Origin of the sequence: Halomonas sp. HAL1 (assembly GCF_030544485.1) — a bacterium.
Taxonomy (GTDB): Bacteria; Pseudomonadota; Gammaproteobacteria; order Pseudomonadales; family Halomonadaceae; genus Vreelandella; species Vreelandella arctica.
The window spans coordinates 2465013-2522051 of sequence record NZ_CP130610.1; the positions used below are offsets into that span (position 1 = coordinate 2465013).

The window sequence follows — 57039 nt, forward strand, 5'->3', positions numbered from 1 at the left end:
AAGTCAAATTTATTAGATAGATTAACGACCAATATACATACTGCACGCACTCCAGTTTCTAGCGCATTATTGAATATGTAATCTGAATTTAGATTTTTATCCATCATCTTCAAGCCATTTCAATTTGTCGTCATTAGCTAATTGATGGCATATACCATACCTATCTTTCACTCTGATAGTTTCAAAAAGACCATTTGAATCAAGAGGCACCAACTTTGACTCGCCTAAAACAGATTTAATTTTAATTAACCCACTGTCATGATCATCTTCTGCTGTATCTATTACACCGTCAAGCATGTCACTTTGAAGTGCCTCAAATGTGCCTAGTGGAACAGAATCTCGCGCAAAGGTTCTCAATGATTCAGCAAAGTAGAAGTATTCTCTTTGTCTGATAAAATGATTTTTAAGCTCAGGATAACAGTCCATCTGAAAATCTTGTTTTTTAATGCTTTTGCTATCAGCATAAGCATAATGCAGCTGTTCTATATAGCGAGATTCATTCTTTTGAATAGCATCAGGAGGTGTCAAAGGCGCAGGCCGCTCTTTTAGTCCACCACCAAACCTTATCGAGTAATATGGTGTTTCTCTATATTCCTCGACAATTTCATTTACTGGCTTATATTTGAAAATACTAAAATCAAAATTAGAGACAAAATTCTTAAATTCGCCCACAAGTAAAATTTCTTTTGTTGAGGTTATACTCCTCGAACACCAGCTACCCCACTCTTCAAAAAGCTTATCCTTCAATTTTTCTGAGTCTAACAGTAGTTTTTTAAGCGATGGCCCACAGTCCTTAGGAGAAAAAAAGTAATAGCAATTTGGTTTTGTCAAGTTCCCATTGAACACGTGCCACAACAATTTACCAATTTCAGGGATTGCAGTTCCTGGTGCCAAAGGGTCACCTTTATAATATTTGCATTGATAATTTTCCCAGCTACCAGAAAATCCATTCTCAGTGTGAAAACAAGCAACATCAACACCAAAATCATTAGCTCCACCTAGGCGTGTTACAAGGTGATACTTTGATTTTTGAAATGTCCCCCATTCCTCTAAAAAGCATTCCCACTCTTCTGCTGAGAAAAGAAATATGTGCTGCCTAGGAGTAATCAATTTTCCATAAGAAACTTGTTGAAAAGATGCTGAATCATTTTCACTCTTAGGTTTAGCTAATTCGAGATCATTTAATCTTAAATCTAACACTTACAAAATATCCATTTCTAGGCACGGTTCCCAATCATTTTTTCAGCTTGAACTCTCAATGACTAGGTTTACCGTATAACAGTGATTAGACTGCACGTTCTGATATTGAATAAACGCGCTGCGCCGTTCAACATTCTTATCACGCGTGCCGAAACTCCCCTAACTATCTGATATTTAATTAAATTAAAAAAATTTTGCTGTATATCTAGAATTCGGGTGCAAGCTATTTTTGCTGATCTAATCACACTGTATTCGTAAAATTGGCTTAGGTCACGCGCCTTTGCCGAAAAGTTGTGCTGTAGCAAGTTTTAGGCAGCTGGCGCTGCCTTCGCGGGTGCCTTTTGGCTCGTTCCTCGCCAAGCGTTACGCCGCGCTACGGTGGATTAAGCTCGGTGGTTTTATCATCGCGAGCTGAAGCTCCTACCCACAGCCATAGCCAAGCACTAGCCAGAGGTTAATGGAGCTTCAGTTACTTTCCCCTGACACCTCACCTTTCACTTCACCCTTAAAGCTCAATACCCTTCTGGGCCTTAACACCTTGGTCTTTGAAGGCGTGTTTGACCACTTTCATTTCAGTGACGGTGTCGGCTAGGTCGATAAGCTGTTGTGGGGCGTAGCGGCCGGTGACGACGGCGTGCTGCATTGCTGGGCGGGCTTGTAGGTCGTCGAGTACTTGGTCGAGGTCTAGGTACTCGTAGCGCAGGGCGATGTTAAGTTCATCGAGCAGTACCAGGTGGTAGCTTTCATCTTGCAGCATGCGTTTGGCTTCTGCCCAGGCGGCGTTGGCGGCGGCGACATCCTGTTCGCGGTCCTGGGTGTCCCAGGTGTAGCCCTGCCCCATTACGTGGTAATCCACGTTGGGCAGGTTGCGGAAGAATGCTTCTTCGCCGGTGCTGAACGCACCCTTAATAAACTGCACCACGCCCACTTTCATGCCGTGGCCCAAGGCGCGGGCGAGCATGCCAAAACCGGAGCTGCTTTTGCCCTTGCCGGGGCCGGTGAGCACTAGCAGCACGCCCTGCTCTTTATCGGCACGGGCGATGCGCTCGTTCATGATTTTTTGTTTGGCCGCCATGCGCTGGGCATGGCGTTCGGGGGTTTTGGCATTCTCGCGCATGGGGCGTCCTCTTTAATGAAGCTCTTTATTAAGCTCTTTATTAAGCTCTCTACTACATTCAGGCTTTTAGTACGTAGCGCAACGTCTCAACTACCTGCTCGGTCGTGGTGCACCAGGCTTGGGCTTGCGCGTCGACTTCTTTAAGCGGGTGAACGATGTCTTCGCTGTGTAGCGTGATGTAGGGCTTGGCCAAGGCAGCGCAGTAGCCAGCATCAAAGGCCGCGTTCCACTGTTTGTACTGGTCGCCAAAACGAACGACAACGAGGTCGGTCTGCTCGATCATGGTGCGGGTACGAATGGCGTTGACCTTGGATGACTGGTGATCACGCCAGAAGCCATTGTCCGGTTTACCCAGGTGGTCACCGGCGGCATCAGAGGCTGCGTGGTCCGTTACCGGGGCGGTGAAGACGATATCCAGGCCCGCTGCGTCAGCGCCGCGCTGAATCTCTTCGCGCCACTCAGTGTGAATCTCGCCGGAAAGGTAGACGTAAAAGCTCATGGTGTTCTCCTGCTGAGTTGCATTCAGTTATGAAAGGCTCACAGCATAGCGCAGTTCAATTTTATGGAAAAATCTTCCACATATTTCGTTAACCGTTATTAATGCTAATCGGCTGCCCGGTAAAAATATCCGCGACCAACTTGGGCGCAGAGGGAAAGTAGCCGTGGAAGTAGCTCGCGACCAGCCCGCCTTCGCGGTAGATCGGCTCGGCTTCGCTACCGGCTAGTTTGCGGGTGCGTGCCAGCGGCGTCATCGCAGTTTCAAGTAGTGAGTGATGATAGGTATGACCGCGCAGCTCGCCTGCCCCGGCGTGCAGGCTTTGCAGGCCTAGCGCAGTGAGTTTACCGGCCATTTTCGCGGTGCCGTTGAGAAGCCCAAGCATGACGTGGCTTTCACCCTCGCCATCCACTAACTGCTCAACGCAGGCCATTAGGCCGCCGCATTCGGCGAGTATCGGTTTGCTCGCGCGGTGATGGGCGCGAATCGCTTCGAGCATGTTGTGGTTGGCACTCAGCCGCGCCGCGTTAAGCTCGGGATAACCGCCCGGCAACCAGAGCGCGTCACACTCGGGTAACTGGTGATCGGTAAGCGGTGAAAAGAAGCTGACCTCTGCACCCATGGCGCGCAGCACGTCTACATTGGCGCGGTAGATAAACGCAAAGGCGTCGTCTCGGGCGATCGCAATACGCACGCCATTCAGGTAATCCGGCACCGGCGTTGGCGACTCCGCGCTGAGCGTGACCAGCTTGGGCAATCGGTCTAAACCCGCTTCTCTCAATACCTCGGCGGCGGCATCCAACTGCGCATCCAGGCCGCTTAGCTCGCTGGCCTGCACTAAGCCTAAATGGCGATCGGGAATCTTCATTGCCTCATTGCGGGGAATGGCCCCCAGCAGCGCAATGCCTTCCGGCATGCTGTCGGCGAGCAGTTTGCCGTGGCCGGGGCTGCCTACGCGGTTGGCGATTACTTCATGAATGGCAAGATCGGGATGGTAGTTGGCCAAGCCCTGCGCCACCGCGCCAAAGGTTTGTGCCATGCCCCAGGCATCAATCACCGGCAACGCAGGGATGCCTGCCAAGATTGCCAAATCAGCGCTGGAAGGCGAGCCGTCGAACAGCCCCATCGAGCCTTCGACCAGAATCACATCTGCTTCCTGGGCAGCTTTAGCTAAGCGCCAGCGGCACTCCTCTTCGCCGGTCATCCAGGGGTGAAGCTGATACACCGGCTGACCGGAGGCCACTTCCTGAATCATGGGGTCAAGGTAATCGGGGCCGTGCTTGAATACCCGCACAGTAAGCCCGGCATTGCGATGAAGCCGTGCCAGCGCCGCGGTGACCATTGATTTCCCCTGGCCTGAGCCAGGCGCACTGATTAATGCTGCGTGTGCTTTGCCTTGAAACATAACAATCCTTTTAACGGTTAATGGTTAGCCCATTTCCATGCGTTAACGGCTGAGTGTCGGCGGCTCGAACCTTTCTTTGCTAAGGTAAAGGTCTTCGTTTGATTCTATGTTCCGCTTCGTTTCACCAACCGGGGTTACCGCATGCGTATTCTGTTTACTGGCGGCAGTGGCAAGGCTGGCCGCCATGCCACTGCTTATCTTCGCGATCAAGGTCATCGAGTCACCAATCTGGATTGGGTGACGTCTGACGTGCCCGGCATCACCACCCTGAAAACCGATCTGACCGATGCAGGCCAAGTGTTCAATGCCTGCCATGCTTATGCCGGATTAGACGAGCTTGAACCGGGCACCGGCGTACCGCGTTATGATGCCATTGTGCACTTCGCCGCTATCCCTGCCATCCTGCACCGGCCGGATAACGAGACCTACCGCATCAATACGCTGAGCACCTACAACGTGCTGGATGCCGCCACCAAACTGGGCATTCCCAAGGTCATCTTCGCTTCCAGCGAGACCACCTACGGCGTCTGTTTCGCCGATGGCGAGAAGAAACCGGACTACCTCCCCATTGATGAAGAGCACCCCACCGTGCCTCAAGACAGCTACGCCATGAGCAAGGTCGTCAACGAGGTAACCGCGCGCTCCTTCCAGGCTCGTTCCGGCATCGATATCTACGGCCTGCGCATCAACAACGTTATCGAGCCCCACGAATACCGGCAGAATTTTCCGGCCTACATGGATGATCCTGCCCTGCGCCGCCGCAATATATTCGCCTACATCGACGCCCGCGACCTGGGCCAGATGGTCGATTGCTGCCTGAAGACAGATGGCCTGGGCTATCAAGTGTTCAACGTCGCCAATGACGATCTGTCGGTTAGCCTAACCAACGCCCAGGCGATCGAGCGCTTCTACGCCGGAGTGCCTATCAAGCGCGAGATGGGTGAATTCGAGACCTTCTACAGCATCGAAAAGGCCCGCCGTCTGGTCGGTTTTACCCCGCGCCACTCCTGGCGGGATGAGCTGGCGCAGTAGGCATTATCCTTTTATCGGCACAAACACCGGCGCGCCATCCACCTCTACCACCGCTAGCTTTTGGCGGTAGAGGCTTTCTAAAGCACTGGGCACCAGCATGCTATCCCGTGGGCCCCAGCACGCCTCGCCGTTGGGATACAGCAGTAGCACATGGTCGCACCAGCGGGCAGCAAGGTTTAGGTCGTGTAAGCACATGATGACCGCCTGCCCCTGGGCGGCCTGGTCGGCCACTAGCGCCATCACGGCACTCTGATGATGTAGATCCAAGTGGTTAGTCGGTTCATCCGCCAGCCACACATTGGGTGCCTGGGTCAGCACGGTGGCAATCGCTACTCGCTGGCGCTCACCGCCGGAAAGCGTGCTCACTAAGCGGTCGCGCAGGTGCGCTACATCCAGTCGTTCAAGGGCAGCTTCCGCTCGGGCGTAGTCATCGGCGCCCTCCATCTGCCACGGTGAGAGATAGGGATGACGACCGATCAGCGCGGTTTCCAGCACGGTCGCGGGAAAGCCATCCTGGCGGTCTTGAAACACCAACCCTAATCGCTGAGCGACGTGGCGGCGGCGCAGCTGACCAAGCGCCGACTCGTTAAGCTGAACGCTGCCTGAACGCGGCGCATTAAGCCCGGCCAGAGTATGTAATAGCGTCGTTTTACCCGCACCGTTAGGTCCTAACACACCCCAAACCTGGCCTGGTTCGATGGTTATATTAAGTGGGGTGCCGCCTTCGCGGCCGGGCACATCGATGATGAGATCGCGGGTAGCCAGTACGCTCATCAGCGGCTCCGGTAGAGCAGAAACAGGAAGGTGGGCACGCCTAATAGCGCAGTGATGACCCCAACGGGCAGCTGTTCCGGGGCGATCATGGTGCGCGCCAGGGTATCGGCCAGCACTAACAGCGTGCCTCCCGCCAGTGCACAGGCGGGCAGTATCAGCCGCTGGTCGTTACCTAACAGCAGACGCAGCATATGGGGCACCACTAAACCCACAAACCCAATACTGCCTGCGGTGGTGACTGCAGCGGCGGTCAGTAAACTAGCGGCAACGTAGATACACCACTCAAGCGGCCGAACCGCAACACCCAGCGCGGCGGCTTGCTGCGGGCCCCGAGCCAGCACATTTAGGCTACGCCCAAGCGGAATCAACACCACGCAGGTGGCCAGTAATAGCAGTAGCGGCGGCCACGGTGTACGTGAGTAGGAGAGATCGCCCATCAACCAGTAGAGCATGCCCGGCAGGCGCTCGGCGGGGCTTAACGCCAGCATTAGCGTTATCACTGCGCCCCACCCCGCGGCAACGACTACGCCAGTGAGCAGCAGCCGCGAAGGCGTCCAGCCGCCGCTGCCGTGGGCCAAGCCGAAGACTAAAAACGTCGAAAATAGCGCGCCGCCAAACGCCGAGCTTGAAATCGCCAGCCCGCCTAACCCACCGAGCATGGCCGCCAATGCGCCTATAGAGGCACCGCCGGAAAGTCCGAGTACATAAGGGTCTGCTAGGGGATTGCGCAGTAGCACCTGCATCAACGCCCCCGCTACCGCCAACAAACCGCCCACGGCAAACGCCGAGAGCGCTCTGGGCAAGCGCAGCTCCATCACCATCGTGCGCGCCAGAGCATCGCCTTCGCCTTGCAATAAGTCCCAAATTTGCGCAGGAGAAATCTGCGCGCTGCCGATGCCAAGCGCTAAGAGTAGCGCTGCCAGCGCCGCTAGAAGTAGCAGGCTAAGCGGCAGACCCAGGCGCGCTAGCATTAGCTGCGCTCACGTTTTTGGCGGGCGATGTCGAGCTTTTCACACAGGAGCTGAGTGCCCTCCATCAGGCGCGGCGTGGGCCGCTGAATCAGTGAAGGCGGCACAAAGAAAAGGTTATTTTCCGCAACCGCCTTCAAGTTAGGGTACTGCTCCCAGTGGGTCAGCCAGTGGCGATTCTCTTCGCCCATGCCCCCGGCAATAATCGCTTCAGGATTCGCCGCCAGTACCGCTTCATCATCGATCCGCGGCACAAGGCGCGTTTGCTCGCCAAACACATTTTCACCGCCACAAATCTCAACCACCTGGCCAATAAGATGCTGGTCGTTAACGCTCATTAATGGCTCATCCCAGACTTGGTAGAAGGTAGGCACCGGCTCCCGGTCTCGATAACGCTCTTCCAGGTCATTCATGGTCGTACGGAAATTATCGGCCACCGCCTGCCCGGCCGTTTCCGTTCCTGCCAGCCTCGCCAAGCGTACGATGGCGCTAGCCACGCCATCCATATCGCGAGGCTCAATATAGAACACCGGCATGCCCAAGGCTTCGAGGGTTTCAAGCTGTTCAGCGGGGTTGCCGGTTATCCAACCAATCACTAAATCCGGCGCCAAGCCCACCAGCTTTTCCAAATCAATCCGGGTATGGCTACCCACCGAGGCTACTTGTTTGGCTTCCGGGGGATAGTCGCTATACGAAACGACGGCGACTACCTGATTCCCCGCGCCAGCCGCATAGGTCAGCTCGGTTGCGCCAGGCGAGAGCGTGGCAATTCGCTGAGCAGCATTGTGAAGGCAGACTTCTCGGTCACGATCATCCACTGCGCAGCGTGAGTGATCGTGTGCCAGCGCCACCGATGTCATCAATAACAGCGCGAGGCCCAAGGCCCCGCGCGCTAATCCACTCTTTTTATTGACCAAAGTGAACACTCAAGAACCCTGCTCTGCCAGCGTTGATGTAGTCACTCGTCGTTTCATACTCTTTATCAAAGGCATTTTCTACCGTAACACGCGCCGTCCAGAGAGGCGCAAACTGCCAACCTGCCCGCAGGTTAACCAGGCCATAGCCATTCAAACGCTGGGTATTGGCGGCATCGTCGTAGCGATGATTCTGCGCCACTAAGGAACCACCCAGCGACCAATCGCCAAGCTCGCGGTCGGCATCCAAACGTACACTTTGGGTGGCGCGACGGGCTAACCGATTGCCGGTATCCTGGTCTTCTGGGTCCAGGTAGGTAAACGCAGCTTGCAGAGTCCAGTCGCTGATTTCGACACCACTGGAAAGCTCAGCACCGCGAATACGCGCATGATTGACGTTTTGCGGCGCCCATAATCCGCTGGGCGTCGGTGCCCAGGCAATCAGATCATCGTAGTCGTTTTGGAAGGCGGCCAAGTCCCAGAACCACTGGCTGTATTGGCCGCGAACGCCTACCTCAACGGTTTCAGACGTTTCAGGATTGAGATCAGGATTGCCCGAATTCGGCCAATAAAGGTCATTAAAACTTGGCGCTTTAAAGGCGGTGCCTACGCTAGCGCGCAGCGTATGATAATTATCCAGGTCGTAACCCAACGCCAAACTGCCGGTGACTTCATCGCCATAAGCTTCGTTGTCGTCGTAACGCAGGCTTGCTTGAATGGCGAACGGAGAAAAGTCGAGCAGACCTTGTGTAAACACAGCGGTGTTATCGCGGCTGGTGACATCAAAATCATTGGTGCTTGAAACGCGGTCTTCGCTGATTTCAGCGCCAGCAATTAATTCATGAGCGCCAAACTGAAAATTGTTCTGCCAGCGTGCGGTTTGGGTGCGGGTGTCAATCACCGATCCACCGAAATTATCGATGGTGTCCAGCTCATCCCGGGCTTCGCTAAGGGTGACGCGACTGCGCCAGGTATCGGTTACCGGCAGCTCGCCGTAAATACCTGCCACCTGCTGGACGAAGTCATTCTCTCCGCCATCATATTCATTGTTACCGCGAGCGCGCAGCGCCAGCACACCAACTTCAGCACCGCTTTCAAAGGTATGCGCAACACGGGCCAGCGCAGAAGTGTTGTCGTAGCCTTTGTCTTCACCACCCCGTCGAATGGGCTGGCCGTCGGTATTGAAATGACTACCGGCAAAGCTGTAGCGCGTGCCTCCCTCGCGACCAGAAACGCCTGCGCTTAACCGCTGGGTATTAAATGAACCACCGCCGACTGACATTCGAGGTTGCGGGCCTTCCTCGTCACCATCAGGTGTAAAGAGCTGAATGACACCGCCGACCGCATCTGCGCCGTAAAGGCTTCCGCGCGGGCCGCGCACGATTTCAGCGCGGTCAAACATACGTGGATCTAAATACTGAAACGCGGCACCGCCTGCCGTGGCAGAGCGCAGGCGAATGCCATCAATCATTAGCACGGAGGCATCGCTAGGCGCCCCACGCAGGTAAACGCTGCTGCTTTTGCCAAAGCTACCGTTGCTAGTGACATCAACGCCCGGCTGGCCGCGCAGAAGATCCGTCAGGCTGGTGGGGTCTTGATTTCGGAAAGTAGCTTCGTCCAGCACGCTAACAGATGAAAGGCTTTCGTTAGCCGTACGGGGCGCTAACGCAGCAGTCACAACGACAGGATCTAGCGCGGCTAATTCGGTCGTCGCTTCAGCATATTGGGCCTGGGCAGAAAAGGAGATGGCTAGCGGTAACGCAGCCATACAAAACGCCGCCCGTTTGGCGGTGGTGTGAAAACGGTGGTTCATGTGAGATCCCTTGCTCGTCGTGCTCACCCGCACAACGCAGTTTTTTTGACCGAGCACAGGGCAAAACAAGGGAGTAACGATAGCGTTGCGCTACCGTTCACTGCCCTAAGAACGCCCTCCGCGTCTCGGCATGGTTGGTTCAGTTAGAACCATTACTCTCGGGCCGGTCTCCGGGCTGACGAGCGAAAGGCGTCTCTAGCAAGATCAGAGCCACTCTTTTCCGAACGACCACCTTCCCGTGCGTGAGCACAGTGGCGTAATTAGCCGTTCTTATCTCGATCACCGTTGCGGGGGCAGCGTTGGAATCACGCAAAGCGTTCACCAACTTCCCGTTTCACTAGCGGCTGTTTAACCGCTAGCACCTGAGAGTGGGCGTAAACTAGCAACTTGCCAAAGGGAGGTCAATTGAATTGGAGCGGGGTATCACGCACAGGAAAGCCGCCAGTGGCTACTTGAGCGCCATCACCAACCCATGGCGCACATACCACACCTGTTCAGCTTGGGCGGTGGCGTCTTGGGTGAACCAGCCATTGAGATCACGCAGGCGCCGCTGCTCCGGCTCCATGGGGACAACCCCACGGCCGACGTCGGTGGCGATCATGATTAACGCCGCGTTTAGCTCATCGGCGCGCTGGCAAAGCTGGATCATCTCGCGCTGCCACTGCTGGCGCAGGGCATCGTTATCATCACGTTCAAGGGCTACGCCAAGCCACTCAAGCACGCCAGTGATAATCAGCGGCGTATTGGCGACTAGCGCTTGCTGGCTATCGATGAAAGGCTGCGCAGCATCAAGCCGCCACCACTGCGCTTCGGGAAAGCGAGCAATTACGGCGTCGCGTTTGCCAGCGCAGGCACCGCCGATGAAGAGCTGCATTGCCATTCCCCTTTGCCATGTTCGTCTTTTTGATAAATAAGCTGCCAGCGCCTGCCTTGCGCTTGAAGCACGGTACCGTCCCAGAAATGGATCGTCTCAAAGCGGCGACGTAGCTCACGGATCACGCCGCCGTGGGTGACAGCCAAGATTTTTTTGTGGCCATCGGCAAGAGAGTTGGTCGCCAAATCATAAAGCCAGGCATCAAGACGCTCGCGCAGTTGAGCCGCCGATTCGCCCCCAGGAATTTGCAGCTCGCCCACGCTATCAATCCAGGCACGGTAGTGCGGCAAGTCTTTTAGCTCGTCGTAAACCTTGCCTTCGTACTCGCCAAAATCGAGTTCCCGCAGGCGTGGTTCAAGAGTGAGTGGCACGCCAGCCTTTGTGACTTCTGTCCACGCCAGGGTTTGTTGGCAGCGGTTAAGGTCGCTTGAGTAGATAGCATCAAACCGCTCATCCACCAACGCGTCGCGCAGTGCTAGAAGCCCAACTTCAGCGTCAGGAAACAGCAGCGGAATATCGCGCTGGCCTTGATAGCGACGCTCTAAATTCCAAGCGGTAATACCGTGGCGAACTGCCACCAGCTCCACAGTAAGATCAGTAGCCAAAGCTCTCCTCCTTCAATGGTGGCGCCCACCATATCCCCGTTAATTCCGTTAAACAGTCGCAACAATAGCCAGCGGATTAGTAACACAAAAACAGTGACCGTTAGCACCATCAACACTATCGCGGGCGCTAGCAGTGCTATCAGCAAGACCGGCACCAACGCAAGCGCCACATCCTGGCCGCTAAGCGACTGCTGCCAGCTCCAGGCCAAGCCCTTCTGCTGGGCGCAGGGTGTTAGCACCAGTAAGGCAACGCCTGCCCAGCGGCCTAGCGCGGGGATTGCTAATAGCCACCACCAGGGTGCGTGATAAGCCAGCAGTGCCCACAGCAGCACGGCCTTCCAAGCGAGTAGAAACACCAGCGCCAACATGCCAAAGCTGCCAATTTGCGGGTCTTTCATGATTTCCCAACGGCTAGCCAGGGGCTGATTACTGCCCAGCGCATCGGCGATATCCATTACGCCGTCTAAATGGAGCCCACCCGAAATCGCTACCCAAATGCTTAGTAATGTCAGCGCAGTAATCGGCGCGGGAACGTTGTGCATTCCGAACGCTACTAGCGCTAGCACAGCGCCAATCAACAGCCCCACTAACGGATAGGCGCGTACTGCCCAGCGTCGGGTATCAGATATCCAGGGAACGGCTATTGGAAAAGGGATGCGGGTAAGGAACTGCAGCGCCAGCAGAAGACCGAACAGGGCATTTCTCAAATCGACAGCTCCTCCATTAACAGAATGCCTTTGCGGACTTCCAGTCGATGACGCATCCCGCCACCACTTCTATTACCGAGTCCGCCTCTTTCGCTAGCCAGCGGTGAACGCGTTGAAGAAACGCCAGATAACGCCAGGTTTCAGCATCCGTGGGCGGCAACGCTTCGTTGATATCATTGGAAACAATCACTAGATAAAGGTCGCGCTCTCGGGTATCGGCAAGTGCGCTTGCCAGTAGCGACAAGCCCTCCTCTTCGCTCAGCTCACTGGCGTACAGCACCTGACTCGCCCAGAGCGTTAAACAATCCAGCAGCACGGCGCTACCACTTGGCACCTTAGCCAGCGCATGATCAATGGCAAGTGGCTCCTCCAGCGTTTTCCACTGAGCGCCCTGCCACTCCTCTTGTCTAGATTGACGATGACGGGCCACGCGCGCGGCCATTTCGACGTCGTATACGTTTGCGGTGGCTAAGTAGTAACAGGGCGAACTGCCCGATGCATTGACTACCTGCTGCTCGGCGACATCGCTTTTACCCGAACGCGCCCCGCCGCTAACGAAGACAATCATTGAGCACCTTTATCAAGCGTCGATTGGCGGGCTCGTCGCGTAACGCTACTCGCAGCCATTCGCCATTAAGCCCGGCAAAGTTATGCGTATGGCGCACCAATACGCCCCGGCGCAACAGGCGCTCAAACAGCACGTCGCTAGTGATACCGCTTGCACGCTGTTCGGCCCCAGGGCGGAACAGGAAAAAGCACGCTTGGCTGGGCACCACTTCCAGCCCCAATTGAGCGAGCGCTTGTGTCATGCTTGGGTGCTCACTGGCCCACCACCGCTGAGTGCGCCGGGTAAACGCATCATCCGCCAGCAGCGGCGCTACCAGTTCCGCCGCTAAGTGATTAACGCTCCATGGCGGTTGGTGGGCCTGTGCCGCTTGAACCGTGGCTGCGTCCGCCAGCAGGTAGCCCAGCCGGAGACCCGGCAGGGTATAAAATTTGGTCATGGAGTGCAGCAGAACTAGGTTCGGGTAGCGCGCCAATAACGTTGTCAGCGGCGCCTTATCTTGATTGTTATCCACCATATCGATAAAGGCTTCATCGACCACCACGCGACAATTCAGAGCAGCGGTGTGCTCCAGCAAGACCACCATGGTCGAGAAGTCGATTAGCGTTGCAGTAGGATTATTCGGGCGACATAGAAACAGCACATCGGTATCGCTTAACGCAGCTATCAGCGCATCAATATCCAGACTGAAATCCAGTGGGGATAGTGGAATCTCGCTAATCGACAGCCGGTGGGCATGACAGGCGCGGGCATACTCGCCAAAGCTTGGGGTCAGTATGGCGGCTCGCTTACCCGCATGTAACGCAGCGGTCAGAAAGATGGCCTCGGCACCGCCGTTGGTTAACAGCACCTGTTCGGGCTGAAGCTGGTGGTGGGCGGCGATGGCCTGACGAGCAGCGGGATAATCGGGCGCGGGGTAGCGTTCAAGACCTGTCAGTTGTTTTGCTAACCAATCGCGAACCCACGCCGGAGGCCCCAAGGGATTGAGGTTGGCGCTAAAGTCGTCCAGGCGATGATCGGCGGGCAACCCAAAGTGGGCTAATAGTGCCTCGGCCTGGCCACCGTGGCTGGGCCATATAAATTTGCTCATAATAGCCCCTGAAAAATGAATAGTAGCCCCATTATCACGACCACTGACAGCAACATAAATAGCATCCAGGCGCCGTGCATCAAACGGATAGTAGCGCCGATATGAGCAACACGCAGCTTCTCAAGTGGCTCGCCCAGGGTCGCACGGTGGGAAGCCACACCTTGATAGAAGTTGGTGCCGCCCAACTGCACACCCAAAAGCCTCGCTACCATGGCTTCCGGCCAACCAGCGTTCGGGCTGGGATGGCGTGGCGCATCCCGACACGTGCCACGTAGCGCACCTTTCCAGCGTAACGTTAAAACAGTAAAAGTGCTCAGCAGCAGGCCAGCGAGCCATAGACACAGCGCGGTTAAGCGTGCGGGTACCCAGTTGGCCACATCGTCCAGCTTCGCGGAGGCAAAACCAAAATCAGCATAACGCTGGTTTTTATAGCCGACCATCGAATCCAGCGTATTTACCGCCTTATACGCCAGCGCTAGCGGTGCCCCGCCAATAAGAGCAAAAAACAGCGGCGCAGTGATGCCGTCCACGGTGTTTTCCGCCACGGTTTCCACAGTGCCCCGGGTAATCTCCGCTTCGTCCAAGCGATGGGTGTCGCGGCCAACAATCATGCCCAGTGCTTGACGTGCGGCGGGAAAATCGCCCTTGGTCAGCGGCTCTACCACCGCGCGGGCCGCATCGCCCAAACCTTTGATCGCCAGTGTCGTGGAGAGCAGCCAGAGTTCGGCGACCAATGCCAACCCAGGGTGCAACTGCGTCAACACTGCTAGCAGCAACCAGCTGATACTCCACACGCCGCCTACCACGATGAGCGTCAGCAGGAAGCCGCACTCTCTGCGCTGCTGCGCAGTCCCGCGATTCCACAGCTGTTCAAAACGACTGATAAACCGCCCGATCAGCACCACTGGATGCGGTATTGAGCGTGGGTCGCCAACGCTTAAATCAATCACAATCGCCAGGGCGACCAGGATGATGCCTGTTAATTCGAAAGGCGCGCTCATACTAATCCTTCGCTGGAGCAAGCTAGCGAGTTTAGCGTTGCCTGATACACCGCTCTTCCAATTGCTCGGCCAAGTGATGTGCCGGAACCTGCATACGGGGTTTGCCTCCCTTGCTGAGTGGTCGCCACACATACACAGTCCGTAGAGGTGCCTGTGGCGGCTGTACCGCTATACGTATCGATAACGCCAGCCTTATAGAGCGCCTTAACCTTGGCCTCTGTAATCGACAAGCACGCATTCACTAGCGCACCGTCGGTCAGTTGTGCATCGATAAACACAAAAACGTTGATAGTGCCCGCTACTAGGCGGGGATCTTGTGAGTGAAGCGCGGTGATATCCACCGCATTGCCCACCCCCGCTGTCACCAGCGCCATTACGCCATGGTCTAACTGCGCCAATGGCATGCTGACGATGGAGGCACTGCTTAAACGTACGGCTGTCATCATGGCAATTGATGAAGAAGGTAACCCCTGGGCACCCAGCCAGGCTTTAAGATCCGCCACGGGGGTACGCCCAGCGTAATTTTTATCAACATGAAAGTTGGCAAAGCAGTGCGTACTGCCAAAGCCATCGCCTATCAGCGCGCTGCTTAGAGTGCGCAGCGGCACCTGAGAGGTAATCGCCAAGCAATGCTCGCTTTGCGAGAGCGTTAATGGCTGGTTAAAAGGAAGCGTTTTCGGCGTGCTCAATAGCGTGCTCATAGTGCAGCTTTATCGCTAACACCGGCATCGGTAAACGTGGCCATTTCCGCCATCATCGCTGTGGCCGCCTGCAGCAAGGGGTACGCTAGCGCCGCGCCGCTGCCCTCGCCTAGCCGCATGCCCATATCCAGCAGCGACTTGGCGTCTAGCGCACGTAACGCGACATCGTGCCCCGGCTCTTGGGAACGATGGCCAAAAATCAAGTAGCCGCGCACTGCGGGACACATCCGGCAGGCGGTGAGTGCGGCGACGGTAGCGATAAAGCCATCCACAATCACAGGTAACCGATGCGCTGCTGCCGCTAAATACGAGCCAGTCATGGCGGCGATTTCCAGCCCGCCCAGCTTGGTCAATACCTCTAAGGGCGCCTGCGAATCAGCATTGCGCGCCGCGATGGCACGCTCAATAACGGCCACTTTATGGGTTAGCTGCTGTGAGTTAATGCCCGTGCCAGCGCCCACTAGGCTTGCCACCGGCTCGCCGGTTAACACTGCTAACATGGCGCTGCTGGCGGTGGTGTTGGCAATACCCATCTCCCCGACTATAAGGCACTTTGCCCCCGCCTTGATTGCCCGTTCAACCGCCGCCACGCCTGCATTAATGGCTTCTGATGCTTGCTCAGGCTGCAGCGCATTTTCTACTGCCATATTGGCGGTACCGCGGGATACCTTGGCATTCACCACCCCAGCCGCCGTGATATCGCTCGCCACGCCGACATCCACCACTTCAATACGTGCGCCAATCTGCCGGGCAAACACGTTAACCGCCGCGCCGCCATGGGCAAAGTTAGCCACCATCTGAGCAGTCACCGCTTGCGGAAAGGCTGAAACACCCTCCGCGGCAACGCCGTGATCGGCGGCAAACACAATAACGGCCGGCGGTATTACGCTGGGCTTCAGTTCGCCAGTGATAGCGCTAAGCTGAATGGCTAATGTCTCTAGGGCACCTAAGCTGCCTGGCGGCTTGGTCAAGGTATCCAAGTAGCGACGCGCCTGTTCACCTGCATGAAAATTCACTGGCTGAATGTCGTCAAGAATCGCGTGCATGCAGGCTCCGACTTGGTGAGTAGACAAGAAATATTAAACGTAGCGCGCAAAAGGGTAGCAAAAGCCTGAGTGCTATACTTGCTATTTCACTGGTGGCTCTACCAAGCTGTTGGGGTTCTTTGGATTCATCCGCGCATTTGCGGGAAAAATTCGATGCCCCATATTCGGGTAATAAAACTACAATTGTGGTTTTTATTGCCGTAAAGTCTCTTATATCGACACTAAAAAATGTAAAATAACTACATGTGTTACACACCGTCTTTATCATGCAGAGGTCCCTATGCCGAGCCCAACACCTGCCACTCTAAACCCCACCGTTGCTGAGGTTACCCAGCGCATCCGTGAGCGCTCCAAGCACCGGCGTGCCCTCTATGAATCTCATATGGCTGACCAGCATAAGCAAGGCGTACATCGCGGTGAACTTTCCTGTGGGAACCTAGCGCACGGCTTTGCAGGTTGCGACGTGCCTACCGATAAGGGCCGACTGAAGTTAACCAATAGCGCCAACCTGGGCATCATATCGTCCTATAACGATATGCTTTCAGCCCACCGGCCATTTGAAGACTACCCTGCCGCTATTAAAGAAGCCGCACGCGGCATGGGCTCAACCGCTCAGTTTGCTGGCGGTGTACCCGCCATGTGCGACGGTGTTACCCAAGGTCAACCGGGCATGGAGCTATCGCTCTTCTCCCGTGATGTGATCGCCATGGCCACCGCGGTTGCGCTTTCCCATAATATGTTTGATGCGGCGCTGTATTTAGGTATCTGCGATAAAATCGTGCCAGGTCTCTTTATTGGTGCCGCACGCTTTGGCCATCTACCCGCCATTTTTGTCCCCGGCGGCCCCATGACAACGGGCCTGCCTAACGATGAGAAGGCTAGAGTCCGTCAGCTTTATGCAGAAGGCAAAGTAGGTCGCGATGAGCTTTTAGAGGCCGAATCACAGTCGTATCACAGCCCTGGCACCTGCACCTTCTACGGCACTGCCAACTCCAACCAGCTGATGATGGAGATGATGGGGCTACACCTGCCCGGCGCCTCTTTTGTTAACCCAGGTACTCCGCTGCGCGAAGCACTTACCCGTTACGCCACTGAACAAGCGATTCGCAATACCGAGCAAAGCGGCAACTACCGTCCGTTCTACAAGCAGATTGACGAACGTGCGATCGTTAACGCTATCGTAGGTTTACTGGCCTCCGGCGGATCTACCAACCATACCCTGCACTTGGTTGCCATGGCGGCGGCGGCGGGCATTACCATTAACTGGGACGACTTCACGGACCTCTCCGCCGTGGTGCCCAGCATGACCCGCATCTATCCCAATGGCCAAGCGGATGTTAACCACTTCCAGGCCGCTGGCGGCATGAGCCTGCTGATTCGTGAGCTACTCGAGGCTGGGCTTATCCACGGGGATATTCCCACTGTCTTTGGCACCGATATGTCGGCCTACACTCAAGAGCCTTTCCTTGAAGAGGGTAAGCTTACCTGGAGAGAAGGACCGGCCACGAGCCATGACACAGATGTCCTGCGTCCGGTTAGCAATCCCTTCTCGCCGACCGGCGGGCTTACCGTGCTTGATGGCAACCTGGGCCGCGGCGTGATTAAAATCTCGGCAGTGAAACAGGATCATCGCGTCATCGAAGCGCCGGTACAGCTGTTTGATGATCAAAATCAGGTAAAAGCGGCGTTTGAATCCGGCCAGCTTGATCGTGATGTGATTGTGGTGGTGCGCTTTCAGGGCCCCAAAGCCAACGGCATGCCTGAACTACACAAGCTCACCCCGTTCCTGGGAGTGCTTCAAGACCGCGGCTATAAAGTTGCCCTGGTTACGGACGGACGTATGTCTGGGGCGTCGGGCAAGGTTCCGGCCGCTATCCACGTAACGCCAGAGGCCGTTGACCGTGGGCCGCTCTCGAAACTTCAGGATGGCGATATCGTCCGCCTGGATGCCGACAGTGGCGAGCTAAACGTATTGATAGACGCCGCAAAATTCAATGCCCGTCCGTGCGCCGAAGCCAATCTGGAACACAACCACTTTGGCATGGGCCGTGAGCTCTTTGGCGGCTTCCGCCACTTGGCCACCAAGGCCGAAGAGGGAGCGGGCGTGTTTGGTGGTTTTGAGGCAGAAGTACTAGCGCGGGAGCTGGAAAAAATCGAGCAGGAGGACCAATGAGCCGACCGGCCCTCATTGGCGACATAGGTGGCACCAATGCACGCCTGGCGTTAGTCACGCCAGGCGAGATCACGCCGCACGATATTGTGAATCTTCCCTGCGCTGACTACCCCGGCGTTATTGAAGCGGTGCAGGATTATTTACAGCGTGTCGGTGCTACCGGCGATAAAGCCCCCCAAGAGGCGTGCTTAGCCTTTGCTTGCCCCGTTCACGCTGAGCGGGTCAAGATGACCAATAACCACTGGGAATTTTTAAAAAGCGAGGTTCAGCAAGCACTGAACCTCGTTGTTTTTAAAGTCATTAACGACTTCACTGCCCAGGCACTGGGTGTACCTCATGTTGCTGCCAGTGAATTGGTCGAAGTCCAGCCCGGCAAGTCTCAGGCGCATGCCACACGCCTTGTCATCGGGCCTGGCACGGGGCTAGGCGTTGCCGGGGTGTTCCCCGGCCAGCGCGCCTGGATTCCACTGCCTACCGAAGGCGGCCATGTCACCTTCGCGCCCACGGATGATACCGAGCGAGCGATTGTGGATGTGTTTCAACAGCGTCGTACGCGTATCAGTGTAGAGCGGGTCTTATGCGGCCAGGGTTTGTTAGAACTTTATCAAGCCTACTGCACATTTGAAGATGCTGAGCCACGCTTAGCTAGCCCGGCAGATGTCACAAAAGCCGCCAATGAAGGCGATACCCTCGCCACTGCCGCCCTGCTGCGTTTTCTAAAAATTCTTGGCGATGTATGCGGCGACGCCACCTTGACCATGGGCGCAAGGGGCGGTGTTTATCTGTGTGGGGGCATTCTGCCGCGCCTGCTCGATTGGTTACCCAAAAGTGAACTGCGCGCCGCTTTCGTCAATAAAGGACGCATGGGTGCTTATAATGCCGATATCCCCATTTGGGTGGTTACCGCCCCATGGACAGGCTTATTAGGCGCCGCTGAGGCACTGCATAACGAAGAGGTTTTTTAATAACATTTCTAGCACCTCTAACAACACTCCTAACAACACCAATACGGAACCTGCTATGCCCGCCGCCATTTTTGATGTGCCGTTTTTACTCGGCATGATGCGCCTGCACGAAACACCCTCCATGCACGAACCTGAGCGATTGGCGGACTGGATCGAAGCGCACCTTGAACAGGGCCTTAATTGGTTTGACCATGCGGACATTTACGGCAACGGCCAAGGCGAGACGCTTTTTGGCGCCGCACTGCGGGCGCGCCCTGCCCTGGCTCAGCGGGTCAATGTCGTCACCAAAGCGAGCATCGCCAACGACAACCCTGCACCCGGTTCGGGTAAGGTAAAGCACTACAACGCCAGCCCTGCTTATCTTCATAGTGCCATTGATGCCTCACTTGCGCGTTTGAATGTCGAACGTCTCGATCATTTTCTGATTCACCGCCCCGATATTCTGATGAACGCGGAAGCGACCGGCCATGCGCTGGACGACGCCATTGACGCCGGAAAAATTGGCGCAGCAGGGGTTTCCAACCATTTGCCCAGCCAGTGGCGGCGCTTGCAGGGCGCCATGCATCACCGCTTATCAGCCAACCAAATCGAGCTCTCTATTGCCCACACAACGCCGCTGTTTGACGGCAGCTTTGATGATCTCTGTGCCGATGGCCACGCGCCCATGGCATGGTCACCTTTGGCAGGTGGGCAATTGATGCAAGGCGCCGTTGGTGACTGTTTGGATAAGTGGGCAACAGAGCTTGATAGCACCCCTAGTGCTTTAGCGCTGGCATGGCTGCGCAGTCTTCCTAACTCGCCAGTACCGGTAATTGGCAGCGTTAAACCTGAGCGAATCAACGACATGCTCAAAGGCCCTGCCACGCTACCCCGGGAAGCCTGGTATGAATTGCTAGAAGCCGCCCGCGGCCACTGCGTGGCATAAGGCTATTTGTATAAAACGACGCGGTACAAAACAACTATTACGATAATTACACTAAGGAGCCACTGATGACGCCAATCATCGCCTTTGGGGAAGCACTGGTGGATATGCTCTCCAGCCGTCTAGGGGCGGCAACGGATGCACAGGAAACCTTTACGCCCTACGCCGGTGGTGCTCCCGCTAATGTGGCGGTCGCCTGCGCTCGTTTAGGCGTACCCAGCCAGTTTCTAGGCATGGTGGGCGACGATACGTTTGGTCACTTCATCGTGCGCGAACTCAACAGTCACGGCGTCGACACAAGCGGCGTGGTATATACCCGAGAAGCCCGCACAGCGCTGGCGTTCGTTTCCCGGGATGACGCGGGCGAACGCACTTTTGATTTTTATCGCCCACCCGCGGCTGATCTGCTTTATCGCCTTGAGCATTTACCCCATGGCATCTTCGAGAGCCCTGCCATTCTACACCTGTGCAGTAACAGCCTGACCGACCCTGAGATTGCCGATGTCACCTTGGCAATGGCCACCATGGCCAAACGGGCAGGTTGCTTGGTCAGCGTAGACGCCAACCTGCGTCACAATTTATGGCCCGAGGACGAAGCGGATGCCAGCTTAGTCACGCAGCTGCTAGACGGTGCTGAGCTGCTCAAGCTATCCCTGGAAGAGCTTGACTACTTACGTGCCGACCACCCTGCGGAGTCGTGGCTTTCAGAGCGGCTAGCGGCAGGGGTAAAAGTTATCTTAATCACCGACGGCCCCAATGATGTCGTACTCAAAGGCGTCGGTATTGATCAGCGCATTGCGCCTCCGAGCGTTGAAGCGGTGGATACTACCGCCGGAGGTGACTCCTTTATTGGTGGGCTGCTAGCGGAGCTCTCGGCCCACGGCATCAATGAGAACTGGTACAACGATGCCGACTTTCTCAGTCGCGCAGTGGGTACCGCCTGCCGCTGCGGCGCCCATGCCGTTACTCGGCCAGGCGCTTACGCATCACTCCCTACCCATGCGGATATCGAAGTGCTTCGAACCACTTAATGACTATCCAGTTCGGTGACCGCCTGGACGGTCACCGATGCTCGCTGGGCAGTAGCAACAGTAAGCTGAGATCCTCAACTTCCAATGACTACAATTTAGTCATTATTGCATCGCTGCGAAGTTTTCAGCAGCGGCTTCTAGCGCCGCCCTTGCCGATTCTGCATCGTCAAATCCAAGCCCTTCCATACCGCCATCAGGCCCTTTGTAATTGGCAAACCATAGATCAATGATCTGACTTACAGCTGGGTACTCGCTATCTAGCTGCGCCATGCTTTCAATATGTGCAAAAGGTGAATCCTGAGTGAGAACGGCAATTAGCTTGTCATCTTGCTCGCCGCCATCCAGCATTTTCAGTACACCGATCACGTTCACGTCGACAATTTCACCACGAGGTACGGCTTGACCCAAAACGATCACGTCGAGCGGATCCCCATCACCGCCCAACTCTTTTGGCAGAGCAGTGCCTGGAATAGCACCATAATTACCGGGATACCCCAGGTAACTCACCACGCGCGGTTCACCATCTTTATATTCCCAATAAACCGCTTTGGGATCATCTTTACTGACTTCCCATTTCGCCGATGTACCCGTTGGTATTTCAACAATGGCCCTTACCGAGCCATCTGCATTGATGGCATCCATAGTCATCAAGTCGTCATCACCTACAATTGTGAACTCATCTGCTGCGTTCATGTTTTGGGCAATGGGCGTAGTGTCAGAAAACACCAATCCGCCTAGCACCTCAGCCTGAGCAGAAGACGCTAAAGCCGTCATACACGCGACACCCGTGAGTAATAGTTTTTTCCGCATTATGTTCTCCATTGGTTATTGAGATACGTTAGCGAGGAGAAATGACGGAGTAATGACAGTCTGAAGTTGGCATTTCTTACTTTTCTAATTTGGATGCTACGCCACGGCATTCCCACGAGTCGTTAGTCACTGGCCCACATCTGTTTCAAACCGGTGTGGGCTTTTTTGATTGGATAAGGCGTCATCGGCTATCTAAAGACTCTCATGGCATGACTTGTTTAAATGTCAGACATTTACTAGACTAAGATTCAACCAATAAAAAATAAGAGACACGCCATGACGCTGGACGCTCTACCGCCCCACCAAGGGGGCGCTGAACAGTTAGCACGCCTACTCGCTCAGGCGCTGCTGACAGGCCATTGGCAGCCGGGTGCTACCTTTCCCCGCGAGCTTGATATCAGCAAACATTTTGCGGTGAGCCGCAATCAGGTGCGCAATGCGCTGACCAGCCTCTCCGCGGCAGGGCTACTGGAACGTACGGCGGGTCGGGGCACGCTGGTGCGCGAAATGGGCGACTGGCACCTGCTCGACCCGCTGATGAGCGAGTGGATGACCGGCCTGGTCAATCTTGACCCTCAGCTGGTACGGGCCATTTACGCCTTTCGTTTTTCTGCCGAACCAGTAGTCGCCGGGCTCGCCGCCCAGGCCGCTGAAGCTGAAGACCTCGAACGCTTGGAGCGCGCCTTTGCGGGTATGGAAAACACCGCAGGCAGCGTTGATGCGCGCGATGAGCATGCGGAATACGACGTTGCCTTTCACGATGCCACCTATCGCGCTAGTCACAATTTAGTCTGGCGACAAATGGGGCATTTACTGCGCCCATCTATCATGGCGTTGATTCATGGCTCTCAACACCGTACTGACACCTTGGACGACAGCCTCGCCCGCCATCGTCAAGTACTTGACGCTATTCGCCATCGCGATGCCAGCGCTGCAGAAACCGCCGCCAGAGAAGTGCTGCGCCGCACCGCCATTGACCTTGGCATTGTTAGCTAACATTACTCACTAAATATTTCCTATCCAAAAGGATGACCGGACATGAAAATTACCAAGCTAAAGACCTGGCAAGTTCCTCCGCGCTGGCTGTTTCTCAAAATCGAGACTGACGAAGGCTGCTACGGTTGGGGCGAGCCGGTGATTGAAGGCCGCGCCGCAACCGTTGAAGCCGCCGTTCACGAGCTTTCCGACTACCTGATCGGCCAGGACCCGCACCGAATCGAACACCTCTGGAACATCATGTATCGCGCCGGATTCTACCGCGGTGGCCCTATTCTGATGAGCGCGATTGCCGGTATCGATCAGGCGCTATGGGACCTTAAAGGTCGCGATCTGGGTGTGCCCGTTCACCAGCTGTTAGGCGGCGCCGTACGCGACAAGATGCGCATGTACGCCTGGACCGGTGGCGACCGCCCGAGCGACGTGGGCGCTGGTGCCAAGGCCTTGGTCGAAAAAGGCTTTACTGCCTTCAAAATGAACGGTACGCCCGAACTGCAAATCGTCGACTCCCATCGCAAGATTGATGAAGCAGTAGCACGAGTCGCGGAAGCGCGAAACGCCGTGGGCCCGGATGTTGGCATTGGGATCGACTTTCATGGCCGCGTACATCGGCCAATGGCCAAAGCACTGCTGCGAGAGCTGGAGCCTTTTCACCCGATGTTCGTGGAAGAGCCGGTCGCCCCGGAGCACTTGCCTTGCCTGAAGGATATTGCCGGTGGCCTGGGTTACCCGCTGGCCACCGGGGAACGGCTGCACACCCGCTTTCAGTTCCGCGACCTGCTGGCCGACGGCATGATCGACATTATTCAGCCCGACATTTCCCACTGCGGCGGGATCAGCGAGGGGCTAAAGATCAACGCCCTGGCATCGGCCTACGATGTCGCCCTGGCACCCCATTGCCCGCTCGGTCCGTTAACGCTGGCCGCATCGCTACAGCTGGATGCAGTCAGCCACAACGCCTTTATTCAAGAGCAGAGCATGGGCATCCACTACAACCAGGGCAACGACGTTCTCGACTACTTGGTCGATAAATCGGCGCTCGCCATTGAAGACGGTTTCTGCGCCATTCCCCAAGGCCCAGGCCTTGGTGTAGAGATCAACGAAGAGTTCGTTGAGGAGCGCGCCAAAGTGGGTCACCGCTGGCGTAACCCGGTTTGGACGCATGAAGACGGTTCAATTGCGGAGTGGTAAGCCATGGAATCAAACGCGATGCGTGAAACGACTGAAATAGCACATCAGTTATCCTGGATTGCCGTGGACTGGGGCTCTAGCAACCTGCGCGCCTGGGGACTGGATCAATACGATCAAGTGATTGCCCAAGCCAGTAGCGACAAGGGCATGCTGTCGCTTAAAGCCGATGAGTATGCAGCCGAGCTGCTACGGTTAGTGGGTGACTGGCTGCCCACGAATGCGCCTACAAAGGTGTTAGTGTGTGGCATGGCGGGCGCCCGCCAGGGCTGGCTGGAGGCCGCTTATCTGCCGGTTCCAACGCGGCTCGATCAACTCAGCCAGGGTGCGGTGACGCCAACGCTTACGGGCAGCCAGCTGCACGTTTATCTGCTGCCTGGTTTAAGCCAAACCCGCAGCGCGACAGCCCACTTTGACGTGATGCGCGGTGAAGAGACCCAGCTGGCGGGGCTGGTCGCCGATACGCCTGATTTTTCAGGCCTCGCTTGTCTACCCGGCACGCACGCCAAATGGGCTACCCTGGAAGCAGGCACCGTCACCCAGTTCACTACGTATCTGACCGGCGAGCTTTATCAGCTCTTGGCACGCCAATCAGTTTTGCAACACTCCATCGGCAGTGACGACTTGAACGATGCGGCCTGCCGTGATGCCTTTGTGACAGCGGTCAGCGAAAGCCATGAAGCGCCCGAAACCTTTAGCAGCCGTCTGTTCGGCCTGCGTGCGCAAGATTTACTCGATGGTCGACTACCTACCGGCAAAATGCGAGGGGCCGTACTGGCGGCCAGGCTCTCCGGGCTCGCTATCGGCCTTGAACTTGCTGGCGCCTGCCGTGAGCCGTCAAGCCAAGCGCCAATCACGCTAATCGGTAACCAAGCCCTTTGTCAGCGCTATACGTTAGCCCTCAATGCAATCGGCTTTCAGACACAGCATGTGGATGGCGATGAGGCTGTGCTAGCAGGCCTTCGGCTTGCTCATCATGCATTGAAGGCTTAATGCTGCTCACTATTAACGGAGAAATTACCCATGTCGCTGCCACTGATTGGTATTTTGCGCGGTGTAACGCCTGATGAGGCCGTGGATATCGCGGAAGCGGTGCTAGCCGCGGGCATCACCCAAATTGAGGTGCCGCTTAACTCACCCAACCCACTAGAGAGCATTCGTCGCTTGGTAGACGCGTTTGGCGAGCGTGCAGTGATTGGTGCAGGTACGGTGCTCACGCCAGCTCAAGTACGCGATGTTCACACCGCTGGGGGACGCTTAATCGTTTCGCCCAACTGTCGGCCAGCGGTGATTGAAGAAACCCACCGGCTGGGTATGGCGAGTTGGCCGGGGATTGTCACACCCTCTGAAGCCTTTGATGCACTCGATGCAGGGGCGACAGGGCTTAAACTCTTTCCCGCGGTGCAGGTAGGATTAGAAGGTATGAAAGCGATACGTGCCGTATTACCGGCAGGCACACGGCTATATGCCGTGGGTGGCGTTGGGGTCGATAATTTCGCTGAGTGGCGCGCCGCTGGCGTCGACGGCGCAGGCTTGGGCAGTGCGCTATACAAACCCGGCCAAAGCGCTGCTCAGGTACGGCAACAAGCGCAAGCCCTTGTTGATGCTTGGTCAGCGGGAGAATAATAAGGAGAGCAAACAACAATGAATACAGACATCAGTGTTTCAACGTGGCAGGCCGAGTTAGCGGTTGATAGCCGCTGCACGCTGGGGGAAGGCCCGCAGTGGAATGCTATTAATCAGCGCCTTTATTGGTGCGATATTCTTGGAAAGCGATTGCACTGGCTCTCCCCCGCTACCGGGGAAAGCGGCCACTATCAGCTTGATCATATGGTCTCGCTGGCCACGCCGCTTGAAGGCGGCGGGCTGCTGTTAGTCGGTGAAGATCGCTTATGTAGGTTCGATACCAATAGCGGTAGCGTAGAAGCGTTTTGTGATTTCGAGACCGATAACCCGGTAACGCGTAGCAATGATGCCCGTGTTGATCGCCATGGCAGTCTGTGGCTTTCCACCATGGGCAAGAAGGCTGAAAAAGGCGCGGGCAGCCTTTACCGCCTACATCGTGGCGAGCTCACACGGTTACGCTCAGGCTTAACGATTCCTAACGCTATTTGCTTCTCAGCCGATGGCTGTTTTGCCTGGTTTACCGATACGGTGACGGGCGTGGTGATGCGCTGGGCGCTCGACAGTGAAGGTTGGCCAGAAGGCGAACCGCAGCCCTGGGCGGACTTCTCCTCTACCCTGGGCAATCCCGATGGTGCGGTAGTCGATAGCGAAGGCTGTCTTTGGCTAGCACTGTGGGGTGCGGGACAAGTTGTGCGCCTGAATCATGACGGAAAAGTGATAGGCCGTGTCGAGTTGCCGGTCAGCCAACCTTCCTGTTCAGCGTTTGCAGGTCCCGACCTAAAAACGCTCTATATCACCACGGCCCAAGAGGGATTTAGCGCTGAGCAGCTAGCCCAAGAGCCAACGGCAGGATCGCTTTATGTGGTCGAAACCGGTATCAAAGGGCTTGTCGAGCCGCTTTTAAAGCTGTCATAACCGTCTTTTTAACGCGGCTTTAAAGCATAAGACCCCGCTATGGCTAGCGGGGTCTTATTCATTGTGGGCTTAAGCGTTTAGGATCGACGGATGTTAACCAGCAAAGCTTATATACATAACGATCACTAATACGACCAACACGATGCCAGCAGGCACGGCGCCTTTCCAGGGGGTTAGGTCGACGTCGCCGCTGTGCTCCTGAATCCAATCAGTTTCACGCGGGCGAAGCTTGCCGATGATCAGCATCACCGCCACTAATAACACAAATACCAGCGCCACGAAGTGGAACTCGTGCATGACCTGCGGCAGCAGCGTGAACGGTGGCACAAAGTAACCGGCAGCAATCAATAAGCAACCGCCCACCAGAGCAATCTTGGCCGCCATAGGCGGAACACGCTTGGTCAGCAGGCCAACCAGCACCACCGCCAGAATTGGAATAAAGTAGATCGCGTTCATCTTCTGCAGGTAGCCAAACAGGCTTTCCTGGCCGGCCAGCAGCGGCGCAATGATCATCGTGATGATGGCCATGATCCAGCCAAACACCTTGCCTGATTTAACCACCTGCTCTTCGGTAGCTTCTTTATTCAGCACACCTTTATAGATGCCCAGGCTGAAAATCGTGGTGGTGCTGTTAAGCGCGGAGTTAAACGACGACAGAATCGCACCCACCATCACTGCGGCAAAGAAACCGGTGAGGTAAGGCGGCAGTACGTTAAATACCAAATGGCCGTAGGCTTCATCGGCACGTACGCCCTGGTCAGCATAAAGATGGTAAGCGATGATACCCGGCAGCACCAGGTACAGCGGCCCCAGCAGCTTGAAGAGACCGGTCAGCAGAACGCCCTTCTGGCCTTCAGCAAGGTTTTTGGCCGCAAAAGTACGCTGGATAATTTGCTGGTTGGTGCTCCAGTAGAACAAGTTAATCAGGAACACACCGGTAAACAGCGTAAAGAACGGCACCTGCTGATCAGCACCACCAATCGAATTCAGCTTATCCGGGTCGCTCTCTTTCAGGATGCTCCAACCTTCCATAATACCTGTGCCGCCACTCACGGCCTGCAGGCCGAAGTAGACAATCACAAAACCACCGATCAGCAGCCCGACGCCGTTAAGCGTGTCGGACACCGCTACCGTGCGCAGCCCGCCAAACAGCGCATACACCGAGCCGATAATGCCGACGATCCACACCGTTAACCAGAGCAGCGTCGAGGACGACTCAATGCCGGTTAATCCAGGAAGATCAAGCATTCCCTGCAACCCGATGGCGCCCGAATAGAGGATAATCGGCAGCAGAATCACCGCGTAGGCAATCAAGAAAATGATATTGGTGATTAGCTGTGTGGTTTTATCGAAACGTATTTCGAGTAACTGCGGTAACGTGGCAATGCCACTTTTCAAAAATCGCGGCAGGAAAAATAGCGCCAGCGCTACCAGCGCAATAACCGCCACCACTTCCCAGGCCATTACACTTAAACCATCGGCAAAGGCAGCCCCGTTCAACCCTACCATTTGCTCGGTAGAGAGGTTGGTCATCAATAGTGAGCCAGCAATCAGCGGAAAGGTTAGCGTGCGACCGGCGAGAAAGTAGCCGCTGGTGCTTGAGTGGTCATCGCGGCGCGTAATGCGCCAAGTAATGAAGGCGACAAGTCCTGTAAAGAACAGGAAAGACGCCAGGGTCAACGCGTGCATATTGACTTACCTCATCATCTTTATAAGTGGCACGCACGTTACGGTATGCGCGGATTAAAATGTCAGACATATTATTCAGTCATTTTAGACGAGCTGAATATAGCCCCGTTATACACCTTTGGTCTTAGTCGCTCCTTCAAAGCGCCAAGTGGACACAATCAGCGCATAAAAAAGCCCCGGCTCAGTTCTTAAACATGACGTTTAAAAACATAAACCAGGGCGGCTGCCAGCGCTGCTATCGATACGCAGCGGCAGCTTACTTAATGATGAAAACGCTCGGCTGATTGGCGTGCGAGTTCACGGATACCGTCCCAATCTTCCGCTTCCACCATTGCTTTAGGCGTCAACCATGAACCGCCGACACACATCACATTGGGCAACGATAAATAGTCATCGGCGTTATCAACAGTGATACCGCCAGTGGGACAAAAGCGTGCTTCAGGAATCGGCGCTCCAAACGCTTTGATCGCTTTAGCGCCACCGCTGGATTCCGCAGGGAAGAACTTAAACCGACGGTAGCCGTACTGCCAGCCAGTCATCAACTCAGAAACAGTTGAGACGCCTGGCAACATCGGTACCGGGCTTTCAACGCCATAGCGGTAGAGAGCGTCGGTGGCACCGGGAGTTACCACAAAATCAGCGCCGACCTGCTCAGCTTGGCGGTACTGGGCCGGGGTTAATACCGTGCCCACGCCAATGCTGGCACCGGGCAGCGCTTCACGCATGCGTTTTACCGCTTCCAGAGCACAATCGGTACGTAGGGTGACTTCCAGTACAGTTAACCCCCCCTCCACCAGTGCGCGGCCCAACGGGACAGCGTCTTCCAAGCGCTCAATAGTGATGACGGGGATCACTTCGGCTTTTAAGCAGATGCTATCAAGCTCGGCGGTACGTGTAGACGGTAACTGTTTATCGATAGTCATGAGTGAGTCTCCAAGCAAATTATTATTGACTAAGGCGGTTAATTCTCAAGGGCGGGCCTAAAGGATTGACCTTAGGGCGCCCAGTAAATCGCCAGGGGGCAAGTTAAAAAGACACGTATCGGCAGTTGACGCACGTCGTCGCCGTTCAATGCCTTGGCCAATACGGCGCGTTTATCGTCGCCGGTAATATGTAGAAAATGACGGCGCGCTTGATGTAAGCGATCCGCTGAGAAGGTAATGCGCGGCTGCGGCTGGCTAGGGGTGCGCACTGCCACCAGCAACTCATCCGTGGAAAGTGCCAGGTCGAGCTCACGGCTATCAGGGAACAGCGAGGCGGTGTGACCATCACCGCCCATGCCCAGAATTACGACGCTGGCAGGCCACGCCAATGCATCCATTCGCTTAGCGACTTCCTCGACACCTTCTTCCGGTGTCGAGGCATCACAAGTTAACGGTATAAATTGGGCAGCCGTCGCTTCACCCTGCAACAGGTGTTCGCGAACCAGCTTGGCGTTGCTATCGGTGCTTTCCTTTCCGACCCACCGCTCGTCGGCAAGGGTAATGTCAATGCGCTCCCACGACAGTGGCTTGAGCGCCAGCGTCTTAAAAAACGGTACCGGCGTCGAGCCACCTGAGACGACTAACAGAGCGCGCTCTTGATGATTTAAATCTTCTTGCAGGGCTTGAAACACCGCTTCGGCAAGCTGCTCGGCGAGCTGTTGGCGTGCTTGGCTCATATTAATAATCCTCGTACCAGCTGCGGCCGTCTTGGGTAATCATAGCGATGGAGGCGACCGGTCCCCAAGAACCTGCAGGGTAACGACGCGGCGATGTGTCACGTTTTTTCCAACCGTCAATCAGTTGGTCGCACCAGCGCCATGCATGTTCGATTTCATCGCGGCGAACGAACAGATACTGCTGCCCTTTCATGACTTCCAGCAATAGTCGTTCGTAGGCATCGGGAATGCGCGATTTCGGGAAGGCACTGTTAAAGTCCAAATGTAGCGGGCCGGGCCGCAGGCGCATGCCTTTATCCAGGCCACTGTCTTTGGTCAACACCTGGAGGGCGATGCCCTCTTCCGGCTGTAAGCGGATAATCAGCTTATTGGAGGCAATATTGCGCTGGTCCGGATCGAAGATATAGTGCGGCTGCTGGCGGAAGTGAATCACGATCTGCGACAGTTTTTCCGGCATCCGTTTACCGGTGCGCAAATAAAACGGTACGCCCGCCCAACGCCAGTTAGCCACTTCGGTTTTCATCGCGACAAAGGTTTCGGTCTGGCTCTGGGTATTGGCGCCCTCTTCTTCTAGATAGCCGGGTACCGACTGACCGTCGCTGTTGCCCGCGATGTACTGACCGCGCACCACGTCTCGATCTAGCGCTTCGCCCACAAAGGGCTTGAGTGCTTTAAGCACTTTCACCTTCTCGTCACGGATGGCATCGGCATCCAGGTTCGAGGGTGGATCCATGGCGATTAAGCACAGTAGCTGCAGCAGATGGTTTTGCACCATATCGCGCAACTGACCCGCCTCATCGAAGTAGCCCCAGCGACCCTCAATGCCCACTTTTTCCGCTACGGTGATCTCCACATGGGAGATGTTGTTCTGATTCCACTGAGTACCGAATAGCGGGTTGGCAAAACGCAGTGCGATCAGGTTCTGTACGGTCTCTTTGCCCAAATAATGGTCGATGCGATAAATCCGCGACTCGGGAAACACCTCGCCAATGGCGTCGTTAATTTCAATTGAGGAGTGCAGATCGGAACCAATCGGTTTTTCAACCACCACGCGGGACTCTTCATCCAGGCTTTTGCTGGCCTGAAGGTGACGGCAAATATCACCGTAAATACGCGCGCCAACGGAAAGATACACCACCATCGGGCGGGGTGCCCCCTTTCGCCACTGGCGGATTGCGTCGTACCCGTCGACACTGGAAAAATCGAGTTGCAGGTAATCCAGGCGGGCGAGAAAGCGTTCCAAGCTTTGCTTGTCCTGCTCGCCGCTTTTCAGTCGCTTTTGCAGCGCGTCGTTAACCAGCTGCCGAAACGACGCCACATCGTGCTCTTGGCGAGCCAGTCCCATGATGCGCGTGCTTTCAGGCATTAAGCCTTCACGGTCAAGATGGTATAAGGCAGGAAACAGCTTGCGCATGGCAAGATCACCCAGCGCCCCAAACAGCGCTAAATCGATAGCATTATCTGGATCGCCCAGCGGCGCACCTTGGGAAGCATTGGACTGGCTCATCGTTGCTCCTATTTATAGTTAGTCAATCTAATGTAGTTAGATTACCTAAAACCTACCTGAAAGAAGACATTGTACGCAATAATTTGTGTAATTTTACTACAAAAATTGGGATTATCTACCGCCAACAGTTCATAACATTCTCTCTGCGTCGCTAAAGCGCGAAATGGGACCGTGACAGCAGAGCCATTCCACAAATAATTATCCAAACGGCTTGGTTTTTACAGACTTTTTATGGAAGGGCATGTTCTCTTAGCGCATGCTTAAGAATACTAAATGGCGAGTCAGGTATATGACACCTTTTACACCGTTGTTTCATCGCAGTAGGGATGTTTATCGGCACTGGGCCCCTGTCTTTAAAATCATGTCGATTCTCTGGGTAGTACTGGCCCTATTCATGCTGGCTCCCCTGATTATATTGCTTATCGAGCATGATCCCGACGCACCCGCCTTTGGTATCTCTGTGCTGTTCATAGTGGGGGCGGCCGCACTTACCTGGCTACTCACCTTCCGGGCCACGCTTGAGCTGAAGCCCTGGCAGATGTTCATTCTGACCGCTGCCAGCTGGGTCACCATCAGCGGTTTTGCCAGCCTACCGCTCGTACTTGGCGCCCCCCAATTGACGTTTACCAATGCCGTCTTTGAATCGGTTTCGGCGATTACCACCACGGGGTCGACCATCCTGGTCGGCATCGAACACTTTTCCGATGGCCTGAAACTGTGGCGAGGGCTAATGCAGTGGATGGGCGGCATCGGCATTATCGTCATGGGCATCGCAATCTTGCCGTTTCTGAAAGTAGGCGGTATGCGGCTGTTCCATACTGAATCATCCGACTGGTCGGATAAAGTGATGCCGCGTACGGGTGGTATCGCCAAAGCAACCCTTACCATTTATGTGGCTTTGACCCTGGTCGCGATTGGCAGTTACTGGACCGGTGGGATGACGCTGTTGGACGCCACCGTACATGGCATGACATCGCTTTCCACCGGCGGATTTGCCAACTCAGACGCCTCCTTTGGGGCCTATAGCGGGCAACCTTGGCTGCTCTGGATGGCCAGCTTTTTCATGCTCAGCGGCGCGCTTCCCTTTGTGCTGTATATCCGTTTCATACGAGGTTCAAGTAGCGCCTTATGGCAAGACCAGCAGGTACGGGGGCTGTTAAAGCTGCTGCTTACCGCGGTTCTGCTTATTAGCCTCTGGCGGGTTGCTCACGGAGATAACTGGTTTGAGTCGTTGACCCACGTCACCTTTAACGTCGTATCCATAGTAACCACCACCGGCTATGCCTCTGACGATTATACGCTTTGGGGTGCACTCCCGATGATGGCATTTTTCTACCTCACCTTTGTCGGAGGCTGCAGCGGTTCGACCAGCGGTGGGATGAAAATCTTCCGCCTGCAGATTGCCACCTTGATGCTGCGTAATCAGTTGCACTACTTGATCCATGCCAATGGCATATTTACCACTCGCTACAATCAGCAGCCGGTAACCAGCGACATTTCACGCAGCGTAGTCGCCTTTTCGTTCTTTTTCTTCATTACCATCGCCGCACTGGCACTAGGCCTTTCCGCGTTGGGACTTGATTTGGTAACCGCCCTTTCCGGTGCCGCCACGGCGGTTACCAATGTAGGTCCCGGCCTGGGTGACATCATCGGCCCTGCGGGCAACTTCGCCTCCCTGCCCGACGCTGCCAAGTGGCTACTATGTATCGGCATGCTGATGGGACGTCTGGAAATTTTGACGGTCGTCGTACTGCTGACCCCGATGTTCTGGCGCCGCTAGCGAATTACCATGAAGGACGACAACATCATGCCGCTTGGCAAATCAATTAGCAGGTCCGCCTCGCACTTCGTTCGTCGGCTGCGCGCTCCCACGCCGTTTGAAATCCTCATCGCCCTGGCGAGTACCGGCGCTGCGCTGCTGATCGCCTGGGGTCTGTACGCTTGGCTGGCACTAGCCAATCTTTCGTTGATCTTTCTTACCGCAGTACTCACCAGCGCTGTTGTGGCTGGGAGCTATGCGGCTTTGCTCAGCGCCCTGCTGGGGTTTCTGACCTTTAACTTCTGCTTTACCGTCCCGCATTTTTCATTTGCGGTCGAAGAGCAGGAGCAGCTACTGACGCTGCTATTCTTCCTATTGGTGGCACTCGTAGTGGGTAAGCTCGCTGGCGATAGCCGACAACGGCTGCTGGAGCTGAGTGAAGCGCGCCTTGCAGAAGAGCAGGAAAGGCTGCGGTCCGCGCTACTCTCATCGGTATCCCACGATTTGCGTACCCCGCTGGCATCAATCATTGGTGCCGCCAGCTCTTTGCGCACCCTGGATGCTCAGTTGACCCAGCAGGATCGCTTCGAGCTGCTGGATGGCGTATTGAGCGAAAGCGAACGGCTAAATCGCTATATACAGAACCTGCTGGACATGACCCGCCTCGGCCATGGCGATATGAAAATCGAGCGTGACTGGGCCGCGTTTGACGACCTGGTCTCATCGGCTCGTAAGCGCCTGGGCAGTATCCTTGATGACCTCCAGATAAAGCAGCACTGGCCTGACGACCTGCCGCTGCTCTATGTGCATCCGGCCCTGATCGAACAGGCCCTGGTCAATGTGCTGGAGAATGCGGCTCGTTTCTCGCCCCCAAATGGCTGCATCATTATCGAAGCCTGCTGCTCCGGCACTGACAGAGCTGGGAAAAGTGGCTCTACTAAGCCCAACACTGATGATACGCCTACCCTGCTATTTTCAGTCACCGACGAGGGCCCCGGAATTCCGCCAGCGCTGAGGGAACGGGTATTCGATATGTTCGTTACTGGCCATGAAGGTGATCGCAGCCGACATGGAAGTGGCCTGGGGCTGGCGATTTGCCGCGGTATGCTGGGCGCCCACGCAGGGCAGATCCACGCCAGTCAAGGGCCCGCAGGGATCGGCACTACGATCACCATGTCACTGCCGCTACCCTCCCCCCGCGAGGAGGCAGACAATGAGCAGTAATCAAGTGCGAGTATTGGTCATCGATGACGAACCGCATATTCGCCACTTCTTGCGCATCAGCCTTGCCTCCCAGGGGTTCCAGGTGATCGAGGCCGCCACTGGTCGTGAAGGGCTGGAAAAACTCAGCGCCGGTGCATCTGCACCCAACGCGGACATCGTTCTGTTGGATCTTGGCCTACCCGATATGGACGGTCAGCAGGTACTCGATGCCATCCGCCAGCATTATGAAGTGCCCGTTATCATAGTTTCGGTTCGCGGGCACGAGGCAGAAAAAGTGCGTGCACTGGATAACGGTGCAAGCGACTACGTTACCAAGCCATTTGGTATCCAGGAGTTGTTGGCCCGTATTCGGGCATTATTAAGACGGCGCGCCAATCCCAGTGCTCAGCGATTCAAGCATGGTGGACTGGTGGTCGATATCGCCGCCCACCAAGTCAGTTTGAATAACATTGCGGTTCATTTAACGCCTAAGGAGTTTGCCGTTCTGGCCCATCTTATCGCTTGTGCTGGACGCGTCGTGACTCAGACCCAGCTACTTCGTCAGATCTGGGGCCCCACCCACCAGGACGACAGCCACTATTTGCGTATTGTGGTGAGCAAACTGCGCTACAAACTCGGCGACGATCCCCAGTCGCCTACCCTGTTACAAACAGAACCCGGCATTGGTTACCGGCTCTCCCTTGAGCCTGACCGTGAGGACAATAGCCCATGAAGATCATTATTCTCGGCGCCGGCCAGGTCGGCGGCACCTTGGCAGAACACCTCGCCCGTGAGGAGAACGACATCACTGTCGTTGATACCGATGCCAAAAAACTGCGCGACCTGCACACCAAACTCGATATCCGCACCGTGACCGGCGCGGGCTCATACCCCATTGTGCTGCGCCAGGCAGGCTGCGAAGACGCCGATATGTTGATTGCAGTAACCAGCAGCGATGAAATTAACATGATCGCCTGCCAGGTCGCCCACACGCTGTTTCGCACTCCGACCAAGATCGCCCGGGTGCGCGCTACGGCGTATTTAACCCGTAAAGGCCTCTTTGCCCACGAAGCGATTCCCATTGATGTCCTCATCAGCCCCGAGCAGGTAGTCACCGACCACGTGCGCCGCCTGATCGAGCACCCCGGTGCCTTACAGGTGCTGGAGTTTGCCGGTGGCCTGGTACAGCTGGTAGCGGTGAAAGCGTTTTACGGCGGCCCGCTGGTAGGCCAGGATTTAGCCTTTCTTCGCCGCCATATGCCCAACGTGGATACCCGCGTGGCGGCGATCTACCGGCGCAATCGACCGATTATTCCCCGCGGCGATACGGTCATCGAAGCCGACGATGAGGTGTTTTTCCTCGCCGCTCGTCGCGATATTCGTGCGGTCATGAGTGAGCTACGCCGGGTCGAGCGGGATTTCCGCCGCGTGGTGATTGCCGGGGGTGGCAATATCGGCGAACGCTTGGCAGAGCATCTAGAGCATAGCCACCAGGTCAAGATCATCGAGCACAATCTGGAGCGCTGTACCACGCTATCGGAGCGGCTGGATCGCACCGTGGTGCTCCACGGCAGCGCCACCAGCAAGCGCCTGCTGGAAGAAGAGAACATCGAAGAGTGCGATATCTTCTGCGCGCTGACCAACGACGACGAGGTCAATATCATGTCCTCGCTGCTGGCCAAGCGGTTAGGCGCCAAGAAGGTGCTGACGCTGATTAACAACGCCGCTTATGTGGATTTGGTGCAGGGTGGCGAGATCGATATCGCTATTTCGCCCCAGCAGGCGACCATCGGCAGCCTGCTGACGCACGTGCGACGCGGCGATATCGTTAATGTGCACTCGCTGCGCCGGGGCGCCGCCGAAGCGATTGAAGCCATTGCCCACGGTGACAAGCAGTCGTCTAAAGTGGTCGGCCGCACCATCCGCGAGATCGACCTACCGGAAGGCACCACGATTGGGGCAATTGTGCGCGGCAAAGAGGTCATCATCGCACACGGCGATGTGATGGTTGAGAGCGGCGATCACGTGATTTTGTTCGTGATCGACAAGCGCCGCATTCGCGACGTGGAACGCCTGTTCCAAGTTGGCTTATCGTTCTTTTAAAACACTTTTAACAGGCGCTTTTAGAGTGGCTAAATCTCGACCGCGCGACCAATAAACTCAATGGGACCGGTGGGCAGACCGGTGGCCGAACCGGTTTCGTCTTCCAGCGTTAGCTCAAACAGTTGGTTATCTTCAAGCGGCGGCAACTGGTCTAAGCGCATCCGAATGGGCTGACCAGGTTCGACTAACCCCAGTGATACCGGAGCCTGCCACTCATCCGCCTTGGTCCAGAACTCTAGCGCCTTCCCTTCAGGCACTTCGAACGTACCCAGCGGGATCAGCTCTATTTCCTGTCGCGATGAGGCCTGGACTACCCAGCCCGCTGACTGAGTTTGCGGCGCGAGCAGAACCACCATGTACTCGGGCGTAGTTGAAATAGTTGGCTCAGTGACTTCATTTGCCAGCATTACGCCCATGACTAACGCCGCCGCCAGGCCAAACCCGGCAGCGCCACGCCAAAGTGGCAAGCTGTGTAGCATGCGCCGAGGCCTTGGAGGCACAACAACAGAACTGGTACGTTTAGCGGACGCTTCTCGTGCCTTTAGGCTGCGCTCAATACGTGGCCATAAATAATCAGAGGGCGATACCGGATCGGTGATAGCGGTATAGGGCAAGAAACGCTCTTCCCAAGCCATCACGGCTTTTTGCAGTTCAGGCTCATTGGGCAAACGAGCTTCCAGCGCTTTGCGCTGCTCTAACGACAGTGTGCCTAGCACGTATTCACCCGCCAAGGCATGGTCATCTTCGCGTTCGTTATCATTAGGGCGGGTCATGCCATACACTCCCGTAAGCGCAGTAAACTGCGTTTTATCCAGGCTTTAACGGTACCGAGGGGCGCCCCAGTATGGGCAGCAATTTCCGCGTGACTGAGGCCATCGACATAGGCGTGAAGTACACAGTTACGCCGCTCGGGCTCCAGTTGCTTTAAACAGCTATCCATCCGCTGGCCGGTCTGCCAATCAAAGGCTTCTTCGGCAACATCAGCGTGCTGGAAATGTTCGTCCTGACCTAATTCGGTGGGGGCGTCGCTATCGAAGGTAATTTCACGGTCACGGTAACGAATAGCATTTAATGCCAAGTGACGCGCGACACTAAATATCCATGTTCGCGCAGATCCTTTGTCAGGGTCGAAACTATCGGCGCGTTGCCAAATATTTAGGCAGGCATCGTGAACAATATCTTCCGCCATGCCACGATCTTTAACGATTCGTAGTACCACACCTAAAAGCCTGGCACCTTCATGAACGTAGAGTTGGTGCAAAGCGTCATGCTCGCCGCGGGCACATTTAGCCAATACAGCAGCATGATCAAATTCTGAAGACACGTCAGTCAAACCATAGCTCCCTGGAGACGGCACCGACGCCAGTCGTCGTTTTCACAGACAGCATATCCGCTAGGGACTCAACAAACGAGTCCCCAGCGGAATTAGCGCTCCAGTCGACTTATTCAGCCGCCCAGAAGATGTAATCCGCTTGATAGGTAACAACGGCGGTTGCACCGTCGTGATCCATGTCGCAAGCTACGTCAGGAGCGACACCACCTTGGGTGTTCAAGCGCTGAATATAGCTAACGCCCGTCATTGCGCCTTCGCCTTCAGCAGGGTTGGCTTCAACAAGCTGGAGCGGAATGTTGCCATCGCCATTAGCGGCTGTGGCTAGCTGGGTGCCGGTGATTTTTGATCCGTCCAGCGCTTCCCATGTGGCTGGCGGGCCATAATAGCTACCCACTTGACTACCATCGCTATCATTTAGCGCAGCGTGTGGGCCTTTGAATACCCAGCCCATATTGCCGTCGTCCTTGGTTTCGCACATGTAAGTAATAGCGCCAACGCCAACCGTTTCGAGGGCGATGGTGTTGCCGTTCGGCACTTGAACGTCCGCAGGCGTTTCAGCCAAAGCGGCATGACTGAAGGATGCAATCAGAGTGGCGGCCAAGGTAGCGCGCGTTAGATGATGAAGTGTCATTTCAGTCTCCTAAAAGGGTTGTTATCAGCTGCCTACAATGGCGGCTGTATAGGGAATACCCGCGAGAAGACGTTTTGGATGCACTATTTTTAAAAAATAAAAAAACCCTGAGCAAGGGCTCAGGGTAACGAGTAGGAATAGCTAGCAGTGTTCGCTATAGCTTAAGCGGTCTTCTGCATCGCAATGGCGGTGTCCAGCATGCGGTTGGAGAAGCCCCACTCGTTGTCGTACCACGCCATAATCTTAACCAAGCGACCATTTACACGGGTGTGATTGGTATCGAAGGTGGATGAGTTGGCATCGTGATTGAAGTCGATGGAGACCAGCGGCTCGGCATTAACCGCCAGCACCGGCGAATTCGCAGCAGCCTTCTCGACGATGGCATTAATTTCTTCTTTGGTGGTATCGCGGCTGGCGGTGAAAGTAAGGTCCACCAGCGACACGTTGATCACCGGCACGCGAACTGCCAAGCCATCGAACTTGCCAGCCAGTTCCGGCAATACTAAACCTACCGCCGCTGCTGCCCCGGTTTTGGTCGGGATCATGGAGTGGGTCGCACTACGAGCGCGGTAAGGGTCAGAGTGGTAAACATCCGACAGGTTCTGGTCGTTGGTGTAAGCGTGCACCGTGGTCATCAGACCGTTCTCGATCCCTACCGCATCGTTCAGCGCTTTTGCTACCGGCGCCAGGCAGTTGGTGGTGCAGGAGGCGTTGGAAACCACCGTATGCTCGGCGGTTAGAATATCGTCATTCACGCCGTATACAATGGTGGCATCGGCGTCGGGGCTGGGCGCAGAAATAAGCACCCGCTTGGCGCCAGCAGTAATGTGCTTGGCAGCCGCCTCACGCTTGGTAAACAGCCCTGTGCACTCCATCACCAGGTCGATATTCATCGACGACCACGGCAACTGTGCTGGGTCACGCTCGGAGGAGATCGCGATACGATCACCATCCACCGTGATGCTCTCGTTGTCATGCTCTACCTTGAAAGGGAAGTGGCCATGCACGGTGTCGTGACGCAACAGGTGGGAGTTCAGCGAAGGATCGCCCAAATCGTTGATAGCGACAACCTGTACACGGTCGCGGTAGCTGTTCTCGTAAAGGGCGCGCAGTACATTGCGGCCGATACGGCCAAACCCGTTAATCGCAACTCTTATTGTCATGATATAACTCCTCAATTAACCAATGGTAGCAAGTGTCGCATTTAGTAAAAAAATTACTAAAAATACGTATTTAAGCGTCATGAGGCTGAAAATTCGTATAACAACGGCCCCAAAAGGCTTGTAAATATCCAATATGTAGTAAAATTACTATATAAACGCTACCGTAGTCCAACATTAAAAGCTGGTCTTAGAAAGCCAATACAAGTAAAGGGTTCCGCCATGAGTGATGCACAACCGCCCCGCCAAGCTATCCGCACTCTACAAGCACGCAAACGCATTGCACTGATTGCCCACGACGGCAAGAAGGTCGAAATGCTGGAGTGGGCGACCCGCTGGCAAAGCGTGCTCAGCCAGCATGAGCTGATCGGCACCGGCACCACCGCCGGGCGCTTGAAAACCGCGCTGGGACTCGACGTTGAAGGGTTGATGAGCGGGCCGTTGGGCGGCGACCAACAAATTGGTGCACGCATCGCCGAACAGCGCCTTGATGTACTGATTTTCTTTTGGGACCCCTTCTCGCCGCAGCCTCACGACCCCGACGTCAAGGCGCTGCTGCGCTTGGCCGCCCTGTGGAATGTGCCTGTTGCCTGCAATGCGGCCACCGCAGACTTCCTGCTTTCATCGCCCTATCTGGGCGAAAGCTACGATATGTCGATTCCGGATGCCAACGCTTGGGCCCAGGCCAGAACGGTCTAAGCAGCAAGCATCAGAACGCCCTGTTCAGCGGGTGTGCAGGTGGCGGGCAACTACCTGCAGCCCGCACTCGTAGTGGCCGTCCAAGGCGGCCAACGCGCAGTTCAGCGTCAACGCAGCAATCCGGTCATAATCCTGCAACGCTGAATTGACCGGCTGGGGGAGAAAATCCAGCAGCCGGTGATCGCCAAAGGTGGCCAAACGGATATTTTCTGGCAAGCCGCCACGCTCCAAGAACACATCAAAGACCCCTTCCAGCAGCGTGTACGACGCCGTTACCAGTGCATCGGCGCCGCCCTCCTCATCCAACAGCCGGGCTGCAAGGCGCGCCCCTTCGCTACGCTCATAGCTCACTCCACTCAAGATCAGCGGCACAACCTCCGTGCCACTCAATGCCGCCTGGAAACCGCCCCGCCGTTCGCGGCTGATCGACAGGTTCGGCATTGCCTCCAGCCACGCCACACGTTTGGTCGCCCCACCGATTACCGAGCGTGTCAACGCCTCGGCCGCTTCGCAGTCATTGCTCACCACGCTGGAAAACAGTGCGGGATTCAGGCCACGATCCATGCCCACCACACACCAGCCCTCGTCTACCAGATCGGCGTAGAAGGTGTCGTCGCTGGGCAGACAACTGGCGGTGATCAACACCTCACAGCGCTGGGCACGCAGCGCCAGGGCGAGTGCTCGCTCGCTCTCTGCACAGTCATCCGAACTGACAATCAGCAACTGATAGCCCTGCTCCCGCGCACCACGCTCCAGGCGTTTCGCCAGCCGGGCATAACTGATGTTCTCCAGGTCCGGCACGATAAGGCCCAGCAGACGGCTAGCCCCACGACGCAGAGCGGCCGCCTGCGGGTCTATGTGGTAACGGTGCTGACGTACTACTGCCATCACTTTCTCAATCGTTGCCACGCTAATACGGCGCTGCTCGGCCTGGCCATTAATCACGTAGCTAGCGGTCGTGCGCGAGACGCCGGCTAGCCGGGCAATATCGGCGAGTGTCATTCGGGTTCCCCTTGGTGTGACCGGGCAGTTTATCAGCAAGTAAGCGCCTACCAGACCAAAGTCTAAAAGCACGAACCTTGCGTCACGAAGTGAATCGATTCAGCATAGCACTAACACTAGATTCATTGGCAAGGATGAATCACCGCTGAAGGGTCGATTCATCCCACTGGCATCAATGCCATTACCATGATCATTTAACGACGATCACTTATGTACACGCCCTGCACTCGGCCCAAAGTACTCACCGGAAGTACTTCGCAGCAACAGAGCGCGTTTACAGGAGAATGCTATGTTGACACTCGGCCCCGATGACATCCTGCTAGGCCGCCACGCGGATAGCTGGCAAACCGCGTTGGACAGTGCCGCTGAAGCGCTGGTAGACGCCGGACTGGTTGAGGCCGAGTACCGTGACGGCCTGCACGCTCGCGAAGCACAATCATCGACGTTCCTGGGCAATGCCATCGCGATCCCCCATGGCACGCCAGAAAGCCGCCAGCATGTGAAGCAGACTGGCGTTCGCGTGCTCCAGTTTCCCCAAGGAATCGAGTGGCACGACGGTCAACAGGTGCATGTGCTGGTGACCATCGCGGCCCAGAACGATGAGCACTTGGATATTCTGCGCCAGCTCACTCACGTGCTGGATCGAGAAGGCGTTGCCGAACAGTTAGCCAGCGCCAGTTCCGCTGCCGATGTGGCGCGCCTGCTGTCCAAACCAACGCTTGAGCCACGCTTGGATGCTGATACGCTCTGTGTCAACTTTCCCGCTCGCGACCCCCAAGAGCTCGCCCTGGCCTCCGCCGCCCGCCTGCGTCAAAGCGGCTGCGTCGATAACGCCTTCATTGCCGCTGTCGCCGCCGCTCAACCCACCTGGTTAGGCAAGGGGTTGTGGCTGGCCAGCAGCTCGCAAGGGGTTAATCAGCCCGCGCTTGGGGTCGCCACGCCAGCCTCGCATACCTTGGAAAGCGCTGGCCACCCGGTCCATGCGCTGTTCTGCTTAGCTGCCCACGGTGATGCCCACCGTCCGCTGTTAGAGCAATTAATGGCCTTGCTGGATAGCGGCGCCAGCGACACGCTGCTCACATGCAACAGTGCTCAACTGCTTTCCCTGCTGGCGGGCGAGACCGCAAGCACCCACACCCGTCGCGTTCGAGTGCTTAATCCCCATGGCCTGCACGCCCGCCCCGCCAAGCAGTTGGTGCAAGTCGCCCGCGCCCAGGCAATGTCGATCAATGTGCGGCTGGAAGAAGGCAGCGCCACGCTGGTCTCGGCGGCCAGCTTGACCAAGGTGATCGGCCTGGGCGCTCGCCGCGGCCAATGGCTAGTGCTGTCCGCCGAAGGTGATAACGCGCGTCAAGCGCTCGAGAGCGTGGCGGAAACGATTGAGGCTGGCTTGGGCGAGAAAGTGACGTCCCTTGACGGCGGCTTTGACACCGCGCCCGAAGCCAGCACGACTCAACCGGCCGTCGAGCCACTGGCTGCCGACACGCCCCATACCGGCGTGGCCGCTTCTCCGGGCTTGGCCATTGCCCCGGTGTTTGTTATCCGCCCCATGCAGTTCGACTACCCCGAGCACGCCGATGACGCGGAGCAACAGCTCATCCGCTTGAATCACGCCATTAAAGAGGGCGCGGCCCAACTGGAGGCGCTGGTTCGCAATGCCCAGGGCGGCGAAGTCGCCGATATTCTCTCGATGCACGAAGAGATGCTCGTCGACCCGGAACTTCACCACGCGGCCTCGGATGCCATTCGCGAAGGACGCTCAGCGGAAGCGGGCTGGTGGGAAGCGATTGAAACCGCTGCCCACGCCCAGGAAATGCTGGCCGACCGCCTGCTGGCCGAACGCGCCGCCGACCTCCGCGACGTGGGCCGCCGCGTACTTGGCGTGCTCTGCGATGTGACGCTTCCTGAACCGCCTGACCACCCCTATATTCTGGTCATGGACGACATCGGCCCTTCCGATGTGGCGCGCCTGGATACCTCCCGTGTGCGTGGCCTGCTCACTGTACGCGGTGGTGCGACAGCCCACAGTGCCATTCTGGCCCGCGCACTGGGTATTCCTGCCGTCGTTGGCGCGGGGCAAGCGGTGATGGCGCTCAACAACGCCAGCATGATGATTTTGGATGGTGATCGTGGCCGGGTAACATCGCAACCTTCCGAAGAGCGGTTACAGCGTGCCGAGCAGCAGTTGCTCGACCACCAGCAGCGCGAAGCCGCTGCCTGGGAAACCCGCTTTGAGGTTGGTCAAACTCGCGATGGCCACCGTGTCGAAGTCGCCGCCAACCTGGGCAATACCGCCCACGCTGCCGATGCAGTAGAGCGCGGGGCCGAGGGTGTTGGCCTGCTGCGTACCGAGTTCCTATTCATGGCCCATGCCAGCGCCCCGGATTTGACCACTCAGATCGGCGAGTACCGCCAAGCGGTGGAAGCGTTAGGCGGCCGCCCGCTGGTGGCACGTACCCTGGATGTGGGCGGTGACAAGCCGCTGCCTTACTGGCCGGTTCCCCAGGAAGATAACCCCTTCCTAGGGCTGCGCGGTATTCGCCTGGCACTGACCCAGCCCGACGTGCTCGAGACCCAACTGCGCGCGCTGTTGATGGCCAGCAAAGATCACCCTTTGCGCATCATGCTACCGATGATCAAGGACATTGCCGAGTTTCGGGCGGTCAAGGTGATCTATGATCGCCTGCTGCAAGAGATCCCCGCCTCCCAGCGCGCTACCGATGTGCAGCTCGGGGTGATGATTGAAGTACCTTCCAGCGCGCTGCTGGCACCCAGCCTTGCCGCCGAGGTGGACTTCTTCTCGGTGGGCACCAATGATTTGACCCAGTACACCCTGGCGATTGACCGCGGTCATCCGGAGCTTTCTGCCCAGGCCGATGGCCTACACCCGGCGGTGCTGCGTCTAATCCAGATGACCGTGGCCGCAGCGCATAGCCAAGGCAAGTGGGTCGGTGTGTGTGGTGAGCTGGCCTCGGATGCCGTGGCTATTCCCGTATTAGTTGGCCTGGGCGTGGATGAACTCTCGGTCAGCGCGCGGCAGATTCCTTTGGTGAAAGCTCGCCTGCGCGAGTTTGATTTTGCAGACGCCCAGGCCATCGCTCAGCTAGCGCTTTCACAAGCGACCAGTGACGAAGTGCGTGATGCACTGGAGGCGCGCTAATGGCCCGCGTGCTTTGCATTACGCTCAACCCAGCGCTGGATTTAGCGTTTAACCTTGACGCCTTAGTATTGGGCAGCGTCAACCGCCCTACCAGCACGCAGCTCGAAGCCGCTGGTAAAGGCGTTAATGTTGCCCGTGTATTGGCAGAGCTTGGTCATAGCGTCACGGTCAGCGGCTTTTTAGGCAGCGAGAACGACGCGCCCTTCGCCCTGGCTTTCAAACAGCTGGGGCTGGCCGATGCCTTCGTGCGGGTGCCTGGCAGCACGCGTATCAATGCCAAACTGGCTGAACAGGGTGGCCGCGTTACCGATATCAACGGTCCCGGCATGCCGATTGACGCCACACATTTACAAACGCTAATCGACACGTTGGACGCCGAACTGAGCAGCGCGATGCCACCCCAGGCAGTGGTTGTCGCTGGCAGCCTGCCCCCAGGGCTGTCATTGGATGGTTTTCGCCAGCTGCTGGAGCACTTGAACGCCAGTGGTGTGCCGCTATGGGTGGATACCAGCGGCCCGGCTCTTAACGCCGCCATCGACGCCCACCCGGCGGGCATCAAGCCCAATGAAAATGAACTCGCCGACTGGGCAGGGGACACTCTCGACACGACGCCAGCACGCTTGACGGCCGCCAAGCGGCTACATCAAAGCGGCATCGCCCATGCGCTTGTGTCAGCGGGTGCCGAAGGCGTGCTGTGGGTGAACGCCCAAGGCGCCTGGCACGCCACGCCCCCCAAGGTGACGGCAACCAACACGGTGTGCGCTGGCGATACCTTTGTCGCGGGCATGCTCCACGGCTTACTTAATCAACACGACCCGGAACGAACGCTGCGCTTTGCTACCGCACTCTCTGCCGAGGCCGTACGCCATGTCGGTGTCGGTAACGCCAACGCTGCGGATTTCGACTCACTCCAACAACACACCCGGATACGGCGTCTTGATGACTCCATCACCGAGGGAGCTACGCTATGAACATAATTCTGATTACCGCCTGCCCCAGCGGCATGGCTACCACCTTCCTCGCTGCCAAGCGCCTGGAGCAGGCTGCCCAGCGCCAAGGCTGGTCGGTACACGTTGAAATGCATGGCGAAATCGCGCCACTGCAGGCTGCTACTGCTGATCAGATTGCTAACGCCGATTTGATTGCGGTCGCCGCCGATCACGTGCCCGCCCCGGAACGCTTCGAAGGCAAGCGCCTGTTCCAGGCACCGATTGCCAGCGCGCTCCCCGACCCTAGCGGTTTTCTGGCCCAGGCCAAGCGTGAAGCGCCGATTTACAGCGCGCCTGCCGCGCCTGCAGCCTCCGTTTCTACCGCTGCAAGCAGCGCGGGTGGCAAGAAAATTGTCGCGGTCACCGCCTGTCCTACCGGCGTCGCCCACACTTTTATGGCCGCCGAAGCGCTCTCGGAAGCAGGTAAAGCCATGGGCCACGCCATTCGCGTGGAAACTCAAGGCTCGGTGGGCGCACAAGACAAATTAACGGAAGAAGAGATCGCTCAGGCCGATGTGGTGCTACTAGCTTGCGATATCGACGTTGATCCGTCGCGGTTTGCAGGCAAGCGCATCTACCGCACGTCTACCGGCAACGCGCTGAAAAAGCCGCGCCCCACCATTGAAGCCGCGCTGGAAAACGCGGCACTGGAAAATAGCGGTTCGGCCAATACCGCTAGCGACACTAAGAGCGTCAAAGAGAAAGGCGTTTATAAGCACCTGCTCACCGGCGTTTCCTTTATGCTGCCGATGGTCGTGGCGGGGGGCCTGCTGATTGCGCTCTCTTTTGTGTTTGGCATTGAAGCGTTTGAGCAGGAAGGCACCCTGGCCGCTGCGCTGATGCAAATCGGTGGTGGCACCGCCTTTGCGCTGATGATTCCGGTACTGGCAGGTTATATCGCTTACTCTATTGCCGACCGCCCCGGCATCGCACCGGGTATGATTGGCGGCATGCTGGCGGCCAATATCGGCTCCGGCTTTATCGGCGGTATCTTGGCTGGCTTCCTGGCGGGCTATGTGGCGCTGGCGGTCACTCGTTACGTCAAACTGCCCTCCAGCGTTGAATCCCTGAAGCCGATTCTGATCATTCCGCTGGTCGCCAGTTTGGTTACCGGCCTGACCATGATCTACGTGATTGGTGAGCCGGTCGCGGCGCTGCTGAATGCGCTGACCAGTTTCCTCGAATCCATGGGCTCCACCAATGCGGTACTGCTGGGTATTCTGCTGGGCGCAATGATGTGCTTTGACCTGGGTGGCCCGGTCAACAAAGCCGCGTACACCTTTGGCGTGGGCCTGCTCGCCTCTGAAACTTACGGCCCCATGGCGGCGATTATGGCAGCGGGGATGGTGCCTGCCATTGGTATGGGGATTGCCAGTTTTGTCGCGCGCAACAAGTTCTCAGCACCGGAGCGCGAAGCGGGTAAAGCCTCATTCGTGCTGGGCCTCTGCTTTATCAGTGAAGGCGCGATCCCCTTCGCGGCGAAAGATCCGCTGCGGGTCATTCCGGCCTGTATCGCGGGCGGGGCACTCACCGGCGCGCTCTCGATGCTGGTGGGTGCGAAGCTAATGGCGCCCCATGGCGGTATCTTCGTACTGCTGATCCCCAACGCCATTACCCCGGCACTGCTCTACCTGGGCGCTATTATAGCGGGTTCACTGGTTACCGGGTTAGGCTATGCGTTTATCAAACGCGGCGCGGCTCAAGTAGCGGTTGCTACCTAACGGCTGACCCTACCCTGTGTGGGCAGGCACGATAGCCTGCCCACACAAATACGTAGCTTTACGCAGTTAATGCAAGTCTAGTCATAAATGCCCTCTACTCCTCGCCGCTTTTTATGTAGTATTTTTACATAACGCCACGTTTAGTTTGCCATTCGGTTCTGGTTACTACATTCACTTAATAACAAACGGATCGCCCTATGTTTCAGCTCACTCGTAGTGTCACCTGGCAGGCGCTTGACCGCCTACGCGACAAAACCGCTAACGACCGCATTCGTGACTACTTCACCAATGATCCTCAGCGCTTTGAGAAAATGAGCCTTCGGGTGGGCGGTCTGTTTCTTGACTACTCCAAGCACCATGTTTCCGATGAAGTGCTTACCAAGTTGATTGAACTAGCCGACCACTCGGCACTGGTACAGCGCCGGGCACAGATGTTCTCCGGGGATATTATCAACGTTACGGAAAACCGCCCGGTACTGCATACGGCTCTGCGTCACTTAGGCGATGAGCCGGTGTATGTGGACGGCGAAGACGTTATGCCCGAGATCACCCGGACACGTGAGCAGATCAAGCTGTTCTCTGAAGCGGTGCGCAATGGCGAGTGGAAAGGCTACAGCGGCAAACGTATTAAAGATGTGGTCAATATCGGTATTGGCGGCTCGGATCTCGGCCCTAATATGGCGGTGCGCGCACTGCTCAAATACCGCCATCCGGAACTGCACTTTCACTTCGTTTCCAACGTAGACGGCACCCATATCCAGAAGGTGCTTTCGCGCCTCGACCCGGCGACTACGTTGTTTATCGTCTCTACCAAGACCTTTTCTACACAGGAGACGCTGCTAAACGCCAAAACCGCACGGCGCTGGTTCCTAGAGAACGCTGGCGAAGACGCCGACGTGGGTGCGCACTTTATCGCTGCCTCCACCAACCGCAAAGCGGCTATGGAGTTCGGCATTCGCGAAGAGAACGTGTTCGAATTCTGGGCCTGGGTGGGGGGGCGCTACTCCATGTGGTCCTCCATTGGCCTGCCTATTGCGCTTTCGGTCGGTTTCGAAGGCTTTATCGAGCTGCTCGAAGGCGCCCATGAAATGGATAATCACTTTATCCATGCGCCCTTCTCAGAGAACATGCCGGTGCTGATGGCGCTGATTGGTATTTGGTACATCAACTTTATTGGTGCCGAAACCCAGGCCATCGTGCCCTACGATCAGGCGCTGAACCAGCTGCCTTCTTTCCTGCAGCAGTTGGACATGGAGTCTAACGGCAAGTCGGTAGATATTTTCGGCCACCCGGTGAACTACAAAACCGGCCCGATTGTGTGGGGCCAAACCGGCTCCAACGGCCAGCACGCTTTCTTCCAACTACTGCACCAGGGCACCCGCTACGTACCGATTGATTTTATTGCCTCGCTCAAGCCCGAGCCGGGAGTCGAAGACCACCACTTCGCTCTATTGACCAATATGCTCGCCCAGGCCAACGCCTTTATGGAAGGCAGCCAGGGGGACAGCAAAGAGCTAAGCCAGCACGACCCCTACAGCTGCCCCGGCAACCGACCTTCCAGCACGCTACTGCTGGACGAGCTAACGCCGAAAAACCTGGGCGCGCTGATTGCGCTTTATGAGCACAAAGTGTTCGTCCAAGGAGTTATCTGGAACATCAACTCGTTTGACCAGTGGGGCGTACAGCTCGGCAAACGCATCGCGGGTGAAATCAGCGAACGCATCGACGCCCACGCCGCCGACTTCGACGCCTCCACTCAAGGCCTGCTGGAACTGGTTCGTGCTCACTTCCCTAATGGCGGCAGCGAAAAGGAAACCGGCCCGACTGCCAGTGCCGATAAAAAGCCCGCGAGGAAGAAGCGCTAGGCTAGTTTGGTAACCGGGTAAAAAAACAAATGCCTTGGCTTTCTCAAGCCAAGGCGTTTCGCAGCCCTGAAACCTTCGGTTCGTAATAACTGACGGTTTCCAGCAACTCGGTTTCCGGCGTCTAAGCATACTTCTTAAGACTCATTCGGAATCAGCTCCAATAGATCAGTGACACCAATATCGATACCGGCCTGGGAGAACAAAGTACTTACCTGCCCACGGTGGTGGGTTTGGTGATTGAAGAAGTGAACAATCAGGCTTGAGTAGCACCTGCTTGACTCCACTCCCTTAGTGTTTTGGTAATTCAACACGGTATTGAGGTCGTCGTCAGTCAGCGCGGCTATCCAGTTGATAATCACGCTATCTAGCCATTGGCGATGCGCCCTCAGGCCTTCCAAATCGTCAAACATGTTTTGATCAAGGCGCTCTGGAATGGGCAAAGGAATCATTACCGCAAGCGTTGTAGCTGAGGAAGTATGGGTTGCAAACCGCTTAAGCCAGAGAGTGTCGGCAACCACGATGTGGTTTAAGGTGCCAAAAATAGAGCCAAAGAACGCACCTCTATCGTTGCTTAGCTCTTCGGCACTCATCTGGCTAGCGGCGCCGTACACCTTGGCGTTCATCCACTGATTGTAAGTGGCCAATTGCTCGAAGTGTTGTTGAAGTTTCATGGATTAAAAGACCTTTCCTTGTCAAAAGCAGCATCCCTACAGAACGCGTTAAATATGGGCAGATAACCCCGCTACCGCCCGCCTGCTACATCAATAAATGACCCCGTCACGTAAGAGGCTTCGTCCGACAGCAACCAGGCGATGGTATTCGCCACTTCTTCCGCGGTACCGCCACGCCGCATGGGAATCTGTGGTGCTAAGCGATCGACTCGCCCAGGCTCGCCACCATCGGCATGCATATCAGTGTAGATAAATCCGGGACGAACGGCGTTAACACGAATCCCTGAGGCAGCCACTTCAAGAGACAACCCCTTGGTTAGGGTATCCATGGCCCCTTTCGATGCAGCGTAGTCAACATACTCAAAGGGCGAGCCTGTTTTTGAGGCAAGTGATGAAACATTGACGATGGCACCACCTGCTTGGAAGCGCCTGACGGCTTCCCTGGAACAGAGAAAGCAGCTGACCACGTTGCTATTGAGTACTTGGTTAAAGCGCTCAAGCTCGATATCCACCAGCTTGGATTGAGTAAACAAAATCCCTGCATTGTTGACCAAGTGGGTAACACCGCCAAAGTGCGCCTCAGCGGCATCAAACAGGCGGACAACGTCTGCTTCTTTGCTGACATCCGCTTGATGGGCAAACGCCTGGCCCCCATCCCGTACAATGGAATCGACCACCTTATTCGCACGGTCTTTGTTCGCCAGATAGTTGACACACACCGCATAGCCTTTGGAGCCAAGCAGGATTGCTGTTGCTGCCCCAATACCTCGGCTTCCGCCTGTCACAATAACAACGTTCATAGTGCTTCCTCGCTTTTTAGCTACCTAACCCACCTAGCACATTACCCCCCGTACTAGTGGCTTGGGTAGCTCCATCATGCTCCCTAGCGAATTAACTCATTTACTTGCTATTGATTTCTTTAAACCCGGCAACTACTGTATATATAATCATATTAACAGAGGTGATTCCATGGCATCTCTTGGCCCCCCTTTCCAGCCAAACTCTTACAAGGGACGCGGAGCGACCTATGACCCGCACAACCGTTTTGCACCTAGCCATAGCGTGGTGGAAGACGACGGTTGGTGGCGTGAGGAAGCCTCTACGACCATCGCCACCGAAGTGCGCGAGGAAGTGAGCAAGAGCGCACTGTCGTGGAATAAATCACCGGACTTGCCATTTGACCGCTCACTGAACCCTTATCGTGGTTGTGAACATGGCTGCGTTTACTGCTACGCACGCCCCTCCCACGCTTACTGGGATTTATCGCCAGGGCTGGATTTCGAAACCAAGTTGATTGCCCGCAGCGGGTTGGTGGAACGGTTAACAGAGGAGCTTTGCCACCCCAACTATGTGTGCCGCCCGATCAACCTTTCCGGCAACACTGATTGCTACCAGCCGTTAGAGGCTACTTATAAAACCACACGCCGCTTGCTGGAGTTGCTGTTGGAGTGCCGCCATCCGGTAACGTTGGTAACTAAAAGTACGCTGGTGCTACGCGATCTAGAACTATTGGCAGAGATGGCAGAGCATCGCCTGGTGCGTGTGTTTGTTAGCTTGACCAGCCTGGACGCCAATTTAAAGCGTACGCTAGAACCACGGGCGGCGTCGCCTCAGGCGCGCTTACGGGCTATTCGTGAACTTAATACCGCGGGAGTCCCAGTCGGCACATTGATTTCGCCGGTTATTCCAGGGCTGACTGATCATGAAATTGAAAAGCTTCTAGAAGCAGCCAGCCGTGCAGGGGCGAGAACGGCGGCCTGGATGCTACTGCGCTTACCTTACGAAGTGGCGCCGCTGTTTGAAGCGTGGTTGGAAGCTCATTACCCAGAACGCGCCGCCAAAGTGATGAGTCTTATGCGCCAGTGCCGGGGCGGCAAAGCCTATGATGCCCAATTTGGTAAGCGCTTTCGTGGTGAAGGGGTATTCGCGGATTTAATTGCCCAGCGCTTTGCCCGCGCCAGCCGCCAGTGGAACATGCAGGATCGCACCGAGCAGGGCTTGAACACGCGAGATTTCCGCCCACCACGGGCGCAGGGCGACTTATTCCTTTAAGCTAAGCAGCGCTTTAATCAATTTGCTGTTAAGGAAGCCTAATGTCCGCGCTTAGCAAAACGAAATCGAGTTTTTACCGACGTTTATACGTGGCCCATCTGATCGAACATGGCGCTGCCAGCGTGCCTGCACTCATTGAAGCCACCGGCATGCCACGGCGTACCGCCCAGGATACGATAGCCTCCCTTGCCGAATTAGATATCGAGTGCGTATTTACGAAAGATGAAGGCGAGCGCCACAACATTGGCCGCTACCAAATACGTGACTGGGGGGCGATTGACCCACGTTGGGTGGCAACGAATGCCGAGCGGCTTAAACAGGCACTCGGCTATTCCGGAACCCTCTGATCGTTTTCCTCCGGCTCGGCCCACGCTAACCGTGCGGCATTGAGCGTGACACTCAGCGAACTTGCCGCCATGGCGAGTACCGCGACCAGTGGCGGAATGGCCATCACAGCTACCAGCCCTAGTGCCAGCGTATTATAAAGTGCCGAGAAGAACAGATTCTGCACCATGATGCGCCGGGTGCGTTTAGCAATGCTAAGCAGTTGCACTACACCACCCATTCCCGGCGTCATGAGCTGTGCAGAAGCCCCTTCACGGGCGGCTTCGCTGGCACTTAGCGGGGCAATACCCACATCAGCCGCGGCCAAGCTCAACGTATCATTCAAGCCATCACCCACGTAAAGCGTTGGCGATGGTAGCGCCTGCAACAGCCTCGCTTTGGCTTCAGGCGAACGCTGGGCATAGCAAGCTTCTCGGGCAAGCCCTATCTGCTCACCCAGCCAGCTAACGGCCCCCTGCCGGTCGCCGCTAATCATCGCTACCACATAGCCTGATGCGAGCAGACGCTTCATGCTTGGAGCGGCATCCCCCACCGGTTGATCAGCCAGATAGAACGTGGCCAGCCAGCCCGCTTCGTCAGCCAACATCACTTGAGAAGCAAACGTCAGCGCGGGGTCTTCAGCTTGAAATGGCAACGCAATCTGCTGACGAGTTAGCCAATTAGCGCTGCCTAGCGTTAGCCACTCGCCGCTATTTAGCTGCACTCGGCGCCCTTCCCCAGGCGATTCATTTACTTCTATATTCTGATCCGGATTCTGCTCAGGGTGCTGATCACGTTGATCATCCGACCAGTGGGTTAACGCGTGCGCTAGCGGATGTTCGCTTCCAACGACGGCGGCGCTTAATTTGCGCTGCACAGTATGCTTATCAACGCCCTCCCGCGCCTGCCAATGCAGCACGGAATGATTGCCGATCGTTAAGGTGCCGGTTTTATCCAGTGCTACCGAGCGAATGCGCGCCAAGGTTTCAAGCGCTGCCGGGTCGCGTAGCGCAATACCTTGCTGCATGGCCTGACTGCTACCGGCAAGGCTTGCCAACGGCACGGCAAGCCCCACAGCACAGGGGCACGCCACCACCAGTACGGAAAGCGCCCGCACAAAGGCCTCTTCCCAGCCCGTTCCAAATAACAGCGCAGCAGGCAGCGTCAGCAACGCCAGCACAAGCGCTAAGGGGCTTAGCCAAGCGGCAAAGCGGTCAGCTAGCTTCTGCAGCTCGCCTTTTTTGGCCTGATAGCGGCGCATTTCGTCGCATAGACGGTCTAACCGGCGCTTGCCTACCCCGGCGCTCACCTGCATTACCAGCGGCGCTGCCCCCAGGTAGCGGCAGCCTGCATAGACCTTCTGACCTGTATGAAAGTGGCGCGGCAGGCTTTCACCGGTCAGCGAGGCGGTATCGATCCAGCCAGGCGCCTCCAGAGTGCCATCAAGCGCTACCAGCTCACCTGGCGCTAACTCGGCGCGCATTCCTGCGGCCACTTCATCGGCAGGAACCATTACCCAATGTTCATGTTGGTAAACGTTTATGTTCGCGTTCGGTATTGTTAATGCGTCCAACGCTTTTAACCCACGGTGACGGCACAGCGTTTCCACTAACCGCCCGACTAGCAATAGCACAATCAGCATCACCGCCGTATCGAAATATACTTCCGATGAACCGCGCCATAAAAGCCCGATCGAGACGAGCACCGCGCCAAATACACCAAGGCTGACGAGCACATCCATCCCAGGGCGTTTGGCTAGCAATGTACGCCACCCCGCTCGGTAAAACGGCACGCCCGCAAACAGCACCACGGGAAGTGAAAAAGCACCCGACACCCATGCCACTACCTGCTCGACCTGTTCATTGGGCAAGGCGGATGCGTAGACCAGAACTGAGGCAAGCATGGTCCACATGCCAAATAGCGAACCCACCATCAGCCTAAGTGTGAGGTAGCGGCTCTCCTCTTCCAGTCGCGCATGGGCATCGCCCACCGGCTCAAGTTCCGTCAGCCGGTAGCCTAGTCGCTTAACCTTTGAGGCAAGCACTGAGAGCTGAGTCGCGGCTGGCGTGCCGCTTATACAGAGCGTGGCGCTGGGATAATGCACGCTAACGTCGTGCACGCCATCACTCCGTTTGAGGGAGCCTTCTACGGCCAACGCGCAACTGGTGCACCACATACCGTGAAGGGTATAGAGCTTGTCTGCGTTAGTGTCAGTCATACCACTCACAGGCAAGGCGGAATACCGATGATGGGCATCGCTGCAAACAATACGCCGAAGGTAGAAAAGAGATAGAGCCCGGCAGAAACCCGTGCATTAAAGCGCAGCCGCCCGGCATGACGTTTGCTCATGCGGTAACACCCCACCGTTAACGCGGCTAATAGCGCAACGGCGGCAAGACTGACCATAAGCAGCAACGCATTAACGAGGGTAAAAACACCTTGTTCTGGGTCAGGGGGAATGACTTCACAGGCCACAGCATGGCCACCGTAAACTGTTACAAACCAAGCACTCCAAAGCGTTAAGCTAATAACAAAGTGTAATGGGTGAGTGAGGTGTAAGCGCTGCATCACGATGGTCATCCGCCTAACTCCCTATGACACGGGGCAGCACGGCAAGCGCGCCCACGATGATCCAGAACGTCGCCACGTTATAACGCCACAATTGAGCAACGACAGCGGGCTCAAAAGGTGCATGGACGCCCACATAGCCATAACCCACCCGTAGGCCCTGAAGCAGCGTTAGCACAGCACCCAAACCTCCATGAAACAGTGCATACGCTAGACCCACCATAATGATTGCATCATGAGAGTTCTCGGTAACCGCAAGGTCTGCGCTCAGCAGTACCCAAAGCGTGATGCCCACCTGCAAAAACCCAAGCGCACTAATACTGAACATGCCTAGTGACAGCCCAGCATCACGCTGCTGACGCAACCCACTTATCAGTTTTTCGAGGATGCCTGCACCTACCGTGAGTGCTCCACCAGCCAACAGCAGGCCCACCAGGGAGAGCGGTGAAACCTCAGGCATTCGCCATTCAGGCGAGACCGTCCAAAGGTAGAACCAGCCAAACAAATAGGAAAGGAAGAACGAGCCATTAGCGAGCATGGTTATCGACATTGCCCATAGCCCGGGGCCATCCATGGTTCGCGAGTGCAGCGGAGGATCGCCGGGTGCCACCCGTGCATCAGGCGCAGCTTTTGGATGTGCACCGTTTTCCCATGACCAGCGCAATAGAAACAATCCAGCGACCACCACGGCGATAACGGCCAACGGGTAAAGGCGAGTCAGCAGACTTAAACACACCACTGCCAACGCCATCGCAGCGAAAAGCGGCCACCAAGAGTTACCTGGCAGGTGAATAATTTCGCGCACTTTGCCGGTTAACGGGTCGGTTCCCCACATTTCACGTCGCCCATGAGTCGCTACCGCCAAACTATGCTGGCCTTCCGCTATAGTGCGCGGCAAATCAGGGTCATCCCAAAGCGGGTGGCGTGTCTCGATTTTTGGCAAACTGACAAAATTATAGGCGCTTGGCGGCATGCTATTGGCCCACTCAAGGCCATCAGCATTCCATGGATTAGGCTTAGCGGGCTTGCCAAAACGGAAGTGTAGAGCAAAATCCAGCAGCACCATGGCAATCCCCGCCGACATAATGAAGCCGCCTACTGAAGAAATTAGATTAAAAATATCCCAACCCATGCCCGCGTCATAAGAGTAAACACGGCGCGGCATACCCAGCAGCCCGGTCCAGTGCATAATCAGGAATGTGGTATTAAAACCGATGAATGTCAGCCAGAAGCCCCATTTACCCAGCGTTTCAGAAGGCATACGGCCTGAAAAGAGGGGCAGCCAGTAGTAAAGCCCGGCGATCAGCGGGAAGAACATCCCGCCGACTAAAACGTAGTGCATATGTGCCACCACGAAGTGGGTATCGTGCACTTGCCAGTTAAACGGCACCAGCGCCAGCATTACCCCCGTTAAGCCGCCGCACACAAAAATGATCAAGAAGCCTAATATCCATAGCATCGGCAGCTTCATCTTCGGCTTACCCAGCCATAACGTCGCCAGCCAAACAAATACCTGAATCGCCGTGGGCACCGCGACCAGCATACTGGCAGCTGAAAAGAAGGCTTGAGCCAGCTGGGGAATCCCCACGGTAAACATATGGTGGACCCATAATCCAAAGCTGATAAAGCCGGTGGTGACAATGGCAAAAACCACCCAGCCATAGCCCACAATCGGACGGCCAGCGAACACCGGTATCAGCGTAGACACTATCCCCGCCGCCGGTAAAAAGATGATGTAAACCTCAGGGTGACCGAACAGCCAGAAGAGATGCTGCCAAAGAATGGGGTCACCGCCCCCGGCCACGTCAAAAAAAGGCATCCCCGCGGCACGCTCGAGCTCAAGTAAAATACTGCCCAGAATCAGCGGCGGGAAACCGACCACAATCATTAAAGCCATCGCGAGAATGTACCAGGCAAACAGCGGCATTTTATGCAGCGCCATTCCTTGGGTACGCGTACGCAGTATTGAAACCACCAGTTCTACACCCGCAGAGAGGGCGGAGATTTCA

The 57039-nt window shown here is 56.2% G+C and carries 53 protein-coding genes and 1 riboswitch (2 of these 54 running past the window's edge); of the genes, 21 read left to right on the plus strand and 32 right to left on the minus strand.

What is annotated here, in order from left to right; all coding sequences use genetic code 11:
* The 5 genes from Q3Y66_RS11575 to Q3Y66_RS11595 form a co-directional block, all read right to left on the minus strand.
* On the minus strand, window positions 1-107 hold the 5' end (the start) of the coding sequence (locus Q3Y66_RS11575) for an ABC-three component system middle component 2 (RefSeq protein ID WP_050805283.1). The gene continues 397 nt to the left of window position 1, outside the view; 107 of the gene's 504 nt are visible here — the first part of the coding sequence; its start codon is at window positions 105-107; its stop codon lies off the left edge, out of view.
* Window positions 97-1200: an ABC-three component system protein gene (locus tag Q3Y66_RS11580; protein ID WP_035586374.1), complete on the minus strand. Its 1104-nt coding sequence runs from the start codon at window positions 1198-1200 to the stop codon at window positions 97-99. Before Q3Y66_RS11580 ends, Q3Y66_RS11575 begins: the two co-directional genes overlap by 11 nt.
* 505 nt (window positions 1201-1705) lie before the next feature.
* A complete protein-coding gene (gene cobO, locus Q3Y66_RS11585; RefSeq protein WP_008956952.1) occupies window positions 1706-2317 on the minus strand; it encodes a cob(I)yrinic acid a,c-diamide adenosyltransferase in 612 nt (203 codons plus the stop codon).
* Between the two features lie 58 nt (window positions 2318-2375).
* Complete coding sequence (locus Q3Y66_RS11590) at window positions 2376-2816, minus strand: YtoQ family protein (RefSeq protein ID WP_008956953.1); 441 nt, start codon at window positions 2814-2816, stop codon at window positions 2376-2378.
* Window positions 2817-2904: 88 nt separating this feature from the next.
* A complete protein-coding gene (locus Q3Y66_RS11595) occupies window positions 2905-4218 on the minus strand; it encodes a cobyrinate a,c-diamide synthase (protein ID WP_008956954.1) in 1314 nt (437 codons plus the stop codon).
* 141 nt (window positions 4219-4359) lie between these two features.
* On the opposite strand from Q3Y66_RS11595, the gene Q3Y66_RS11600 reads away from it, so the two are divergent.
* The gene (locus Q3Y66_RS11600; protein WP_008956955.1) at window positions 4360-5250 is read left to right on the plus strand and encodes an NAD(P)-dependent oxidoreductase; all 891 of its coding nucleotides are present in this window, start codon (window positions 4360-4362) and stop codon (window positions 5248-5250) included.
* 3 nt (window positions 5251-5253) lie between these two features.
* On the opposite strand, the gene Q3Y66_RS11605 is transcribed toward Q3Y66_RS11600, so the two are convergent.
* The 12 genes from Q3Y66_RS11605 to cobT form a co-directional block, all read right to left on the minus strand.
* Window positions 5254-6024, minus strand: coding sequence for an ABC transporter ATP-binding protein (locus Q3Y66_RS11605; protein ID WP_008956956.1), 771 nt, complete (start codon window positions 6022-6024; stop codon window positions 5254-5256).
* Window positions 6024-6995, minus strand: coding sequence for an iron ABC transporter permease (locus Q3Y66_RS11610; protein WP_008956957.1), 972 nt, complete (start codon window positions 6993-6995; stop codon window positions 6024-6026). Before Q3Y66_RS11610 ends, Q3Y66_RS11605 begins: the two co-directional genes overlap by 1 nt.
* Window positions 6995-7918, minus strand: coding sequence for a cobalamin-binding protein (locus Q3Y66_RS11615; protein WP_008956958.1), 924 nt, complete (start codon window positions 7916-7918; stop codon window positions 6995-6997). The genes Q3Y66_RS11610 and Q3Y66_RS11615 overlap by 1 nt, the downstream gene beginning before the upstream one ends.
* Window positions 7899-9719 (minus strand): TonB-dependent receptor, encoded by a 1821-nt coding sequence (locus Q3Y66_RS11620; protein ID WP_008956959.1) that lies wholly within the window; start codon window positions 9717-9719, stop codon window positions 7899-7901. The genes Q3Y66_RS11615 and Q3Y66_RS11620 overlap by 20 nt, the downstream gene beginning before the upstream one ends.
* A gap of 143 nt (window positions 9720-9862) precedes the next feature.
* A riboswitch (cobalamin riboswitch) is annotated at window positions 9863-10100 on the minus strand.
* A gap of 67 nt (window positions 10101-10167) precedes the next feature.
* Window positions 10168-10593: a bifunctional adenosylcobinamide kinase/adenosylcobinamide-phosphate guanylyltransferase gene (locus Q3Y66_RS11625; RefSeq protein ID WP_008956960.1), complete on the minus strand. Its 426-nt coding sequence runs from the start codon at window positions 10591-10593 to the stop codon at window positions 10168-10170.
* Window positions 10545-11198, minus strand: a complete 654-nt coding sequence (locus Q3Y66_RS11630) for a histidine phosphatase family protein (RefSeq protein ID WP_008956961.1) — start codon at window positions 11196-11198, stop codon at window positions 10545-10547. Before Q3Y66_RS11630 ends, Q3Y66_RS11625 begins: the two co-directional genes overlap by 49 nt.
* Window positions 11135-11905: an adenosylcobinamide-GDP ribazoletransferase gene (gene cobS / locus Q3Y66_RS11635; RefSeq protein WP_008956962.1), complete on the minus strand. Its 771-nt coding sequence runs from the start codon at window positions 11903-11905 to the stop codon at window positions 11135-11137. The genes Q3Y66_RS11630 and cobS overlap by 64 nt, the downstream gene beginning before the upstream one ends.
* 16 nt (window positions 11906-11921) lie before the next feature.
* Window positions 11922-12473 (minus strand): bifunctional adenosylcobinamide kinase/adenosylcobinamide-phosphate guanylyltransferase, encoded by a 552-nt coding sequence (locus tag Q3Y66_RS11640; protein WP_008956963.1) that lies wholly within the window; start codon window positions 12471-12473, stop codon window positions 11922-11924.
* Window positions 12457-13560: a threonine-phosphate decarboxylase CobD gene (gene cobD, locus Q3Y66_RS11645; RefSeq protein WP_008956964.1), complete on the minus strand. Its 1104-nt coding sequence runs from the start codon at window positions 13558-13560 to the stop codon at window positions 12457-12459. The genes Q3Y66_RS11640 and cobD overlap by 17 nt, the downstream gene beginning before the upstream one ends.
* The gene (gene cbiB, locus Q3Y66_RS11650; protein WP_008956965.1) at window positions 13557-14561 is read right to left on the minus strand and encodes an adenosylcobinamide-phosphate synthase CbiB; all 1005 of its coding nucleotides are present in this window, start codon (window positions 14559-14561) and stop codon (window positions 13557-13559) included. Before cbiB ends, cobD begins: the two co-directional genes overlap by 4 nt.
* Entirely contained in the window at window positions 14558-15262 is a 705-nt protein-coding gene (locus Q3Y66_RS11655) for an adenosylcobinamide amidohydrolase (RefSeq protein ID WP_008956966.1), read from the minus strand. The genes cbiB and Q3Y66_RS11655 overlap by 4 nt, the downstream gene beginning before the upstream one ends.
* On the minus strand, window positions 15259-16308 hold the full coding sequence (gene cobT / locus Q3Y66_RS11660) for a nicotinate-nucleotide--dimethylbenzimidazole phosphoribosyltransferase (protein WP_008956967.1): 1050 nt from the start codon (window positions 16306-16308) through the stop codon (window positions 15259-15261). Before cobT ends, Q3Y66_RS11655 begins: the two co-directional genes overlap by 4 nt.
* 280 nt (window positions 16309-16588) lie before the next feature.
* On the opposite strand from cobT, the gene edd reads away from it, so the two are divergent.
* The 4 genes from edd (at window position 16589) to Q3Y66_RS11680 (ending at window position 21399) form a co-directional block, all read left to right on the plus strand.
* The gene (gene edd, locus Q3Y66_RS11665) at window positions 16589-18481 is read left to right on the plus strand and encodes a phosphogluconate dehydratase (RefSeq protein WP_008956968.1); all 1893 of its coding nucleotides are present in this window, start codon (window positions 16589-16591) and stop codon (window positions 18479-18481) included.
* Window positions 18478-19446: a glucokinase gene (gene glk, locus Q3Y66_RS11670; RefSeq protein WP_008956969.1), complete on the plus strand. Its 969-nt coding sequence runs from the start codon at window positions 18478-18480 to the stop codon at window positions 19444-19446. The genes edd and glk overlap by 4 nt, the downstream gene beginning before the upstream one ends.
* A 55-nt stretch (window positions 19447-19501) precedes the next feature.
* Window positions 19502-20371: an aldo/keto reductase family oxidoreductase gene (locus Q3Y66_RS11675; RefSeq protein WP_008956970.1), complete on the plus strand. Its 870-nt coding sequence runs from the start codon at window positions 19502-19504 to the stop codon at window positions 20369-20371.
* A gap of 65 nt (window positions 20372-20436) precedes the next feature.
* A complete protein-coding gene (locus Q3Y66_RS11680) occupies window positions 20437-21399 on the plus strand; it encodes a carbohydrate kinase (protein WP_008956971.1) in 963 nt (320 codons plus the stop codon).
* A gap of 102 nt (window positions 21400-21501) precedes the next feature.
* On the opposite strand, the gene Q3Y66_RS11685 is transcribed toward Q3Y66_RS11680, so the two are convergent.
* Complete coding sequence (locus tag Q3Y66_RS11685) at window positions 21502-22209, minus strand: inorganic diphosphatase (RefSeq protein ID WP_008956972.1); 708 nt, start codon at window positions 22207-22209, stop codon at window positions 21502-21504.
* Between the two features lie 276 nt (window positions 22210-22485).
* On the opposite strand from Q3Y66_RS11685, the gene Q3Y66_RS11690 reads away from it, so the two are divergent.
* Genes Q3Y66_RS11690 through Q3Y66_RS11710 form a run of 5 tightly spaced genes read left to right on the plus strand, consistent with a single transcriptional unit; the run spans window position 22486 to window position 26934 of the window.
* Complete coding sequence (locus Q3Y66_RS11690) at window positions 22486-23205, plus strand: FadR/GntR family transcriptional regulator (protein WP_008956973.1); 720 nt, start codon at window positions 22486-22488, stop codon at window positions 23203-23205.
* Between the two features lie 42 nt (window positions 23206-23247).
* Window positions 23248-24396: a galactonate dehydratase gene (gene dgoD, locus Q3Y66_RS11695; protein WP_008956974.1), complete on the plus strand. Its 1149-nt coding sequence runs from the start codon at window positions 23248-23250 to the stop codon at window positions 24394-24396.
* 3 nt (window positions 24397-24399) lie between these two features.
* Window positions 24400-25386, plus strand: a complete 987-nt coding sequence (locus tag Q3Y66_RS11700) for a 2-dehydro-3-deoxygalactonokinase (protein WP_008956975.1) — start codon at window positions 24400-24402, stop codon at window positions 25384-25386.
* Window positions 25387-25416: 30 nt separating this feature from the next.
* On the plus strand, window positions 25417-26019 hold the full coding sequence (locus tag Q3Y66_RS11705; RefSeq protein ID WP_008956976.1) for a 2-dehydro-3-deoxy-6-phosphogalactonate aldolase: 603 nt from the start codon (window positions 25417-25419) through the stop codon (window positions 26017-26019).
* 18 nt (window positions 26020-26037) lie between these two features.
* Complete coding sequence (locus Q3Y66_RS11710; protein ID WP_008956977.1) at window positions 26038-26934, plus strand: SMP-30/gluconolactonase/LRE family protein; 897 nt, start codon at window positions 26038-26040, stop codon at window positions 26932-26934.
* Between the two features lie 93 nt (window positions 26935-27027).
* Here Q3Y66_RS11710 and Q3Y66_RS11715 read toward each other — a convergent pair whose 3' ends face one another.
* The 4 genes from Q3Y66_RS11715 to zwf all read right to left on the minus strand — a co-directional run bounded on the left by Q3Y66_RS11715 (window position 27028) and on the right by zwf (window position 31790).
* Window positions 27028-28623, minus strand: coding sequence for a solute:sodium symporter family transporter (locus tag Q3Y66_RS11715; protein ID WP_008956978.1), 1596 nt, complete (start codon window positions 28621-28623; stop codon window positions 27028-27030).
* Between the two features lie 260 nt (window positions 28624-28883).
* Complete coding sequence (locus tag Q3Y66_RS11720; RefSeq protein WP_008956979.1) at window positions 28884-29546, minus strand: bifunctional 4-hydroxy-2-oxoglutarate aldolase/2-dehydro-3-deoxy-phosphogluconate aldolase; 663 nt, start codon at window positions 29544-29546, stop codon at window positions 28884-28886.
* Between the two features lie 71 nt (window positions 29547-29617).
* The gene (gene pgl, locus Q3Y66_RS11725) at window positions 29618-30283 is read right to left on the minus strand and encodes a 6-phosphogluconolactonase (protein ID WP_008956980.1); all 666 of its coding nucleotides are present in this window, start codon (window positions 30281-30283) and stop codon (window positions 29618-29620) included.
* Window position 30284: 1 nt separating this feature from the next.
* Complete coding sequence (gene zwf, locus Q3Y66_RS11730; RefSeq protein ID WP_008956981.1) at window positions 30285-31790, minus strand: glucose-6-phosphate dehydrogenase; 1506 nt, start codon at window positions 31788-31790, stop codon at window positions 30285-30287.
* Window positions 31791-32079: 289 nt separating this feature from the next.
* On the opposite strand from zwf, the gene Q3Y66_RS11735 reads away from it, so the two are divergent.
* The 4 genes from Q3Y66_RS11735 to trkA are packed head-to-tail and all read left to right on the plus strand — an operon-like array spanning window position 32080 to window position 36855.
* Window positions 32080-33570: a TrkH family potassium uptake protein gene (locus tag Q3Y66_RS11735; RefSeq protein ID WP_008956982.1), complete on the plus strand. Its 1491-nt coding sequence runs from the start codon at window positions 32080-32082 to the stop codon at window positions 33568-33570.
* A gap of 9 nt (window positions 33571-33579) precedes the next feature.
* Entirely contained in the window at window positions 33580-34773 is a 1194-nt protein-coding gene (locus Q3Y66_RS11740) for a DUF4118 domain-containing protein (RefSeq protein ID WP_139041519.1), read from the plus strand.
* On the plus strand, window positions 34763-35485 hold the full coding sequence (locus tag Q3Y66_RS11745) for a response regulator (protein WP_008956984.1): 723 nt from the start codon (window positions 34763-34765) through the stop codon (window positions 35483-35485). Before Q3Y66_RS11740 ends, Q3Y66_RS11745 begins: the two co-directional genes overlap by 11 nt.
* On the plus strand, window positions 35482-36855 hold the full coding sequence (gene trkA, locus Q3Y66_RS11750; protein ID WP_008956985.1) for a Trk system potassium transporter TrkA: 1374 nt from the start codon (window positions 35482-35484) through the stop codon (window positions 36853-36855). The genes Q3Y66_RS11745 and trkA overlap by 4 nt, the downstream gene beginning before the upstream one ends.
* A 29-nt stretch (window positions 36856-36884) precedes the next feature.
* Here the strand turns inward: trkA and Q3Y66_RS11755 are convergent, their stop codons facing one another.
* The 4 genes from Q3Y66_RS11755 to gap all read right to left on the minus strand — a co-directional run bounded on the left by Q3Y66_RS11755 (window position 36885) and on the right by gap (window position 39982).
* Window positions 36885-37628, minus strand: coding sequence for an anti-sigma factor (locus tag Q3Y66_RS11755; protein WP_008956986.1), 744 nt, complete (start codon window positions 37626-37628; stop codon window positions 36885-36887).
* Window positions 37625-38179 (minus strand): sigma-70 family RNA polymerase sigma factor, encoded by a 555-nt coding sequence (locus Q3Y66_RS11760; protein ID WP_238528471.1) that lies wholly within the window; start codon window positions 38177-38179, stop codon window positions 37625-37627. The genes Q3Y66_RS11755 and Q3Y66_RS11760 overlap by 4 nt, the downstream gene beginning before the upstream one ends.
* Before the next feature lie 118 nt (window positions 38180-38297).
* Complete coding sequence (locus tag Q3Y66_RS11765; protein WP_008956988.1) at window positions 38298-38819, minus strand: DUF3455 domain-containing protein; 522 nt, start codon at window positions 38817-38819, stop codon at window positions 38298-38300.
* A 161-nt stretch (window positions 38820-38980) separates the two neighbouring features.
* A complete protein-coding gene (gene gap / locus Q3Y66_RS11770) occupies window positions 38981-39982 on the minus strand; it encodes a type I glyceraldehyde-3-phosphate dehydrogenase (RefSeq protein WP_008956989.1) in 1002 nt (333 codons plus the stop codon).
* A 219-nt stretch (window positions 39983-40201) separates the two neighbouring features.
* Between gap and Q3Y66_RS11775 the strand changes: the two genes are divergently transcribed.
* Window positions 40202-40678 carry a methylglyoxal synthase gene (locus Q3Y66_RS11775; RefSeq protein ID WP_008956990.1) on the plus strand — a complete coding sequence of 159 codons (477 nt, stop codon included), beginning with the start codon at window positions 40202-40204 and terminating at the stop codon, window positions 40676-40678.
* Between the two features lie 24 nt (window positions 40679-40702).
* Here the strand turns inward: Q3Y66_RS11775 and cra are convergent, their stop codons facing one another.
* A complete protein-coding gene (gene cra, locus Q3Y66_RS11780) occupies window positions 40703-41680 on the minus strand; it encodes a catabolite repressor/activator (protein ID WP_008956991.1) in 978 nt (325 codons plus the stop codon).
* Between the two features lie 289 nt (window positions 41681-41969).
* Between cra and ptsP the strand changes: the two genes are divergently transcribed.
* The 4 genes from ptsP (at window position 41970) to pgi (ending at window position 49415) form a co-directional block, all read left to right on the plus strand.
* The gene (gene ptsP / locus Q3Y66_RS11785; RefSeq protein ID WP_008956992.1) at window positions 41970-44840 is read left to right on the plus strand and encodes a phosphoenolpyruvate--protein phosphotransferase; all 2871 of its coding nucleotides are present in this window, start codon (window positions 41970-41972) and stop codon (window positions 44838-44840) included.
* The gene (gene pfkB / locus Q3Y66_RS11790) at window positions 44840-45811 is read left to right on the plus strand and encodes a 1-phosphofructokinase (protein ID WP_008956993.1); all 972 of its coding nucleotides are present in this window, start codon (window positions 44840-44842) and stop codon (window positions 45809-45811) included. The genes ptsP and pfkB overlap by 1 nt, the downstream gene beginning before the upstream one ends.
* On the plus strand, window positions 45808-47550 hold the full coding sequence (locus tag Q3Y66_RS11795; RefSeq protein WP_008956994.1) for a PTS fructose-like transporter subunit IIB: 1743 nt from the start codon (window positions 45808-45810) through the stop codon (window positions 47548-47550). Before pfkB ends, Q3Y66_RS11795 begins: the two co-directional genes overlap by 4 nt.
* 197 nt (window positions 47551-47747) lie before the next feature.
* A complete protein-coding gene (pgi, locus tag Q3Y66_RS11800) occupies window positions 47748-49415 on the plus strand; it encodes a glucose-6-phosphate isomerase (protein ID WP_008956995.1) in 1668 nt (555 codons plus the stop codon).
* A gap of 134 nt (window positions 49416-49549) precedes the next feature.
* Here pgi and Q3Y66_RS11805 read toward each other — a convergent pair whose 3' ends face one another.
* Together Q3Y66_RS11805 and Q3Y66_RS11810 are read right to left on the minus strand one after the other, a co-directional pair.
* Window positions 49550-50086 (minus strand): DinB family protein, encoded by a 537-nt coding sequence (locus Q3Y66_RS11805; protein ID WP_008956996.1) that lies wholly within the window; start codon window positions 50084-50086, stop codon window positions 49550-49552.
* 71 nt (window positions 50087-50157) lie between these two features.
* Entirely contained in the window at window positions 50158-50886 is a 729-nt protein-coding gene (locus Q3Y66_RS11810; RefSeq protein WP_008956997.1) for an SDR family oxidoreductase, read from the minus strand.
* Between the two features lie 169 nt (window positions 50887-51055).
* On the opposite strand from Q3Y66_RS11810, the gene Q3Y66_RS11815 reads away from it, so the two are divergent.
* Both Q3Y66_RS11815 and Q3Y66_RS11820 read left to right on the plus strand, forming a co-directional pair.
* Entirely contained in the window at window positions 51056-52138 is a 1083-nt protein-coding gene (locus tag Q3Y66_RS11815; protein WP_008956998.1) for a PA0069 family radical SAM protein, read from the plus strand.
* Window positions 52139-52179: 41 nt separating this feature from the next.
* Window positions 52180-52485: a helix-turn-helix domain-containing protein gene (locus tag Q3Y66_RS11820; RefSeq protein ID WP_008956999.1), complete on the plus strand. Its 306-nt coding sequence runs from the start codon at window positions 52180-52182 to the stop codon at window positions 52483-52485.
* Here the strand turns inward: Q3Y66_RS11820 and Q3Y66_RS11825 are convergent.
* The 3 genes in view from Q3Y66_RS11825 to ctaD are tightly spaced (at most 5 nt apart) and all read right to left on the minus strand, a layout consistent with a single transcriptional unit that may run on beyond the window.
* Entirely contained in the window at window positions 52467-54680 is a 2214-nt protein-coding gene (locus Q3Y66_RS11825) for a cation-translocating P-type ATPase (protein WP_035586383.1), read from the minus strand. The genes Q3Y66_RS11820 and Q3Y66_RS11825 overlap by 19 nt on opposite strands.
* A 5-nt stretch (window positions 54681-54685) precedes the next feature.
* The gene (locus tag Q3Y66_RS11830) at window positions 54686-55042 is read right to left on the minus strand and encodes a hypothetical protein (protein WP_008957001.1); all 357 of its coding nucleotides are present in this window, start codon (window positions 55040-55042) and stop codon (window positions 54686-54688) included.
* A 4-nt stretch (window positions 55043-55046) separates the two neighbouring features.
* On the minus strand, window positions 55047-57039 hold the 3' portion of the coding sequence (gene ctaD, locus Q3Y66_RS11835; protein WP_008957002.1) for a cytochrome c oxidase subunit I. Its footprint extends 548 nt past the window's final position; 1993 of the gene's 2541 nt are visible here — the last part of the coding sequence; the start codon falls outside the window, past its right edge; the stop codon is at window positions 55047-55049.

Bases quoted from the DNA above. Each gene is read 5' to 3' on its own strand.
- cobO (WP_008956952.1), bottom strand. From the start codon at position 2,317: ATGCGCGAGAATGCCAAAACCCCCGAACGCCATGCCCAGCGCATGGCG.
- Q3Y66_RS11590 (WP_008956953.1), bottom strand. From the start codon at position 2,816: ATGAGCTTTTACGTCTACCTTTCCGGCGAGATTCACACTGAGTGGCGC.
- Q3Y66_RS11595 (WP_008956954.1), bottom strand. From the start codon at position 4,218: ATGTTTCAAGGCAAAGCACACGCAGCATTAATCAGTGCGCCTGGCTCA.
- Q3Y66_RS11600 (WP_008956955.1), top strand. From the start codon at position 4,360: ATGCGTATTCTGTTTACTGGCGGCAGTGGCAAGGCTGGCCGCCATGCC.
- Q3Y66_RS11605 (WP_008956956.1), bottom strand. From the start codon at position 6,024: ATGAGCGTACTGGCTACCCGCGATCTCATCATCGATGTGCCCGGCCGC.
- Q3Y66_RS11610 (WP_008956957.1), bottom strand. From the start codon at position 6,995: ATGCTAGCGCGCCTGGGTCTGCCGCTTAGCCTGCTACTTCTAGCGGCG.
- Q3Y66_RS11620 (WP_008956959.1), bottom strand. From the start codon at position 9,719: ATGAACCACCGTTTTCACACCACCGCCAAACGGGCGGCGTTTTGTATG.
- Q3Y66_RS11625 (WP_008956960.1), bottom strand. From the start codon at position 10,593: ATGCAGCTCTTCATCGGCGGTGCCTGCGCTGGCAAACGCGACGCCGTA.
- Q3Y66_RS11640 (WP_008956963.1), bottom strand. From the start codon at position 12,473: ATGATTGTCTTCGTTAGCGGCGGGGCGCGTTCGGGTAAAAGCGATGTC.
- cobD (WP_008956964.1), bottom strand. From the start codon at position 13,560: ATGAGCAAATTTATATGGCCCAGCCACGGTGGCCAGGCCGAGGCACTA.
- cbiB (WP_008956965.1), bottom strand. From the start codon at position 14,561: ATGAGCGCGCCTTTCGAATTAACAGGCATCATCCTGGTCGCCCTGGCG.
- Q3Y66_RS11655 (WP_008956966.1), bottom strand. From the start codon at position 15,262: ATGAGCACGCTATTGAGCACGCCGAAAACGCTTCCTTTTAACCAGCCA.
- cobT (WP_008956967.1), bottom strand. From the start codon at position 16,308: ATGCACGCGATTCTTGACGACATTCAGCCAGTGAATTTTCATGCAGGT.
- edd (WP_008956968.1), top strand. From the start codon at position 16,589: ATGCCGAGCCCAACACCTGCCACTCTAAACCCCACCGTTGCTGAGGTT.
- glk (WP_008956969.1), top strand. From the start codon at position 18,478: ATGAGCCGACCGGCCCTCATTGGCGACATAGGTGGCACCAATGCACGC.
- Q3Y66_RS11675 (WP_008956970.1), top strand. From the start codon at position 19,502: ATGCCCGCCGCCATTTTTGATGTGCCGTTTTTACTCGGCATGATGCGC.
- Q3Y66_RS11680 (WP_008956971.1), top strand. From the start codon at position 20,437: ATGACGCCAATCATCGCCTTTGGGGAAGCACTGGTGGATATGCTCTCC.
- Q3Y66_RS11685 (WP_008956972.1), bottom strand. From the start codon at position 22,209: ATGCGGAAAAAACTATTACTCACGGGTGTCGCGTGTATGACGGCTTTA.
- Q3Y66_RS11690 (WP_008956973.1), top strand. From the start codon at position 22,486: ATGACGCTGGACGCTCTACCGCCCCACCAAGGGGGCGCTGAACAGTTA.
- dgoD (WP_008956974.1), top strand. From the start codon at position 23,248: ATGAAAATTACCAAGCTAAAGACCTGGCAAGTTCCTCCGCGCTGGCTG.
- Q3Y66_RS11700 (WP_008956975.1), top strand. From the start codon at position 24,400: ATGGAATCAAACGCGATGCGTGAAACGACTGAAATAGCACATCAGTTA.
- Q3Y66_RS11705 (WP_008956976.1), top strand. From the start codon at position 25,417: ATGTCGCTGCCACTGATTGGTATTTTGCGCGGTGTAACGCCTGATGAG.
- Q3Y66_RS11710 (WP_008956977.1), top strand. From the start codon at position 26,038: ATGAATACAGACATCAGTGTTTCAACGTGGCAGGCCGAGTTAGCGGTT.
- Q3Y66_RS11715 (WP_008956978.1), bottom strand. From the start codon at position 28,623: ATGCACGCGTTGACCCTGGCGTCTTTCCTGTTCTTTACAGGACTTGTC.
- Q3Y66_RS11720 (WP_008956979.1), bottom strand. From the start codon at position 29,546: ATGACTATCGATAAACAGTTACCGTCTACACGTACCGCCGAGCTTGAT.
- pgl (WP_008956980.1), bottom strand. From the start codon at position 30,283: ATGAGCCAAGCACGCCAACAGCTCGCCGAGCAGCTTGCCGAAGCGGTG.
- zwf (WP_008956981.1), bottom strand. From the start codon at position 31,790: ATGAGCCAGTCCAATGCTTCCCAAGGTGCGCCGCTGGGCGATCCAGAT.
- Q3Y66_RS11735 (WP_008956982.1), top strand. From the start codon at position 32,080: ATGACACCTTTTACACCGTTGTTTCATCGCAGTAGGGATGTTTATCGG.
- Q3Y66_RS11740 (WP_139041519.1), top strand. From the start codon at position 33,580: ATGAAGGACGACAACATCATGCCGCTTGGCAAATCAATTAGCAGGTCC.
- Q3Y66_RS11745 (WP_008956984.1), top strand. From the start codon at position 34,763: ATGAGCAGTAATCAAGTGCGAGTATTGGTCATCGATGACGAACCGCAT.
- trkA (WP_008956985.1), top strand. From the start codon at position 35,482: ATGAAGATCATTATTCTCGGCGCCGGCCAGGTCGGCGGCACCTTGGCA.
- Q3Y66_RS11755 (WP_008956986.1), bottom strand. From the start codon at position 37,628: ATGACCCGCCCTAATGATAACGAACGCGAAGATGACCATGCCTTGGCG.
- Q3Y66_RS11765 (WP_008956988.1), bottom strand. From the start codon at position 38,819: ATGACACTTCATCATCTAACGCGCGCTACCTTGGCCGCCACTCTGATT.
- gap (WP_008956989.1), bottom strand. From the start codon at position 39,982: ATGACAATAAGAGTTGCGATTAACGGGTTTGGCCGTATCGGCCGCAAT.
- Q3Y66_RS11775 (WP_008956990.1), top strand. From the start codon at position 40,202: ATGAGTGATGCACAACCGCCCCGCCAAGCTATCCGCACTCTACAAGCA.
- cra (WP_008956991.1), bottom strand. From the start codon at position 41,680: ATGACACTCGCCGATATTGCCCGGCTAGCCGGCGTCTCGCGCACGACC.
- ptsP (WP_008956992.1), top strand. From the start codon at position 41,970: ATGTTGACACTCGGCCCCGATGACATCCTGCTAGGCCGCCACGCGGAT.
- pfkB (WP_008956993.1), top strand. From the start codon at position 44,840: ATGGCCCGCGTGCTTTGCATTACGCTCAACCCAGCGCTGGATTTAGCG.
- Q3Y66_RS11795 (WP_008956994.1), top strand. From the start codon at position 45,808: ATGAACATAATTCTGATTACCGCCTGCCCCAGCGGCATGGCTACCACC.
- pgi (WP_008956995.1), top strand. From the start codon at position 47,748: ATGTTTCAGCTCACTCGTAGTGTCACCTGGCAGGCGCTTGACCGCCTA.
- Q3Y66_RS11805 (WP_008956996.1), bottom strand. From the start codon at position 50,086: ATGAAACTTCAACAACACTTCGAGCAATTGGCCACTTACAATCAGTGG.
- Q3Y66_RS11810 (WP_008956997.1), bottom strand. From the start codon at position 50,886: ATGAACGTTGTTATTGTGACAGGCGGAAGCCGAGGTATTGGGGCAGCA.
- Q3Y66_RS11815 (WP_008956998.1), top strand. From the start codon at position 51,056: ATGGCATCTCTTGGCCCCCCTTTCCAGCCAAACTCTTACAAGGGACGC.
- Q3Y66_RS11820 (WP_008956999.1), top strand. From the start codon at position 52,180: ATGTCCGCGCTTAGCAAAACGAAATCGAGTTTTTACCGACGTTTATAC.
- Q3Y66_RS11825 (WP_035586383.1), bottom strand. From the start codon at position 54,680: ATGACTGACACTAACGCAGACAAGCTCTATACCCTTCACGGTATGTGG.
- Q3Y66_RS11830 (WP_008957001.1), bottom strand. From the start codon at position 55,042: ATGACCATCGTGATGCAGCGCTTACACCTCACTCACCCATTACACTTT.